The sequence below is a fragment of the Pacificibacter sp. genome, assembly GCF_039769035.1.
Taxonomy (GTDB): domain Bacteria; phylum Pseudomonadota; class Alphaproteobacteria; order Rhodobacterales; family Rhodobacteraceae; genus Celeribacter.
Genome location: NZ_JBDMZG010000023.1, coordinates 1 through 57,671 on the forward strand (window position 1 = coordinate 1; position 57,671 = coordinate 57,671).

51 protein-coding genes (1 of these 51 running past the window's edge) are annotated in these 57,671 nt (G+C 53.1%); 28 read left to right on the forward strand and 23 right to left on the reverse strand.

What is annotated here, in order from left to right:
- Positions 1-231: 231 nt before the first annotated feature.
- The 4 genes from ABF287_RS02210 (at position 232) to ABF287_RS02225 (ending at position 3,661) form a co-directional block, all read left to right on the forward strand.
- Positions 232-717 carry a TRAP transporter small permease gene (locus tag ABF287_RS02210; protein ID WP_347183395.1) on the forward strand — a complete coding sequence of 162 codons (486 nt, stop codon included), beginning with the start codon at positions 232-234 and terminating at the stop codon, positions 715-717.
- Between the two features lie 32 nt (positions 718-749).
- Complete coding sequence (locus tag ABF287_RS02215) at positions 750-2,051, forward strand: TRAP transporter large permease subunit (protein ID WP_347183396.1); 1,302 nt, start codon at positions 750-752, stop codon at positions 2,049-2,051.
- A gap of 118 nt (positions 2,052-2,169) precedes the next feature.
- Positions 2,170-2,745, forward strand: a complete 576-nt coding sequence (locus ABF287_RS02220; RefSeq protein ID WP_347183397.1) for a TetR/AcrR family transcriptional regulator — start codon at positions 2,170-2,172, stop codon at positions 2,743-2,745.
- A 160-nt stretch (positions 2,746-2,905) separates the two neighbouring features.
- A complete protein-coding gene (locus ABF287_RS02225) occupies positions 2,906-3,661 on the forward strand; it encodes an SDR family oxidoreductase (protein ID WP_347183398.1) in 756 nt (251 codons plus the stop codon).
- A gap of 105 nt (positions 3,662-3,766) precedes the next feature.
- Here ABF287_RS02225 and ABF287_RS02230 read toward each other — a convergent pair whose 3' ends face one another.
- On the reverse strand, positions 3,767-4,669 hold the full coding sequence (locus ABF287_RS02230) for a LysR substrate-binding domain-containing protein (RefSeq protein WP_347183399.1): 903 nt from the start codon (positions 4,667-4,669) through the stop codon (positions 3,767-3,769).
- A 111-nt stretch (positions 4,670-4,780) separates the two neighbouring features.
- Between ABF287_RS02230 and ABF287_RS02235 the strand changes: the two genes are divergently transcribed.
- The 5 genes from ABF287_RS02235 (at position 4,781) to ABF287_RS02255 (ending at position 9,923) form a co-directional block, all read left to right on the forward strand.
- A complete protein-coding gene (locus ABF287_RS02235) occupies positions 4,781-5,407 on the forward strand; it encodes a glutathione S-transferase (protein ID WP_347183400.1) in 627 nt (208 codons plus the stop codon).
- 9 nt (positions 5,408-5,416) lie between these two features.
- The gene (locus ABF287_RS02240; RefSeq protein WP_347183401.1) at positions 5,417-5,893 is read left to right on the forward strand and encodes a nuclear transport factor 2 family protein; all 477 of its coding nucleotides are present in this window, start codon (positions 5,417-5,419) and stop codon (positions 5,891-5,893) included.
- A 69-nt stretch (positions 5,894-5,962) separates the two neighbouring features.
- A complete protein-coding gene (locus ABF287_RS02245; RefSeq protein ID WP_347183402.1) occupies positions 5,963-7,906 on the forward strand; it encodes a pyridoxamine 5'-phosphate oxidase family protein in 1,944 nt (647 codons plus the stop codon).
- Between the two features lie 207 nt (positions 7,907-8,113).
- A complete protein-coding gene (locus ABF287_RS02250; protein ID WP_347183403.1) occupies positions 8,114-8,782 on the forward strand; it encodes a cupin domain-containing protein in 669 nt (222 codons plus the stop codon).
- A gap of 67 nt (positions 8,783-8,849) precedes the next feature.
- Positions 8,850-9,923 carry an NAD(P)/FAD-dependent oxidoreductase gene (locus tag ABF287_RS02255; protein ID WP_347183404.1) on the forward strand — a complete coding sequence of 358 codons (1,074 nt, stop codon included), beginning with the start codon at positions 8,850-8,852 and terminating at the stop codon, positions 9,921-9,923.
- 520 nt (positions 9,924-10,443) lie between these two features.
- On the opposite strand, the gene ABF287_RS02260 is transcribed toward ABF287_RS02255, so the two are convergent.
- From ABF287_RS02260 to ABF287_RS02295, 8 genes are all read right to left on the reverse strand, one after another.
- Positions 10,444-11,280, reverse strand: coding sequence for a Pnap_2097 family protein (locus ABF287_RS02260; RefSeq protein WP_347183405.1), 837 nt, complete (start codon positions 11,278-11,280; stop codon positions 10,444-10,446).
- Positions 11,277-12,533: an MSMEG_0569 family flavin-dependent oxidoreductase gene (locus tag ABF287_RS02265; RefSeq protein ID WP_347183406.1), complete on the reverse strand. Its 1,257-nt coding sequence runs from the start codon at positions 12,531-12,533 to the stop codon at positions 11,277-11,279. Before ABF287_RS02265 ends, ABF287_RS02260 begins: the two co-directional genes overlap by 4 nt.
- A gap of 11 nt (positions 12,534-12,544) precedes the next feature.
- The gene (locus tag ABF287_RS02270; protein ID WP_347183407.1) at positions 12,545-12,823 is read right to left on the reverse strand and encodes an MSMEG_0570 family nitrogen starvation response protein; all 279 of its coding nucleotides are present in this window, start codon (positions 12,821-12,823) and stop codon (positions 12,545-12,547) included.
- Positions 12,816-13,799, reverse strand: a complete 984-nt coding sequence (locus ABF287_RS02275) for a sll0787 family AIR synthase-like protein (RefSeq protein ID WP_347183408.1) — start codon at positions 13,797-13,799, stop codon at positions 12,816-12,818. The genes ABF287_RS02270 and ABF287_RS02275 overlap by 8 nt, the downstream gene beginning before the upstream one ends.
- A complete protein-coding gene (locus ABF287_RS02280; RefSeq protein WP_347183409.1) occupies positions 13,796-14,347 on the reverse strand; it encodes an MSMEG_0567/Sll0786 family nitrogen starvation N-acetyltransferase in 552 nt (183 codons plus the stop codon). The genes ABF287_RS02275 and ABF287_RS02280 overlap by 4 nt, the downstream gene beginning before the upstream one ends.
- A complete protein-coding gene (locus ABF287_RS02285) occupies positions 14,344-15,444 on the reverse strand; it encodes an MSMEG_0568 family radical SAM protein (protein WP_347183410.1) in 1,101 nt (366 codons plus the stop codon). Before ABF287_RS02285 ends, ABF287_RS02280 begins: the two co-directional genes overlap by 4 nt.
- Positions 15,431-16,417: a Nit6803 family nitrilase gene (locus ABF287_RS02290; RefSeq protein WP_347183411.1), complete on the reverse strand. Its 987-nt coding sequence runs from the start codon at positions 16,415-16,417 to the stop codon at positions 15,431-15,433. The genes ABF287_RS02285 and ABF287_RS02290 overlap by 14 nt, the downstream gene beginning before the upstream one ends.
- A gap of 112 nt (positions 16,418-16,529) precedes the next feature.
- Positions 16,530-17,012 (reverse strand): MSMEG_0572/Sll0783 family nitrogen starvation response protein, encoded by a 483-nt coding sequence (locus ABF287_RS02295; RefSeq protein ID WP_347183412.1) that lies wholly within the window; start codon positions 17,010-17,012, stop codon positions 16,530-16,532.
- 265 nt (positions 17,013-17,277) lie between these two features.
- On the opposite strand from ABF287_RS02295, the gene ABF287_RS02300 reads away from it, so the two are divergent.
- The 4 genes from ABF287_RS02300 to ABF287_RS02315 all read left to right on the forward strand — a co-directional run bounded on the left by ABF287_RS02300 (position 17,278) and on the right by ABF287_RS02315 (position 22,516).
- The gene (locus ABF287_RS02300; protein WP_347183413.1) at positions 17,278-18,642 is read left to right on the forward strand and encodes a PLP-dependent aminotransferase family protein; all 1,365 of its coding nucleotides are present in this window, start codon (positions 17,278-17,280) and stop codon (positions 18,640-18,642) included.
- Between the two features lie 558 nt (positions 18,643-19,200).
- Complete coding sequence (locus ABF287_RS02305) at positions 19,201-20,238, forward strand: amino acid ABC transporter substrate-binding protein (RefSeq protein WP_347183414.1); 1,038 nt, start codon at positions 19,201-19,203, stop codon at positions 20,236-20,238.
- A 57-nt stretch (positions 20,239-20,295) separates the two neighbouring features.
- Positions 20,296-21,432 carry an ABC transporter permease subunit gene (locus ABF287_RS02310; protein ID WP_347183415.1) on the forward strand — a complete coding sequence of 379 codons (1,137 nt, stop codon included), beginning with the start codon at positions 20,296-20,298 and terminating at the stop codon, positions 21,430-21,432.
- A gap of 1 nt (position 21,433) precedes the next feature.
- Positions 21,434-22,516 carry an amino acid ABC transporter permease gene (locus tag ABF287_RS02315; protein ID WP_347183416.1) on the forward strand — a complete coding sequence of 361 codons (1,083 nt, stop codon included), beginning with the start codon at positions 21,434-21,436 and terminating at the stop codon, positions 22,514-22,516.
- Between the two features lie 79 nt (positions 22,517-22,595).
- Here ABF287_RS02315 and ABF287_RS02320 read toward each other — a convergent pair whose 3' ends face one another.
- The 4 genes from ABF287_RS02320 to metC are packed head-to-tail and all read right to left on the reverse strand — an operon-like array spanning position 22,596 to position 25,581.
- Complete coding sequence (locus ABF287_RS02320) at positions 22,596-22,811, reverse strand: DUF6552 family protein (RefSeq protein ID WP_347183417.1); 216 nt, start codon at positions 22,809-22,811, stop codon at positions 22,596-22,598.
- 30 nt (positions 22,812-22,841) lie between these two features.
- Positions 22,842-23,726, reverse strand: coding sequence for an MBL fold metallo-hydrolase (locus ABF287_RS02325; protein WP_347183418.1), 885 nt, complete (start codon positions 23,724-23,726; stop codon positions 22,842-22,844).
- 15 nt (positions 23,727-23,741) lie between these two features.
- A complete protein-coding gene (locus ABF287_RS02330) occupies positions 23,742-24,380 on the reverse strand; it encodes a VOC family protein (RefSeq protein ID WP_347183419.1) in 639 nt (212 codons plus the stop codon).
- A gap of 25 nt (positions 24,381-24,405) precedes the next feature.
- Entirely contained in the window at positions 24,406-25,581 is a 1,176-nt protein-coding gene (metC, locus tag ABF287_RS02335) for a cystathionine beta-lyase (RefSeq protein ID WP_347183420.1), read from the reverse strand.
- A 101-nt stretch (positions 25,582-25,682) separates the two neighbouring features.
- Here metC and ABF287_RS02340 point away from each other — a divergent pair, with 101 nt between their 5' ends.
- Together ABF287_RS02340 and ABF287_RS02345 are read left to right on the forward strand one after the other, a co-directional pair.
- Positions 25,683-28,019, forward strand: a complete 2,337-nt coding sequence (locus ABF287_RS02340; RefSeq protein WP_347183421.1) for a molybdopterin-dependent oxidoreductase — start codon at positions 25,683-25,685, stop codon at positions 28,017-28,019.
- Between the two features lie 21 nt (positions 28,020-28,040).
- Complete coding sequence (locus tag ABF287_RS02345) at positions 28,041-28,811, forward strand: IclR family transcriptional regulator (protein WP_347183422.1); 771 nt, start codon at positions 28,041-28,043, stop codon at positions 28,809-28,811.
- Positions 28,812-28,869: 58 nt separating this feature from the next.
- Here ABF287_RS02345 and ABF287_RS02350 read toward each other — a convergent pair whose 3' ends face one another.
- Positions 28,870-29,271 (reverse strand): rhodanese-like domain-containing protein, encoded by a 402-nt coding sequence (locus tag ABF287_RS02350; RefSeq protein ID WP_347183423.1) that lies wholly within the window; start codon positions 29,269-29,271, stop codon positions 28,870-28,872.
- Positions 29,272-29,382: 111 nt separating this feature from the next.
- Here ABF287_RS02350 and ABF287_RS02355 point away from each other — a divergent pair, with 111 nt between their 5' ends.
- The 8 genes from ABF287_RS02355 to sulP are packed head-to-tail and all read left to right on the forward strand — an operon-like array spanning position 29,383 to position 39,944.
- The gene (locus ABF287_RS02355) at positions 29,383-30,657 is read left to right on the forward strand and encodes an FAD-binding oxidoreductase (RefSeq protein ID WP_347183424.1); all 1,275 of its coding nucleotides are present in this window, start codon (positions 29,383-29,385) and stop codon (positions 30,655-30,657) included.
- 2 nt (positions 30,658-30,659) lie between these two features.
- Positions 30,660-32,747: a hydantoinase/oxoprolinase family protein gene (locus tag ABF287_RS02360; protein WP_347183425.1), complete on the forward strand. Its 2,088-nt coding sequence runs from the start codon at positions 30,660-30,662 to the stop codon at positions 32,745-32,747.
- Positions 32,744-34,390 (forward strand): hydantoinase B/oxoprolinase family protein, encoded by a 1,647-nt coding sequence (locus ABF287_RS02365; protein ID WP_347183426.1) that lies wholly within the window; start codon positions 32,744-32,746, stop codon positions 34,388-34,390. Before ABF287_RS02360 ends, ABF287_RS02365 begins: the two co-directional genes overlap by 4 nt.
- Positions 34,391-34,398: 8 nt before the next feature.
- Positions 34,399-35,151: an SDR family oxidoreductase gene (locus ABF287_RS02370; RefSeq protein ID WP_347183427.1), complete on the forward strand. Its 753-nt coding sequence runs from the start codon at positions 34,399-34,401 to the stop codon at positions 35,149-35,151.
- Positions 35,152-35,159: 8 nt separating this feature from the next.
- Positions 35,160-37,076: an AMP-binding protein gene (locus ABF287_RS02375; RefSeq protein ID WP_347183428.1), complete on the forward strand. Its 1,917-nt coding sequence runs from the start codon at positions 35,160-35,162 to the stop codon at positions 37,074-37,076.
- Positions 37,069-37,413: a RidA family protein gene (locus tag ABF287_RS02380; protein ID WP_347183429.1), complete on the forward strand. Its 345-nt coding sequence runs from the start codon at positions 37,069-37,071 to the stop codon at positions 37,411-37,413. The genes ABF287_RS02375 and ABF287_RS02380 overlap by 8 nt, the downstream gene beginning before the upstream one ends.
- Before the next feature lie 15 nt (positions 37,414-37,428).
- The gene (locus tag ABF287_RS02385) at positions 37,429-38,166 is read left to right on the forward strand and encodes an amino acid ABC transporter ATP-binding protein (RefSeq protein WP_347183430.1); all 738 of its coding nucleotides are present in this window, start codon (positions 37,429-37,431) and stop codon (positions 38,164-38,166) included.
- 44 nt (positions 38,167-38,210) lie between these two features.
- On the forward strand, positions 38,211-39,944 hold the full coding sequence (sulP, locus tag ABF287_RS02390; RefSeq protein ID WP_347183431.1) for a sulfate permease: 1,734 nt from the start codon (positions 38,211-38,213) through the stop codon (positions 39,942-39,944).
- A 53-nt stretch (positions 39,945-39,997) separates the two neighbouring features.
- On the opposite strand, the gene ABF287_RS02395 is transcribed toward sulP, so the two are convergent.
- Entirely contained in the window at positions 39,998-40,885 is an 888-nt protein-coding gene (locus ABF287_RS02395) for a zinc ribbon domain-containing protein (RefSeq protein WP_347183432.1), read from the reverse strand.
- A 712-nt stretch (positions 40,886-41,597) separates the two neighbouring features.
- On the opposite strand from ABF287_RS02395, the gene ABF287_RS02400 reads away from it, so the two are divergent.
- Together ABF287_RS02400 and ABF287_RS02405 are read left to right on the forward strand one after the other, a co-directional pair.
- Positions 41,598-41,807, forward strand: coding sequence for a hypothetical protein (locus ABF287_RS02400; protein ID WP_347183433.1), 210 nt, complete (start codon positions 41,598-41,600; stop codon positions 41,805-41,807).
- Between the two features lie 330 nt (positions 41,808-42,137).
- Positions 42,138-42,827: a GntR family transcriptional regulator gene (locus ABF287_RS02405; protein ID WP_347183434.1), complete on the forward strand. Its 690-nt coding sequence runs from the start codon at positions 42,138-42,140 to the stop codon at positions 42,825-42,827.
- 74 nt (positions 42,828-42,901) lie between these two features.
- On the opposite strand, the gene hutU is transcribed toward ABF287_RS02405, so the two are convergent.
- The 3 genes from hutU to hutI all read right to left on the reverse strand — a co-directional run bounded on the left by hutU (position 42,902) and on the right by hutI (position 46,624).
- On the reverse strand, positions 42,902-44,572 hold the full coding sequence (hutU, locus tag ABF287_RS02410) for a urocanate hydratase (RefSeq protein WP_347183435.1): 1,671 nt from the start codon (positions 44,570-44,572) through the stop codon (positions 42,902-42,904).
- On the reverse strand, positions 44,569-45,369 hold the full coding sequence (gene hutG / locus ABF287_RS02415; RefSeq protein ID WP_347183436.1) for an N-formylglutamate deformylase: 801 nt from the start codon (positions 45,367-45,369) through the stop codon (positions 44,569-44,571). The genes hutU and hutG overlap by 4 nt, the downstream gene beginning before the upstream one ends.
- A gap of 88 nt (positions 45,370-45,457) precedes the next feature.
- Positions 45,458-46,624 (reverse strand): imidazolonepropionase, encoded by a 1,167-nt coding sequence (hutI, locus tag ABF287_RS02420; RefSeq protein WP_347183437.1) that lies wholly within the window; start codon positions 46,622-46,624, stop codon positions 45,458-45,460.
- A 249-nt stretch (positions 46,625-46,873) separates the two neighbouring features.
- Between hutI and ABF287_RS02425 the strand changes: the two genes are divergently transcribed.
- Positions 46,874-47,848, forward strand: coding sequence for a putative sulfate exporter family transporter (locus ABF287_RS02425; RefSeq protein WP_347183438.1), 975 nt, complete (start codon positions 46,874-46,876; stop codon positions 47,846-47,848).
- A 206-nt stretch (positions 47,849-48,054) separates the two neighbouring features.
- Complete coding sequence (locus tag ABF287_RS02430) at positions 48,055-48,639, forward strand: HutD family protein (RefSeq protein WP_347183439.1); 585 nt, start codon at positions 48,055-48,057, stop codon at positions 48,637-48,639.
- 142 nt (positions 48,640-48,781) lie between these two features.
- Here ABF287_RS02430 and ABF287_RS02435 read toward each other — a convergent pair whose 3' ends face one another.
- From ABF287_RS02435 to ABF287_RS02450, 4 genes are all read right to left on the reverse strand, one after another.
- On the reverse strand, positions 48,782-50,884 hold the full coding sequence (locus tag ABF287_RS02435; protein WP_347183440.1) for an ABC transporter ATP-binding protein: 2,103 nt from the start codon (positions 50,882-50,884) through the stop codon (positions 48,782-48,784).
- 52 nt (positions 50,885-50,936) lie between these two features.
- Positions 50,937-52,127 (reverse strand): ABC transporter permease, encoded by a 1,191-nt coding sequence (locus tag ABF287_RS02440; RefSeq protein WP_347183441.1) that lies wholly within the window; start codon positions 52,125-52,127, stop codon positions 50,937-50,939.
- A 14-nt stretch (positions 52,128-52,141) separates the two neighbouring features.
- Positions 52,142-53,188, reverse strand: a complete 1,047-nt coding sequence (locus ABF287_RS02445) for an ABC transporter permease (RefSeq protein ID WP_347183442.1) — start codon at positions 53,186-53,188, stop codon at positions 52,142-52,144.
- A gap of 124 nt (positions 53,189-53,312) precedes the next feature.
- Positions 53,313-54,914 (reverse strand): ABC transporter substrate-binding protein, encoded by a 1,602-nt coding sequence (locus ABF287_RS02450; RefSeq protein ID WP_347183457.1) that lies wholly within the window; start codon positions 54,912-54,914, stop codon positions 53,313-53,315.
- Between the two features lie 613 nt (positions 54,915-55,527).
- On the opposite strand from ABF287_RS02450, the gene ABF287_RS02455 reads away from it, so the two are divergent.
- Positions 55,528-56,997, forward strand: coding sequence for an aromatic amino acid lyase (locus ABF287_RS02455; protein WP_347183443.1), 1,470 nt, complete (start codon positions 55,528-55,530; stop codon positions 56,995-56,997).
- Here the strand turns inward: ABF287_RS02455 and ABF287_RS02460 are convergent.
- On the reverse strand, positions 56,987-57,671 hold the 3' portion of the coding sequence (locus ABF287_RS02460; protein WP_347183444.1) for a LysR substrate-binding domain-containing protein. 230 nt of this gene lie beyond the right edge of the window; the window shows 685 of its 915 coding nt (coding positions 231-915); its start codon lies beyond the right edge, outside the window — the gene reads right to left on this strand; it ends in the stop codon at positions 56,987-56,989. The two genes, ABF287_RS02455 and ABF287_RS02460, sit on opposite strands and share 11 nt — an antisense overlap.

A 57,671-nucleotide genomic window follows, 5' to 3' on the forward strand; every position in this document is an offset into this window, starting at 1 on the left:
GATGCTGCGAAGAAAGCCATTCTGGCGGAAAACGGCATGACGTTGGGTGAGGTCTCAGACGATCTTCACAATGCTCTCGTCGAGCGCGCAACACCAATGCGTGAAGCGGCACTGGAAAGCCTTGGTGATAAAGCCAAAGCAATCCTAGATGGCTACGCCGCAGCTCAATAAAACGTATTTGCGATCCTGACCATATAGGTTGGGATCGTCATTCAACAAAGGTGATAGATAATGATTAACGCAATGGATCGGTTCACTCGGTGCTTATCTTTGCTTTCGGGGGTCGCGCTTGGCGCGGTTGCTGTCTTCATTGTCCTTGAAATTGTTCTACGCAATCTCTTTGGTATCAGCCTGCATTTCCTGTGGGAACTTGGCGTTTTTGTTCACATGTCTGCGGTATTCTTAGGGCTTGCGTGGACGTTGCGTACTGGCGGGCATATTCGCGTGACTTTGCTCAAATCGGTGTTGCCACGTGGTGCAGAATGGCTGGGGCTAGGTTTAGGATTTGTGATGTCACTCTACGTGAGTTCCGCGCTGGTTCAGCTCTGCTGGTCCTACTTCAAGTCTGGACGCACCAGCGGGTCGATCACGGATACCCCACTGGTCTACCCGTCGGCCATAATCGCATTCGGCGCGTGTTTGTTGTCGCTGCAAATTCTGATGCGCGCTGTGTGTTTGTTACGCAATCAGCCCGAAGAACTTGATCCCTCCACTTAAATTTATCCACCCCCTATTGGACTCTTTTCGCTATGCCAGCATCTGTAATTCTACCTCTTATCTTACTTGTACTCATTCTGGGGTCTGGCGCTTGGGTGGGCTTGGGGTTGGTCGGCATTGGCGTCGTTAGTCTTGAGATTTTCCGCTCGATGCCGGTTGAGAAACTGTTGGCTCAGGCGATGTGGAACGGCCTCAGTTCGCCGGAATTGTTGGCTCTGCCATTGTTTATCATGATGGCAGAGCTACTCTATCGGTCTCGCTTCATTGACGGGCTCTTTGAGGCGCTCGAACCATGGTTGCGTTATCTGCCTGGCGGCCTGCTACATATCAATATTGTCGGGTGTACATTGTTCGCGCTGATCTCTGGTTCGTCTGCTGCGACCACGAGCTCGGTTGGGCGAATCACGATCAATGAGCTTCGCGATCGTGGATACGATGAACAGTTGACCTATGGTACCCTTGCGGGCGCAGGGACGCTTGGCTTCCTCATTCCTCCGAGCATCGTAATGATTATCTACGGTGTTCTGTCCCAAACATCGGTCCTTAAACTGTTCGCGGCAGGCTTAGTGCCGGGCTTGTTGCTTGCTCTGTGTTTCATGGGCTTTGTCATGATCATGGCAGTCTTGAAGCCTGAAAAGTTTGGGACGGCCGAAGCGACTGATGAAAATATTTGGCGTACCCGTTTTACGCGCCTTCCGAAACTCTTGCCGTTCATGGCGTTAATGACGGCTATTCTCGGATCCATGTATTCAGGCATCGCGAGCCCAACAGAGGCGGCTGCCGTTGCCGTCGTCGCAACCGTTGGGATCATGGCAATTGAAGGGTCGCTCTCCATTACGGCGCTTTCCGCCGCGGCGATAGGAACCTCGCGGACCGTATCTATGTTGGGCTTAATTATCGCTGCTGCGTCCTTCCTTTCGGTAGCAATGGGCTTCCTTGGAATGCCGCAAGCGATTGAACGCTATATCGAAAGTCTGGATCTCGCACCGTTGATGCTCATTCTGTTGCTGATTGTGATCTATGTCGTTCTCGGGAGTTTTCTTGAAGGCATGTCGATCATTGTCATCACCATTCCAATCGCACTGCCCTTGGTGCTCAATGCGGGTTACGACCAAGTTTGGTTCGGCGTTTTCTTGATCTTGATGGTTGAGCTGGCGCAGATTTCACCACCGGTTGGGATGAACTTGTTTGTCTTGCAAGGCCTGGCGCGCAAGCCGCTAAATCAAATCGTGCGTGCTGCTCTGCCGTTCTTCTTGATTATGCTAAGCTTTGTTATTCTTCTTGCACTCGTGCCAAGTCTTGTCACATGGCTACCGAACCTTTTGCTTGGATGACAGCGCACGAAATCAAGAGGCATATCGGGTTTCTCTGTCGTTGGAACGTTCCGTGCGGTTTGACAAAATGTCGTTCTGCTGCCAAATACTATCTACCAGTTGATAGTAGGTAAGACTTATGACCGAGCGACAACCCAATAGTAAGGCAACCGCCATCTTAAATACTGCGCGCGATCTTATGATGGAAAGCGGGTACAATGGCTTCAGTTTTCGTGACATCGCGGAAATTGTAGGGATCAAAAGCGCGAGCATTCACTACCATTTTGCAACAAAGCCCGACTTGGCCGAGGCAGTGGCAAAAGAGTATCGTCAGAATTTTCGCGAACTGACAGCCCAGATAGAAGCCACATCTGCATCCGACCTCATGCGTGAATATGGCGGGCTCTTCGTGAGCACCCTGCAAAATCAGCGTGGTTTATGCCTGTGTGGCGTGTTGGCGGCGGATGTGTCATCTCTTCCTGAACGCGTGCGCTCAGAAGTCGCGTTGTTCTTCGCAGATCAGTACGACTGGGTCACGAATGTTCTGCGCAATGGCCAAGCAACAGGTGAAATCCGCAACGATTTGGACGCTGGCATGTTTGCCAAATTGTTTGTCTCAAGCCTTGAGGGGGCAATGTTGGTCGCCCGAGGTATAGAGAAACCACAAGACCTCGAAGCGTCGCTGGACGCGTTGATCCAACTGTCAAAAGCGTAGCTCTTTCTTCTCAATTCTGATTCTGCGGATCTTTCGAGGTAAGTACGTCGAGAGCATTTGATCACGAACCTGTGATCTATCTAGTAGTAGATAGCATTTGCAATCCTCGAGCGGCAAGCCTAGAAGCTACCTAGTAGTAGATAAACAAACGGAGACGAACATGACAAATTCAATCAGCATCATCATTGGTGGCTCTTCTGGTATGGGCCTTGCAACGGCGCAGCAGCTCGCGTCCCAAGGGAAAACCGTTGTACTGGTAGGGCGTGACACTGCCAAACTGGATGCGGCGCGCGCCCAGATCTCAGGTCAGGTTGAAACACTTCAAGGCGACGTTGCGGATACAGCTGGCGTAGAAGCACTGATCGCGAAGATCGACGCCGAAGATCGCCACATCGCAGAACTGGTGAACGCAGCTGGTTCATTCCTTCCAAAAGCGTTCCTCGATCATGAAGTCGCTGATTTTGACACCTACCACAACGTAAACCGCGGCTTGTTCTTTGTTACACAGGCCGTGGCGCGCAACATGAAGGCGCATGGCGGTGGATCCATCGTAAACGTCGGTTCCATGTGGGCCAAGCAAGCGATCAAAGCCACGCCATCCTCTGCGTACTCCATGGCCAAGGCCGGTCTCCACGCGATGACCCAGCATCTCGCAATGGAATTGGCGGATCACAATATTCGCGTGAACGCAGTGTCGCCTGCTGTTGTCGTTACACCGATCTTTGCCTCATTCATCCCTGCGGATGACGTCGAGAAAACTCTGGTTGACGGTTTTGGCGCATTCCACCCGATTGGTCGCGTTGGCCGCCCAGAAGACATCGCGCAAAACATCTGCTTCTTGCTGTCTGACGCTGCGGGTTGGACGACTGGTGTGGTCAACGATGTGGATGGCGGTGTAATGGCTGGCCGCAACTGATTAATAGGCACTTACCGTGCAAGAACGGGGAAGGGGCTGGAAACGGCCCCTTTTCGATGTGAACGACTTTGCGCAAACATTGATCCCCAAGGCGGGGGACGATGATTATAGTGTTTCGTCACCACAAAGCGACACGTCGCTTGCGAGATGATCAATAAGCGCCCGAACGCGTGTTGTGAGCCGACGGTTTTGGGGGAACAAAGCTGCGACAGCATAGGGTGCTATGCGGTGCTCGGCGAAAACTTCGACCAACTCTCCGGACTTCAAGGCATCAGAAACCGTATAGGCAGGGCAGCGCGCGATCCCAACCCCCGCTGCGGCCAACCGCGCAGTGGCAGCAGGTGCATTTGCACGAAGCCGTCCTCTCACATGGACTGCCTTGTCTTTACCATTGATGTGAAAACGCCAAACCGTCGGCTCTGTCATGTTACCGTCCAAAATGCACTCATGCTCAGTGAGCGCGTCAGGGTGGGCGGGGTGTCCCACCCGCATGAGGTAGGCGGGAGATGCGCAGACAACCAGAGGCATAGGGCCAAGGCGACGAACTTTGAGAGCGCTGTCGCGCAGTGCTCCTACCCGAATTGCAAGATCGAGACCTTCTTCGACCAAAGACACCCGACTATCAGAAAGCCTTAGGTCAACCTCGATCTCTGGATGCTGGGCCGCGAACTTGGCCAATGAAGGCGCAAGTCGCATTGAACCGAACCCTGTTGGGGCCGTGATATGAATGGCCCCGCGCAACGCAGTTTGTTGGTTTGTTACGGCTTCTTCCAGCTCGTCAAACCCATCCAAAAGCGGCTCGCACATTGCAAGATAGGTGACGCCTGCGTCGGTCATGGACACATTGCGCGTCGTGCGGTTCAACAGTTGAACGTCAAGGGACTCTTCCAGATCGGCAACATATTTACTGACCAGCCGGGCTGATCTGCCCATGCGGTGGGCGGCTACTGTGAATGATGCGTTCTTTGCAACCAAAGCAAAGGCCCGCATGCGATCAATTTTGTCCATGATGATTGCGCCCTCTCTGGGCTTAAAGTTCGCCTAATTCTGTCAATTATAACGAGTGACTGCAAGTGGTATCCGTATCCCAAGATATTTTACCCAAGCAGGAGCCGTCACATGTCTAGCGCCGTTCGTATTCATCATTTTCCAAAATCCGGTCATGCGCATCGCGCTTTGGTCTTTGCCAAGCTGGCGGGGATCGCCCATGAGGCGGTATTTGTTGACCTTGCCGCTGGCGCTCATAAGTCTGCCGATTTTCTGGCGATGAACCCAAACGGACAGGTGCCTGTGTTGGAAGATGGGGACACAGTTGTTTCAGATTCAAACGCCATTTTGGTGTATCTGGCGCGAAAATACGCCCCTGGATGGATGCCAGACGATGCAGCGAGCATGGCAAACATTCAGCGGTGGTTGACGCTCGCAGCGGGTGAGGTTGCCTTTGGAACCTGCGCTGCGCGGCTGATTACGGTGTTTGGAGCGCCGCTGGATGCGGATTTTGCAAAAGCCACTGCAAACAAGGCGCTTCAGAAATTGGAACAAGGTTTGGAAGGACGCGACTGGCTTGTCGGTGACAAACCCAGCATCGCGGATGTTGCGACCTACTCCTATACAGCCCATGCGCCCGAGGGGAACGTATCGCTTGCGCTTTATCCGAATGTACAAGCTTGGCTTGCGCGTTTTGAGGCTTTGCCAGGATTTGAGCCAATGCCAGCAACCGCCGTCGGCCTCGTAGCAGAAAGATAGGGTATTGAAATGAAATTTGAAAATCCACGTCATCCCGTGCCCCCGTTCACACGGGAAACCGCCATTGAAAAAGTTCGCCTTGCCGAAGATGGCTGGAATGGTCGCAATCCAGCCAAGGTTGCAGGTGCCTATACCCCCGATAGCAAATGGCGCAATCGCGCCGAGTTTCCGCAAGGTCGTGTCCAGATCGAAGAGTTCCTGACCAGAAAATGGGCAAAAGAACTCGACTATCGCCTGATCAAGGAACTTTGGGCCTATGACAGCAATCGTATCGCGGTGCGATATGCCTATGAATACCACGATGACAGCGGCAATTGGTTTCGCGCCTATGGCAACGAAAACTGGGAGTTTGACGAAAACGGGTACATGGAGCGCCGCTTTGCGAGCATCAACGAACACCCGATCCAAGAGACCGACAGAAAGTTTCGTTGGGCGCTCGGACGCCGGCCTGATGATCACCCAAGTCTGAGCGATCTCGGTCTCTAGTTCAATCAGGCGCAATGTCGGAGCAGCTCTTGCGAGGCAACCTTGTCACAAGAGTAGAAGGATCAAGCAATGTCGCAGTCACATAAATCACACCGAGGTGAGCTGGTATTGCAAGAACGACGCAATACACCAAAAGAGCTTATTGACGCCATTCCGGGCTATATCCGCCGTGATATGCCAGTGCAGCACGCGGATTTCTTTGCGGATTTACCTTACCTGCCTCTGGCCACGCTTGATCGGGACGGGCGCCCTTGGGTCAGCCTTTTGGTGACCGCGTCAAGCACTGACCCAAACGTCGGCATCAACGTACGCGGTGGGAATGTTACAGACATCATTGCCGAGACAACGCCAAATGATCCCTTCGCGCGCGCGCTTGGACACAGGCCCGCGTCGGCGGGTGAAAAACGGTTTTTTGCAGGTGTCGGGGTCGATTTCAACAACCGGCGGCGCAATAAAATAGCCGGTACGATCGAAGCGGCCAACGTTGATGAAAAAGGGAAGGTGGAGCTCCGGCTCCGGTCCGACCAGCACCTTGGAAATTGCCCGAAATACATAACCGTGCGCGCGCTAGAGTATATGAAACGCGCGGGTGAATTGGTTCACGATAGTTTTGACACTGCCACGTCCATCCTGCCCGCCGACGCCAAAGCCGTTGTCGGCCGCGCAAGTACGGTGTTTCTGGCGACGAAACACGTGGCTGGAGACACGACTTTGGGCGCGCAGACTGACATGGGGGTGAACCATCGCGGCGGTGCTCCCGGTTTCACGCGCGTCTACGAAGAAAATGATGGCGATCAAATCACGACCTATCTGGTGTTGCCTGACCATTCCGGAAATCGATTTTACCAGTCCCTGGGCAATATTGAGACCGACCCCCAAGTTGGTCTTATGTTCCCAGATTTCACAACGGGCGATGTTCTGTATATCACGGGTGAGGCCAAGAACTTAACCGGCCAAGACGTCGAGGCGCTCATGCCGCGGGTTGAGCTATTGACGCGTATCAAGGTGACTGGTGCGGTCTTTGTAAAACATGGTCTCAATCTGAGGCTAACCTCCGAGGAACAGCTCTCGCCGTATAATCCGCCGGTAAAATACCTGCGGCATGAATTGGATCAGATGGGGCAGACCGCGGTTGACGTTGGCACAACGGCCACGCTTATCTCAACCAAAACGCTATCTGACAGTATCACGACCTTCAACTTTCAACTCTCGTCGCCGACGGATCTGCCATTGCCCGGAGGGTTTGGGATTTTCGATTTCTCACGCATTCTGGATCTTGGGTACAACCATATGTACGAGGCCAATCCGCAACTGGTGAACGAAGACTATGTACGCACTTGGACGCTTTCGAGTGCGAGTGATTTTGATGCACAGTACAGTCTGTTCCGCGCCTCGGATCAAGTGAGCGTGACGGTCAAACGCAAAAAGAGTGGCTTGATCTCCAATCTGTTGCATGACAATGCCGATACATTGATCGCGCAAAACCTGCCGGTTACGTTCAAAGGCACGGGGGCGGGGTTCTCATGTTTTTCGCACTCTGATGAGTCCGCGAAACCACATCTTCCTGCGCAGATGCTTTGGATCGCTGGCGGTGCTGGTATCACGCCCTTCATGGCGATGTGGGACGGTATCCTTAAGATGGCAAAGGCGCACCCAAGCAAGGTGAAAACCGATATCGTTCTTATGTTTGCGGGACGTGATGATGACGTAAATGTCTTGGCGGAATTTGCCGCACAACAAAGCGAACTTGCCCCGAATGTGACACTTCGTATCCATGCATTTCAAAGCAGGCAGAACGCGTCGTCAGTCCCACAATTGACCCAGAAGAACACACCAGCCGTGCCCGTCAAGCAGCGTCGTATGGAGTTCGGTGACATCCAATCGGTGTCAGACCTCATGGCCCGCGAGATCTTCTTGTGCGGACCCGATGCTTTGATGAACTGGAGTGAAACAAGCCTTACGGACCTTGGGATTGCACAGACGCGAATACACCGCGAATCCTTTGTTTTTTGATTGTGGGCATTCGTTTGCCTTGCGTCGGTCCGTAAGGAAGCCCCACGTCCCCTAGGTGTATCTTAAGTCCGCAACAGGCGACACGATAACACGGTGTCACCCGTTGCGGTTGGCACCGTATTTTCCCTATTGACTGCGCACCCTACCTATTGGTAGGTAAGGCTGAGCGGTTGATCTAGCCGGACAAGATAAAAAGGACTTGAGATAATGGAGCTGAACGCTGACTTTGCAGTACGAACACTTGTCCAGTCGGAGCAAATCGATTGGGTTTCGTCTCCTGTGCCAGGAGTGGAGCGCCGCATGCTTGACCGTATCGGGGGCGAGGTTGCGCGCGCGACAACCATCGTGCGCTTTGCCGCCGACAGCAAGTTTTCGGAACATACCCATACCGGTGGCGAAGAATACATAGTGCTGGATGGCGTCTTCCAAGATCAATATGGTGATTTTCCCGCAGGCACTTATGTGCGCAATCCGCCAACCACATCTCACGCCCCAAGTTCAGACCTTGGATGCACGGTCTTTGTGAAGCTGTGGCAGTTTGACATGGACGACCGCAGCCAGTTTCGCAAGAACATGGCAGAAGAACTTGGTGCGCCAATAGATGGTGTGGCAACGGCGCAGCTTCATCGCGACGATCGCGAAGTGGTCACCTATCATCATCTCGATGCTGGGGCATCCATGACCAATGGCGATGCTGGTGGGATCGAGATGTTGGTGATCAGCGGTTCAGTCACGGAAAACGGTGCCGAACTTGGCAAAGGCGCTTGGTTGCGTTTGCCTGATGGCGAAAACCTGACCGTGGTCGCAGGCCAAGATGGTGCGAAACTCTGGATTAAAACTGGGCATTTGATCCACGCAAAACCACCGGCCGTGTGATCCCGATGCCAGGAATGAGTGCAAAACCCGCCTCTTCGCGCGCGCGATACCCGAAGGGGTATTACCTATGACGACGCTGATTGTCGGTGGTGGCCTGTCCGGCCTTGCCCTCGCGGATGCCCTGCACGCAAAGGGTAGAGATTTCGTTTTGGTCGAAGCGCGCGCGCGCCTTGGCGGTCGTATAAAAACCGATACCTATGCGGGTGGAGCGTTTGACCTTGGACCGGCTTGGTTTTGGCCCGGGCAGCCACGTATCGCGTGCCTGATTGAACGCTTGAAACTTGCGAAATTCGACCAATTCGCAGACGGCGATTTGATGTATGAAAATGAACGGGGGCACGTACAGCGCGGCCGTGGGTTTTCCTCTATGCAAGGCTCTTGGAGGCTTGCAGGCGGTCTGGGTGCGTCGATCGACGCTCTGGCGGATGGCCTACCACAGGATCGTATCCGCATGGGCACCGAAGTGACCGAACTAAAAAAGACAGAAGCCGGCATCGTGGCCACCTTTCGCACGGGTGAATTTGCGGTGTTCGACCGTGTGGTTTTGTGTTTGCCGCCACGTGTGGCGACCAATATTAAATTCTTGCCCGGCTTGCCCAGTGTCGCCACGAGGGCATTGGAAAAAACCCCCACATGGATGGCCGGTCAAGCGAAGGCGGTTGCCATTTATGATACACCATTTTGGCGCAACGCCGGCTTATCTGGAGATGCACAAAGCCGGTTTGGCCCCATGGTTGAAATACATGATGCCTCACCCGAACATGGCGGGCCATACGCATTGTTCGGGTTTATTGGAGTGCCGCCAAAAGTACGCACAGACGTACAGATGTTGCGCCAGAACATTCAGGTACAACTCGGGCGACTGTTTGGGCCATTCGGGGCAAAGCCGAGACATCTGTTTGTAAAAGACTGGGCCTTTGACCCGTTTACGGCAACCGAGGCGGATTTGGCCCCTTTACATGCCCATCCGTCTTATGGAATGCCGCGCTCGCTTGTCGGGCTTTGGGATGACCAGCTGCTGTTTTGTGGCACCGAAATGGCTCCCCAATTTGGCGGATATATCGAAGGGGCTTTGGAATCGGCCGAAAACGCATTGCGAACGTTGGACATTAAGATGGGTGGTCAAAATTCCGACTGTTGACACAAAATCGCTTTGACAAATTCCGCCGAGCATGCCGCACGAACAATGGGTTTCGATGATTTTGGCTATGCCGATTTTGCTGCGGATGTCGGCATCCGCAAAGCAAGTATTCGCCACCGTTTCCCGTCCAATGCCAGGTAACCGGTGGCTTTGATGCCATTTGCGCGTTAATATAGGTCAGAACACTGCGACAGGTAGCCAAAAATTGTTGGGACTGATTGGTCGGTATCGAGACAGCAAACAGCTTGCCTTCGTACATCGTTTTCTGCCAGTCATCATAGCCTTCCTGCCGAGGTGCTGACTTAGCAGCCAATTCCGCGCGATGATCATGACGTGGCTGAACGATATTGGCAATTACGGGACAATCTTAGAGGTTATCGAGCCTCCCTAGAGGCGGTAGCGACACTTTCGATGCTAGAAGGGGGGGGCGGATCGCCGCACGCGGCGAAGAAAACCCGTGTTTGTTGGAAGGTGTCGCTAAATCTCTAGGTATACACATTTCGTATAGGGGACTGGGGGCCTAGGCTGGCTTTGATCGGATTGGAAACCGCTGAAGCGCACTATGGGCCAGTTTTTTCGTGGGTTTTGCGTGGCCTGCTGAGTGCCACAGTTCCAAACCAACGGGTTTGCCAGACGATGTCCGCGCCCCGATCACATCTTCACCACGTTCAATGTTGCCAAAATAGTGCACACGCCGGCACCGCACGGGGGCCCATTCTTTGGAGTTTTCGAGGCAGCGTTCAACTTGATCGAAAAAACGCGTAAAGCTTGGGAAATAGAGCAGCCCCACAGCGTTGAAATCAGTCCCCACACAGGGGTGTATCAGGACGTTCTTCTCCCATGTTTTGTCTTGGGCGCGGCAGGCACGGGCCGTTTGGCTTGTTTGCGCGGCAAATGCATCCGGCGCAGGATCAAGCACCGGAACCAAGTAGGGCATTGTGCGACAGATGCTCGAATTAAGGCCATCTTTCTCGTGGCACACAAATGTGGAAATCAACCGAAAGCGCGCAACAATGACATTGCCGACCATAAGGACATGGTTGGATTGAAGGCGGCTTCTGCCGGCCGCCCACAGTATGGAATTCACTTCTAAGACATCTCCCAAACCGATGTGATCAGGATTGAGTTGGGCAAACTCGGTCGCACAAAAGGCCGCATAGACTTGCCGCCCAGAGGCATCTTTGAACACAGTTGTGGTTTGACCGAGGGAAGCGGCAATCAATTGCCAATGCACATCGCCAAGATGGCGCAGCCACCATTCTTCCGCCAGTCCACGCAACCCTAGCTGCGCCATGCCTAGAGTATGGGTTGCACGGTGGCTGATGTGTTTTTGCGCGCTTGTGGGCTGTGCAATCATGATGCTTCGCGCATCTTGCTTTTTTGTCGTGCTGAAATCACGTCAACCAAGTATCTGGAGTCTTCATTAATCCCCAAAAATCGGCCGGATCCCCATGTGTTCAACCATCCTAGACCGATGAAATAGAACCCGTCTTCTTCACACACGCCGCGCCTGTAAACAGGACGCCCCAGATCGTCGAAGACATCGACGTCGATCCACCCATAGTTCGGGCGAAACCCGATCGCCCAAAGGATTGAAGTGATGCCGAGGGCCTCGCAATCAATGTGAGTGATCTCTTGTTCTGGACGCCAAACCTTTTCAAATTCCGGCTCTACAGGGGCATCGATATTGTTCCTCTCAATGTAGCCGTCAATGGCCGTACAAATGCCAAGATAGCTTTCATCCGCGTCATCCAGGTTCTTTTCCAAGTCTGGCAGAAATTGAATACTTTTGTCGTCCATGCCGCTGACCGAGCCATACAAAGACACTCCATCGCGGGCAAATTTGCGCAGATCAATTTCGTGTCCGCCGTCACGTCCAGTCATATAGTGATTGGTCTTCGATACCGCGTGTTCAGGGTTTGGGTGTTTATCGATTGTGATGTCGTAGTGGCCCAAATCATACATCCAATCGGTCGCGTCTCGTCCTCGGTACATCCGAGGCGAGCGTGGTGCAGGGCCCACAGCGAGATGAACGTCGCGGCCAGCGAGGTGCAAATCCTCCATCAGCTGAACCCCCGATTGCCCCGTGCCAACCACAAGGGTTGCGCCCTCGGGCATTTGGCTTGGGCGGCGGTAGTCTACCGAATGCATTTGCATGATCGAGGGATCGAGGTCGGCCGCATAGGGCGGGACAATCGGGTTGTCATAACCACCGGTGGCAATCACGACTTGGTCGGTCGAATAGTTACCCATGGACGTGTCAACAAGGTATCCGCCTTCGGGCCGTTTTGTGATCCGTGTCACTTCGCAATCTTCAACAATTGGCGGATTGAACGTCTGTGCAAAGGCATCCAGATAATTCGCAATCTCGTCCTTTACCATAAACCCACCAGGGTCATTTCCTGCATAAGGGAAATCAGGTAAACGGCATTGCCAATTGGGCGTGACCAGACAAAAAGTATCCCACCGATTGACCCGCCACGAATGGAATTTCTTCCGACGTTCCAAGATAACATGGTCGATGTTTTCCTGTGTTAGATAGTAACTTACCGACAGGCCGGCCTGACCACCGCCGACAACGACGATAGATTTATATTCGCGATGGTTCATGGATGTATTCCTTAGGTGATCGACAGGCATGTAACGTTGTCGGCTGCAGAAAAAGCGCGCGCGGCGTTTTCGATTTTTTCCAATTGTGCGTCCGCACTCGTGCAGCGATACCCAAACTTGGCCTCTACGCGTGTGCTGGCTTCTTCTAATGCCAAGCGGCTCTGAGATAGAAAGTCACTCAGTGTATATGTGGTCCCCGCAGCTAGGAAATCTCGAATAACGGTCGATGGTGAGTAGCAGTCTTCGGTCTGACCATCAGGCCATTGAATGGTAAAACGTGCTTCAGGCATGGTGGGGTCCTCTTGCTGTTAAATTCAAATAAGGGGTGCGTTCATGATCCCAGAATACGGCGGTTTCTTCGCGTCCTGAGAGCTGCACAGCGCTGCCATCGTTGATGTCTCCGCAGGCTGCGGCGGAAACCCCTCGGGCGACAAATGCTTGGCAAATAGCCTCGACATTCTCTGGTCTTGCGCTGAGCAAAAAGCCGAAACTTGGGAAGCTGCGAAGCCAGCGATCTAGTGCAACCTCCGCTGGGCGCGGCACTGCATCGACTTGAATGTCGATGCCAACACCGGAGGCTTCAGCCAGCATCAGTGCAGTGCCAACGATGCCGCCTTGGCTTATGTCTTTGCCTGAATGTACAAGGTTACTGTTTGCCAGTTTAGGCAAAATATCCATAGTAGTCCGAAGCGTTTGAGGAGCTGCGGTCAGGGCTGCGTTCCAGTTGTCGAAGGGCTCTCGGTAGCTGCCTCGTAAATCTACCGCGCAGATCAGAACGTCACCGGGCTGGGCGGTAAAGCTTGAAATGACATTTGTCGCATGCCCAAGAATGGACACCGAAAGCTGTAATTCATCCGTATGGAGATTGGTGTGTCCGCCCACAATTGGCACGCCATATGCCAGAGATGCGGCTTTCATTCCCGCAAGGACAGGCTGCGCTTTATCGGCGCTTGGGGCCCAAATCGCGTTGGTGACCGCCTTTGGGTGACCGCCCATAGATAGAATATCCGAAATGTTCACCATCACGCCGCACCACCCTGCAAACCACGGATCGGCCTGTACGAAAGCGTTGATGAACCCTTCGCAGGCGAATAAATCGTAACCGTCTTGGGTCGGCAAAACGGCGCAATCATCGCCTGGTTGGCCCGCGCTGTCAGAGGTCAAACCAAGTGTTGCGGTGCTTTGGGCGATGTCGAGCTTGCTGCGGATGGACGGATGGTCACGCAGCGTACGCGCGATCTGGCGAAGGGACTGCTGAGTTCTCATGCGCTGCGCTTTCGGTGCGGGGAAAGGGATTTCCAGCCGACGAATGGGTCCGTGATCGCAGGGTAGGCGTTAAGGTCGGCCTCCATCTCCATGTGGGGGACGCCGTGGACGTTCACCTCTTGCAAGGGGGTCCAGTGGAGGCGTTTAAAGAGGCGCACGTTTTGCATCTGAACCTGCGCAAGAAACCTGTCGCAGCCACGCCCATGTGCGGTGCAAACCGCCAACCGAATGAGTTCGGCGCCAAGGCGCCCCATGCGTCGATGGCTTTCAGTCACCGCCAAACGCGAACCGCGCCACAACCGCGGTGCCTCTTCGTGAATGCGCACGGTGCCGACCACTTGATCCGCCTCAGACGCAAGCGTGCTTATGGCCGCGAGCGGCATGGCAATCGCGTCAATCGCGTCGCGGTCATGGTCTTTGAAAATGCCTTGTTCATCGACAAAGACTTGACGGCGCAGGGCCTCAACGCCGTTAAGTTCCCAAGGTTTGGCCGCCGCGCGGATAATAAAATCGGGTGAGAGAAAAATGCGGGGGTTCTGAAAACTCATGACGCCCTCAATTTTTCGTAGACAGAAAGGGCCGAGCACGCGCCACATTTGGCACAGCCTGCTTTTACGCTTTCCGCGCTCATGCCTGCCCGTAAAATCATGCCCGACAAAGGCTTAAGGATACGTGCCATGAAATCTGCATCGGGCGCGGGGTGGCTTTCCATTGGGGTGCCCGAAACAGGAACGAATGGCACCACAAAGGGGTAAACCCCGATATTGCAAAGCTCTTGCGAGGTCTCAAGGATCGCTTCGGGCGTATCCCCGAGGCCGGCCAAAATATAGGTCGAGACTTGGCCGCGACCGAACACTTGGACCGCGGATTTGAAGCTGTCAAAGTACTTCTCTAAGCTGACTTGCGCCTTGCCGGGCATCACGCGTGCGCGCACTTCTGGGGTCACGGCTTCAAGGTGCATGCCAAGCGCATCGATGCCCGCTTCAAACATGCGCTCGTGCCAGATGTTGTCTTCGGGTGGTTCGCATTGGCCTTGGATTGGCAAATCAACCGCGGCCTTGATCGCAAGGGCGCTGTCGACCATCACCGATGCGCCGCGATCTTTTCCGGCGGGGGTGCCTGTGGTCATAACCATGTGTTTCACGCCATCCAATTCCACAGCGGCCTTGGCAACTTCGGCGAGCTGTTGGGGCGTTTTATGGGCAATCGTGCGACCCGCGGCGAGGGACTGGCCGATAGAGCAGAACTGGCAGGTTTTCTTGCGGCTTTCATACCGAATGCAGGTTTGCAAAACCGTCGTGGCCAGAACGTCCTTTGAGTGCAGCGTCGCGATTTTGCTGTATTCCACCCCATCTGCGGTTTTCAGGTCATAGAATTTGGGGCGGTTCGGGAACCGAATTTTGGCCAACGGCTGGCCTTGTTTGCTGACTTGCGCGAACCCGTCTTCGTCGGGCGCTTGCACCCAATAGGGGCTGTCAAAGGCCGGAGCGGTGTGGACAGGGACCATGACCGTGGTGTCGCCAATCGTGACGGCCTTGTGATCCGTTGGACCCGCCCCGCCACGACGGCTTTCCATGCCCGCGGTCGGGTCAACCAGCCGCATTCCATGGGTCTGCAATTCATTGATCAATTCAGCTTCTGACATCTTCTGCCTCCACGTCTGGGGTGGTCATTAGGTCTTGGGGATTTTCAATGCGATGCGCGGGCTGGGCGCTTCGTGCATCGTGCACAAGGTGCAACAGCTCGGGGCGGGCATAGTGGCCCACGCTGTCCATCATGCGTTTGCGTTTGGTGACTAACCGCATGTCGAGATCGGCGATCAAAATGCCTTCGCCTTCGGTCAGCGGGGGAACAACGTGGCGCCCTTCTGGGGAAATGATGCAGGTCATGCATCCGCCCTGAAGCCCCTTTTGAAGTTTGGGATCATCCGATATGCTGTCGATCTGTTCTTGTGTCAGCCACCCTGTTGCGTTCACGACAAAGGCGCCCGACTCCAAGGCATGGTGGCGCATTGTCACTTCGATCTGTTCGGCGAAAATCGGCCCCACCAGGCTTCCTGGGAAATGACCGACGTGGATCTCTTCGTGCTGTGCCATCAAGGCGTAGCGCGCGAGCGGGTTGTAGTGTTCCCAACAGGCCAAGGCCCCAATGCGGCCAACCTTGGTGTCCACGACCTTAAGGCCGGCACCGTCGCCTTGGCCCCAGATCATCCGTTCATGATAGGTGGGGGTGATTTTGCGGCGCTTTAAGGCGAGTGTCCCGTCTGCGTCAAAAATCAGCTGGGTGTTGAACAATGAACCGTTGTCGCGTTCGTTGACGCCCAAGACAACGACGACACCGCGTTTGCGCGCGGCAGCCGCCACGGCCTGTGTCGCGGGCGAGGGGACAACCACGGCCTCTTCATAGAGGCGCAGGTGTTCGGGGCCCTGTTGGACAGGGGGCAATACAAACGAAAAATAGGGGTAGTAGGGCACAAAAGTTTCAGGGAACACGATCAATTCGGCCCCTTTATCAGCGGCCTCTGCGATCGCTTTCAAGACGCGCTCAATGGTGCTTTCACGGCTTGCCAGATCGGGGGCAATCTGAACGGCGGCAACTCTGACGGTGTGGTCTAACATAGGCCATCCTTTGTGGGTGATCGGCGGGGAAAACCGCGCCATGATCAGATGAAGTCAAATTTGAAGGTCGGAGCCTTGGGGCGACGCCGTTGCCGCCCCAAAGCTTCCGGTGTTAGACAGTCCAGGTGTCCACGATCACCGCATCGTCGCGGATGTGTAGCAACTTGAGATCAAGCACATCTTGCGGTGCGATTGGCACGATGCCAGGAAGCAAGGATGGCTCGCCGTGGCCCATAAGCATTTGCAGGGCAAAACGGCAGGCATAGACTTTGCCGCCCTCTTTCATGAACTTTTTCAGGTTGGCCGAATAGTTCTGCGCGCCCGGAAAGGCTTCGTCGCCCAATGTCGGGAAACCACGTTGAACACCCAAAGACACACCTGGGCCATAAAGCAGCACAGACGTCTCAAAACCTTTGCGCTGTAGGCGGATGGCCTGAAGGATATTCACCAATCCAATAGAGCCCTCAAAGGCAACAGAGTGGAAGGTCACAAGTGCTTTCTGGCCTTCTTCGGCCTGTACGTCTTCGAATACTTTCTCTTCGTAGTCCACAAAGAAATCACCGTCTTTATGGGCTGGTGTTGTTACCTTTGGCATTTCGCTCTCCTGTAGTTTGCGGTTGTCTTGCCTTAGGTGTGTCAGGTCATGCGGTAGGCTTCTATTGGTGCGTACAAATATACATACAATGTAATTGTATTGATTGTACGCTTTTGCTTAACTGCTGTGCGATACCGGATAAAATATGCGAATATTTGGGCTGTATTTGTTTTTTTGGCGCTTTACAGGCTTGCTTCTCGTCCTAATATTGATTGCATATTATGCATACAATGTTGGCACTAAGCGCAAGGATGAACGAAGAGCAATGGAGAATTGGTCGAAAAGAATCGAACAAGCGAGCAAACCGCGGTATTTGGCGATTGCCGATTGTATTGCGCAGGACATGAAGGATCGTGTGTTGTTACCCGGTGATCGGTTGCCGCCGCAGCGGCGGCTTGCCGACATGATTGGCGTTGATTTCACAACCGTTTCACGTGGCTATACCGAAGCGATCAGTCGCGGACTTGTTGAATCACATGTTGGGCGTGGCACCTTTGTGTTGCCCCAGCACAATATCAACGGTGCCAGCGATGAACGCCGCGCGATGGCGAATGATCTCACCATGAATGCGCCGCCCGAACCCACGGATCCTGATCTTATCGAACGCATGCGCTTAGGGCTTTCTGCCGTGTCCGAAGATCTCTTGCATCTGCTGCGCTATCAAGCACCGATGGGCGGCGATGTCGACAAAGAAGCGGCGTCGATCTGGCTGTCTATGCGTGGGTTGGTGCCCAATCTGGATCGCGTGTCGGTCACCCCTGGGGCACATGCCACGATGCTCGCGATCCTCACTGTTTTGGCGCGCCCTGGTGATTGCATTTTGTGCGAAGATATTACCTATGCGGGCTTCAAAAAGATCGCGGCGCAGCTGGGTCTTGAACTGATTGGTTTGCCGATGGATAAGGATGGCATTTTGCCAGACGCCCTCGAAGAGGCCATTCACCGCCATGGTCCAAAAGCGCTTTATCTTAATCCGACCTTGCACAATCCGACCACTATGATTGTGCCTCAACATCGCCGCCTTGAGATTGCCAAGGTGATCAACCGCCACAGTCTTCCGCTGATTGAGGACGATGCCTATGGGTTTGTTCTACCTGATGCGCCGCCTCCGATGGCAACCAGCGCGCCTGAGTTGACGTGGTACATCGGGGGGCTTGCGAAGTGCATTGGCGCGGGGTTGCGTCTTGCCTATACCGTCACTCCCAATGCGAGGGCCAATTTCGCCCTTGAAAATGGTATTCGTGCCGTATCAGGCATGTCTTCGCCGGTGTGTATGGCGCTTGCGACCCGCTGGGTTCTAGATGGCACGGCGGATCAAATTCGACGCTATATTCGCAAAGAAAGCGCCATCCGTCAGGAAATCGCCGCGCAGGAAATCACCGAGGCCGAGTTTTGGTCACACCCGCATGCATTTAATATCTGGCTGCGGCTCCCCGAGAACGTGAGCTGTGCGACGTTGATGTCCCATATGTCCAACCACGAGATCGGCATTGCCCCTGAAAACGCGTTTCGCACCGCGGGGATACATGACCAAAACGTGCGCATTTGTCTTGGCGGGCGTATTCAACGCGAAACTCTGCCAAAGCTTCTGTCCCATCTCAATAATCAAATTTGGCAGCTCAGCCAGTGATGCGGCTTGGAGGGTGTCTTGGCGTCGGCTCAATCAATTTAGCTCAAAACATCACTATAGCATCTAGAAGGTGTTGTGACTGATTTTGATCAAATTCGGGCTTGCTTGTCTCCGTGGCTGATGGCAGGAGCGATCCGCTCTAAGAGAGAGTTTGCCGCTTGCGAAAGCCTGAGAAAAGGTTCCTGTGCACTTGCAAGATGGTGGCGCAGGGGTTCCTTCAGCGGTGAAGATAGTTGCGATGATGAGTGCGGACTGTCCGAGATTGTATGCGTTGAAAATATCTTCACCACGGCGTCTTCCTCCGGACAGATGATCGGCTCTCTGATCTTGAGGGGCTGGTGGTCAAGTTTGTATCCGAAATTCCGGCCACCACCTTATTTAGGAACTTCCACACAATGATGTGCCTTTCATTTTAGGCGATATGCGGTTGTTTTGGGCAAATTGATAATTCGAAAGCTGATACTCATTTAAAATTGTTGACTCGATGAATTGGCCTCGGCATGCTGTATGTCAATACATATGTGCTGACATACAGCACAAACAACAAGGAGTGAAATCATGAAAAAGAATACGACACTTGCAATTGCAGTGGGTCTTGCGGGCGCAGCCTTGGCTCCAACTGCATCATTCGCGCAGAGCGCGACGGTTCAGCAGATTATGGATCGCGGGACTATGTTGTGCTCTGGCCACAACGGTAGCTACTTCGGTTTTGTCGAAGTGAACGACAAGAACGAATGGAAAGGTCTTGATATCGACCTTTGCCGTGCAATGACCACCGCGATTCTTGGTGATCCAGACAAGGCGCAAATTGTGCCGCTTAGCTGGGCCCAACGTTTCCCTGCACTTCAGTCCGGCGATGTCGATATCATTATTAAGGCGACAGGTTGGACAATGGGCCGCGATACAGAGCTTGGTCTTCAGTTCAGCTTGCCTTACTTCTTTGGTGGGACACAGTTCATGGTCCACGGTGATCTGGGTATCTCGGACTCGTCCGGCCTCGAAGGCGGTACCGTTTGTGTTGAAGCGGGTACAACGATTGAACGTATTTCCGCAAACTACCTTCAGACCGCTGGCGTTGAGCACACCATGGTGTCCTACGAAAGCGCGGCTGAACTTCGTGCGGCATATCTTGCAAATCGCTGTGATGCCTTTGCGGGTTGGGGCCCAAGTCTGGCGGTTCTACGCGCGACCGAACTCGATAACCCAGACGCACACGTCATTCTGAATGACCAACTCTCGAGCGAGCCAATCGCAGCAGCAATGCGTCAAGGCGATGAAGGTTTCGTTGATATGGCGAACTGGACAATCGCGGCGCTTTTGATTGCCGAAGAAGAAGGCGTCACCTCTGCGAATGTCGAAGAAATGGCCGCAACACCTCCGAACCCTAAGGTGGCACGCCTTCTTGGTGTTGAACCGGGAATGGGCGAGCGTCTTGGCATCCGTGATACTTGGGCGCGTGAAATGATCGCAGCAGTTGGTAACTTCGGTGAAATCTACGATCGAAACCTCGGTTCTGAAAGCCCGTACAATCTTGAGCGTGGCTTGAACAATCTCTGGAGCCACGGCGGCGTTCTTTACGCTCCGATCCTTGACTAAACAGTATATGGACCGCCCAATCGATATTGGGCGGTTCACTTATATTTGGGGGCTAATATGACGACAACAGAAGTGCTTCGAAAGAAGAGTAGACAGCGAAAAATTACGATACAAGTATTGCTTGTTATCATCTCAATCATAGCGATTTGGGGGGCAGTGAGCAGTGCCCAAGTCAACCTTGCTGCGCTAGGAATTACGAACGGTTTTGGGTTTTTAGATCGCAGTACAGGCTGGGACTACAGCTTTTCTCTGGTCGAGCGATCCATCAATGATCCCTATTCAAAGACTTTGGTGATAGGATTTCAAAATACGATTTTCGTCGGTTTTATTTCCATCTTTTTTGCAACGATTTTTGGCTTCATCATCGGAACTGGACGCGATTCATCCCATCCTGGCGTGAAGGCCGCCGCAACAGTTTTTGTACAAACGTTCCGTAATATTCCTTTGATTTTGCAAGGCGTTTTCCTTTACTCAGTTCTCATACATTTCCCAGGACCGCGCCAATCCATGTCATTCGCTGACAGTGTATTTTTGTCAAATCGTGGGCTTATGTTGCCAGGCTTAAATGTATCGCCTAGCGTCGCGGTCGCTTTGATTTTGGCCATAGCTAGCGTGGCTGTGCTTTTGGTGTGGAGAAAGGTGCCTTTGCTGCGTGGTTTGATAATTTGGATTGCTGCGGCCATCTCGATGTCTGTGATTGTTGCGTTTGTGATGCGTCCCGAGGGTGAGCCGTTGTTGTCAATCCCATCATTGAAAGGGCTTCGATTTAATGGGGGCATAACCGTTTCTATTGAACTCGTAGCGATGATCACAGCGATCACATTGTACGGAAGTGCGTATATCGCAGAAGTTGTGCGCGGTGGCCTCAAACAAGTGCCCCGTGGTTTGATTGAAGCGGGGCAGGCTGTGGGACTAACACAAGGTCAAATTTGGCACCGCATCAAGATGCCCATGTCGCTACGCAGCATCATTCCGCCATTGGGCAATCAGTGGATTTTCATCATGAAAGCCACCACCATCGGTATCGCTATTGGCTTTAGTGATATGTTCTACATTGTATCGAATTCCATTACGCAATCTGGGCAGACGCTTGAACTTATCTTCTTGTTGATGGCGGCGTTTCTTACCGTGAATTTTTCAATCTCAATTTTTACGAATTGGTTGAACAATCGACTAAAGCTAAAGGCACACTAAGATGGCACATACTCAAAAATTATCTCCCAACCGCTTTCACGCCTATATGGCGTCTTTCTCAAAACGCGCTTTCGGGACCCCATCTGCAGCAGTTTTGTCCATCGTCATTTTTGGCGCTCTCGGGTATTGGACTTGGCTTGCGGTTGATTGGGCCATTTTTCGAGCGGTGTGGTCCGCCGAAAATGTTGCCCACTGTACCGAAGAGGCGGGTGCCTGTTGGTCTGTGATTGATGCGCGCCATCGCCTGATCCTCTTCGGTCTTTATCCCTATGAGGAACATTGGCGATCTACATTTGCTTGCCTGTCCATTATTGCGACAGTGATCATTTCTTGTTTTCCGGCCACCTGGACGGCGAAGCGACTCACAAGCCTTTGGGTGGCAGGATTTGCTGCATATTATCTCCTGATGGAAGGGAGCTTGCTGGGCCTTGCGCAGGTTACAACGGATGGGTGGGGCGGGCTTTCCCTCACGTTATTTCTGTTTGCGTCTGTTGTTCTATTGGGCATGCCTATGGGGCTTGGCTTGGCGTTGATGCGCCGCTCTGAGATGCCTGTTGTGCGTAGCTTTGCGGTGATCGTGATCGATACAATTCGTTCATTGCCTCTTTTGACTACACTGTTTACCGCGGCTGTCGTCGTTCCAATCCTTTTGCCAAGCTGGCTTGAAGGTGACAAGATTTGGCGCGTTATCATCGCGTTTTCTTTGTTCTTTGGCTGTTATCAGGCCGAAGTTTTCAGAGGCGGTTTTCAGGCCATTCCGAAAGGGCAATTCGAAGCCGGCAAGGCCCTTGGTATAGGGTATTGGAAGATCATGGCGCGCATCATTTTGCCGCAAGTGTTCCGCCATGCTTTGCCAAGTACCATCAATATGGTTGTTGTGACGTTTAAAGAGACAGCCATCGTGATCATCATCGGCTTCTTTGATGTATTGGCATCGGCCAAGGCTGCTTTCGGGACAGGCGAGTGGGCGCCGCATTACATGGAGGTCTATGTCTTTGTCGGTGCGATATATTGGACATTCATCTTTTCGCTCGGCCAGTATGGCGAGTATTTGAAAGGAAGAATGGCCTTATCGACGCACTAGCGACCTAGGAGGTGCAAAGAAAAGGGGCGAAGAGGTAAAACCCGCTTCGCCCCTTTTCTATTGGATCAAGTGTTGGGTATTACGAATTCAAATATCCAGCAATGAGTGCAACAAAGGCCCCGATGTGCACGACCATCAGCGCTCGGTCCCTCCACATAAATCCAACGACAAACCACAGCACGATACCGATGACAAAGGCCGCAATATTCCACGGCACGATATTCATCCCCGTCAAGGCATATCCAATAAGTTGCACGACCGTCGCAATCCATTTGATCACATCTACGCGTTCCATATCTTTACTCTTTCGTTATTTCGTTAAGGATCACAACGCATCAATTGGCACAGTAAGCGTCATGTTACCGTCTTTATCTTTGGGAACTTCGCCGGCGCGCATATTGACTTGGAGCGACGGAATAATCAATTTTGGCATGCCAAGGGTCGCGTCGCGGGCTTCGCGCATGGAGACGAACTCTTCACGAGACGCCCCTTCACCAACATGGATATTCGCTTTCTTTTGTGCGCCGATGGTCGTCTCCCAACGGATTGCGCGCCCATTGGGGCCGTAGTCGTGACATACAAACAGTCGCATTTCTTCAGGGAGAGCAAGAACGCGTTCGATTGAATCGAACAACTCACCGGCATCGCCTCCAGGAAAATCCGCCCGCGCGGACCCGCCATCTGGCATGAATAATGTATCACCCGTAAAGACCGCATCCCCTATGACATGCACCATACAGGCCGGCGTATGTCCGGGCGTATGCATGGCAAAACAAGTCATTTTGCCGACATTATAAACCTGATTGTCCGTGAACAGACAGTCGAACTGTGTGCCGTCCCGTTGGAATTCGGTGCCAGCATTAAAGATCTTTCCAAAGGTTTCTTGCACAGTCAGGATATGTTCACCGATCCCGATTTTACCGCCCAGTTTTTTCTGTATATAGGGCGCGCCAGATAGGTGATCTGCGTGAACATGTGTTTCAATAATCCATTCAAGTCTAAGCCCGCGTTCGGTTATGAATGCGATGATCTGATTCGCGGTATCAAAGCTGAGGCGTGCAGCCGCGTAATCAAATTGCATGACAGCATCAATGACCGCGCAAGACGTGCTTGCGGGGTCTTTGATGACATAGCTTATTGTGTTGGACTGCGCATCGAAGAATGCCGTTACGTCTGGCTTTTGATCCAGAGATGCAATTGGATGTTCCATGCCCGTCTTCCTTTTCTAATCGAGAGTTACAGCGCCTTTTGGTGTACTTAGATCAAAGGACAACGCGGCGGGGCCCTCGCTGACATTGGCCAAGTGATCGACCTTGAGTGCTTTCAAAACTTCCAACAGTTCAGACGGGTTTGGGTGGGCCAAATGAACCTTGTCCAAGGTCACGCCCAAATCTTGTTGGCCTGTGCTTGGATGGGGCCCTGGCGACCATTCGATGAACGCAGGCAACAAACCTCCCATCGGCAAGCTTCCGTCTTTTGGTACAGTCAAACGCCATGAGCGATCACCGCGCGTGAACAGTACCACTTCGCCCAGATCCACGGGGCTCGCGGCGATGACCGCATCCAGATCGTCGGTCCCAACGACCCAGCACAATGCACGAGGACGGGTTTTTAGGCGGGCTTGGGTGGCACGGTCATCCAGCGTGAACCAACGTACCCGCCCTGGATCGGCTGGTGCGTCGGGATCGATCGCGATAAGTTCAAAGAAGCTCTCGTTGCCTGATTGCATCACACAATTATGCGTGCTCATCGCGTCGTGTTTGCCGCCGCGTGGAACTTCGACGCCAAGGACGTCCTTCAGGCTTTCGATACCTTGCTCCAAGCTGTCGGCGCCAATCGCAAAGTGGTCAATTTTGTTGTGCATTTGGGCACTCCGTTTTGATGGTAAACTATGAATTCAAAAGAGGTAACGCGGCCTGCAGGTCTGCTTTCAGGCTATCTGTGTCTTCAAGGCCGATGTTAAACCGCACCAAGGCACCGGTCTCAGTCCAAGCTTTCGCGCTGCGCATGGGGTCAACGGGCAATACAAGGCTCTCGTATCCACCCCAGCTCACGCCGATACCAAAATGATGCAGGGCGTCGACAAAATCGCGGATTTGTGCCGCGCTGCAGGGGTGAAAAATCACGGAGAACAGACCTGCGGCGCCGGTGAAGTCACGCTTCCAGAAATCGTGGCCGGGGCAACTCTCAAAGGCTGGGTGCAGAACAGTCTTTACTTGTTTTTGTTGTCCCAGCCATGTCGCGATTTCACGGCCGGCCTTGTCAAAATACTCCATGCGGACCTTAAGCGTTCTAAGCCCGCGCAAGGCGAGGAAAACTTCGTGTGATCCTGGCTTGTCGCCGATTGCAAAAACGGTCTTACGTATCTGATCATGGTACATGGTATTGCTCGCGATCATGCCCATCATGCAATCTGAATGCCCGCTGATGTATTTTGAGCAAGAGGCGACCACGACATCGCAGCCCAGATCAAGGGGTTTGCAAAACAACGGCGTGGCCCAAGTGCTATCGATAATCGAGGGGATAGAGGCATCGCGTGCGGCTTTTGCAATGGCCGGAATGTCAGGTATTTCAAAGGTGCCCGACCCTGGGGCTTCGAGCATAATGGCGCAGGTTGTTTCACGAATTAAATCGTAGATATCTGTGCCGATCATGGGATCGTAGTATTCAATCTCAACGCCCATGCGGCTCAAAACGCCATCACAAAAGGCGCGCGTGTTGCCGTAGACGTGATCGGCGACCAATAGGTGTTTTCCCGGGGCAACGAATGTCATCAACGCCGTAGAGATGGCCGCCACGCCGGATGATGTTAAGGTGACACCGCGTGCGTTTTCGAGATTGGCAAGTAGCGCTTCCAGTTGAAATGAGGCGTCATTTCCATACCGCCCATAGTAAAGGGTACCGGATGCGTAGCGCGCATCGCGTGCGCTCTCAAAACTTGCCATACTGTCAAAGACAATCGTCGAGCCAAGCTCAATAGGCATGTTAACATGACGACCATCGACACGGGGAGGCCTACCGTTTTGCACGAGAGCATCGGCGTTATTTCTTGTATCTGAAGGCATGGAATAATCTCGCTTAATATAGACGTTCTGAGGATGACATCCCAGATCTACTGTGTCAATATGCAGAAAATATGTTCACTATAGCAGCACGTGAGAGTTGAATGCCTAAGATTGAAACAAAGATTACTGCAAACCACTGGGGCGTTGGTGTCGCTGTGGTTGAAGATGAAAAAATTCAATCGGTCGCTGGGCATTGCGAGGATCCAAATCCGTCGCGGATCAACGATAATATCGCAAGCAGCTTGCATGGCGATGCGCGTATCACGCGTCCAGCCGTGCGCAAATCATGGCTTGAGAACGGTCCCGAAGGGCGCGGTACAAGCGGCGAAACAGCACGCGGTCGCGATGGCTTTGTCGAAGTCAGTTGGGATACGGCTCTCGATTTGATTGCCAAAGAACTTAGACGTATTCGTGAGGCGTATGGGAATGGAGCAATTTTTGCCGGTTCATATGGTTGGTCAAGCGCCGGACGCTTTCATCACGCCCAGAGTCAACTGAAGCGTTTTTTGAACACGCAGGGCGGGTTCGTGCGTTCAGAGGGTAACTATAGCTATAATGCGGCCCTTGTCCTGATGCCGCATATCGTTGGGCCGTACCGACAACATGTTGTGGACGCGACCCGCTGGCCGGTCATTGCCAAACACAGCGATCTTGTTGTGTGTTTTGGTGGCATCGCACAGCGCAATACTCAAGTCAGCGATGGTGGCGTTGCGCGTCATCGGATGAAAGATAACTTGACCCTATGCAAGGACGCGGGCGTTGAGTTTGTCAACATCAGCCCATTACGCAGCGATATCTTAGAGACACTTGATGCTGTCTGGATGCCACCATTGCCGGGTTCTGACACTGCATTGATGTTGGGGCTCGCGCATACCTTGCTAACCGAAGGTCTGCATGATGTTTCGTTTTTGGATAAATACACCGTCGGCTTTGACCGCGTCGCAGCGTACATTCTGGGCAAAACCGATGGCCAGCCAAAAGACGCCGCTTGGGCTGCGGCACAATCGGGAATCGACGCCGAAGACATTGCGGCCCTCGCTCGAAAAATGGCGTCGTCCCGTACGATGATCAGTATTGCCGCGGGGGTACAGAGGGCAGATTATGGCGAACAACCCCTTTGGATGGGAGTGACTTTGGCAGCGATGCTGGGGCAAATCGGCTTACCTGGTGGCGGATATGTGATTGGGTACGGCGTGAACGCGAACATCGGGAATGTAGAGCGCCCATTTCGGTGGGGCGCCTTTTCACAACTCAAGAACCCGCACGATGACTTTATCCCAGTCGCGATGATTTCCGAGATGTTACTAAGTCCCGGGAAAAGCTATGATTACAACGGGCGTAAACGGAAATTCCCCCATGCGCGTATGGTCTGGTGGGCCGGAGGAAACCCTTTTCATCATCACCAAGACCTGAATAGGTTACACGAGGCGTTCCAGGCCCCCGACACCGTGATTGTGAATGAGCTGAATTGGACCGCAACCGCGCGTCATGCGGATATCGTTTTGCCGATTGCGTCTGCGCAAGAACGTACAGACTTTGGCGCAGGGAAATCAGACAATGCCCTTGTTCCGATGCCTGCATTAATCAAGCCGGTGGGCGAGGCGCGGATGGAATATGACATCTATGCAGACCTCGCAGGGCGTCTTGGAAATGCCGAGGCGTTTACGGAGGGGCGCAGCAGTGAAGACTGGTTGCGGTGCATTTGGCAACAAACGCAATCTACGGCTTCGAAGGCCGGTATTGATCTGCCGAACTGGGATGAATTTATCTCTGGGGACGTTGTGCATGTGCCAGATCCAGCGCCTGAGCAAGTATTTCTGGACAAATTTCGTGCCGATCCGGTGGCAAATCCCTTGTCGACCCCAAGCGGCCGCATCCAGCTATTCTCGCAAACCATTGCGTCGTTTGGTCGCCCTGACTGCCCAGGCCATGCGGCGTGGTTCGCGCCACGGGATGTGGCAGCCGGAGCGGAACAAAAATACCCACTGTATATGTTGTCGGGGCAACCAAAAACGCGGTTGCACAGCCAGCTTGATAATGGCGACTATAGTAAAAGCCATAAGATCAAGGATCGCGAGCCGGTGCTGCTTCATCCAAGAGATGCGGCTGAGCGTGGGATTGAGCATGGAGATATCGTTGAGCTCTACAATGATCGCGGGCGTTGTCTTGCTGGTGCAAAAATAACCGATGAAGTCCGCGAGGGCTGTGTCTTTTTGTGGACGGGAGCTTGGTATGATCCCGATTTCAATGCGCCGCAAAACCGTGATCGACATGGAAATCCGAATGTTTTAACCCATGATCTTCGCACATCGTCCCTTAGTCAAAGCACGGCGGCACATTCAACCTTGTTGAATGTACGTAAGTTTGAAGGTGTATTGCCAAAAATCACGGCTCATTCAGCTCCTGACTTCCTGTTTCGGAATGAACCTGATACTTGATACGTATCGGAGGATGAACCAATGACAGATACGCCGCCTAAGACGCCCAAAGTTGACTCTACCCTCTCCAAGGGATTGAGCATTCTTGAAAACTTGGCACATGCCCCATCAGGCAAGGGCGTTACCGAGTTATCGGTGGAGTTGGGTCTTACGAAATCTAACACATTTCGCCTTTTGCAGAGTCTCACAACACTTGGATATGTCAAACACTTGGAAAGCAAAGCTTATGCCGCGACGTTGAAGACGTGGCAAATTGGACGAGCTTCGGTTGATAATTTGAACCTGCGCGAACTGGCCGCGCCTGAGATGTCATTCCTGTCCAAGGAAACCGGCGAGACGATTTATCTGGCCGTTCCTGAACATCTTGGGATCGTCTATATAGATAAGATTGAGAGCCAAAAACCCATCCGGTCTTGGAGCCCGATTGGCGGCGAAGCGCCGATTCATTGCGTGGGTACCGGGAAGGCCATCTTGGCGGCGAATTATGGTAGCATGCGCGAACGCATTAAGGGGCAACTGACCCGACATACGGAAAAGACAATATCCTCTATTGCGGCCCTTGATGATGATATAAATGCGACGCTTGCCCGAGGATATGCCGTAGACCAAGGCGAATTTCGCGAGCGCATTTGGAGTCTTGGGGCAGCGATTACGCTTCCCAGTGGAGAAAGCATAGCGTCGTTGGGGATTTCGTTGCCAGATGTGAGTATGCCCGAAAACGGGTTAGATAGATATGGATCTTTGGTTGCCAATTGCGCCGAAAGCGTATCTGCGAAACTGGCGCGCCGCTAAATTTCACTTGATCTAACTGTTTCGCGCCTTCTTTGTAGAGTGCGCGAAACAGAGTTTTTTAGCCCTTCTTTTCAGGAAATTCGACTGAACCGCCTTGTTTTTCCCAAGTGGAGAAACCTTCTTTGAGGTGAGCCGCTTCAAACCCCATGTCTTGGAGCGTGGCAACTGTTAGCGACGAGCGCCAACCTGAGGCGCAATGGAAGACAAACTTTTTATCTTCTCCAAAGATGTCCTTGAAATATGGGCTGTCTGGATCGACCCAGAATTCGATCATGCCACGCGGCGCGTGAAAGCTGCCAGGAATAAAACCTGTGCGCTGGCGTTCACGTGGGTCGCGAATGTCAACCACGACAACATTTGGATTTTCGAGCATCGCGATGAGGTCGGCGGTTTCGACTTCCTCAATGCGCGCTCTTGCGGCTTTCACCATGTCAGATGATGACAATTTGAGCTTTTTCATAAAGACCTCTGTGCTGATATATAGAACTTATATATCATATATTGACACAGAGGAGAAGCTGTTGCAACCTTTCCTCAATCGCAGCCATTCCGTTTGAGGTAGGGAATCTATATGAGTGCACAAAATGCAATTTCGCTTTGGAACGCCACGGCGATTGAAGAAGATTTTCATGCGCCGCTCGATACGCAAGGTATCTTGGATGTCGTGATTATCGGCGGTGGGTTCACCGGGTTATCATCAGCGCTTCATTGCGCCGAGCAGGGACTGTCGGCGCATGTGCTTGAGGCGAATCAAATCGGTTTCGGTGGGTCAGGACGCAACTGTGGGCTGGTAAATGCCGCGCTTTGGTTGCCACCCCAAAAAGTGCGTGAGAAATTGGGACCGGTATATGGTCCGCGTTTCATCGATATGTTCGGTCAAGGCCCAGGGTATGTGTTTTCTCTAATTGAAAAGCACCAAATCCGCTGTGAAGTGACCAAAACTGGGACAATTCATGGTGCGCATGCCCCTTCAGGTTTTCGCGACCTACAGGACCGCCACAAAGAGTGGCAGCGCCTGGGTCAGCCAGTGGATCTGCTATCGCGTGAGGAGGTATCCGAGAAATTGGGCACGACTGTGTTCCATGGTGGCCTTTTGGATCACCGCGCCGGCACGATAAACCCAATGGGCTATGTGCGAGGACTTGCACGTGCGGCGCTCGGAGCCGGTGCGAAAATAAGCACCAAGGTCCGCGCGACCAAATTATCCAAAGAAGGTGATCTGTGGATCGTTGAAACGGATAAGGGCACAGTGAAAGCTAAGGCGGTTGTTCTGGGAACCAACGCTTACACGGATGACCTATGGCCAGGCTTGAAGCAGAACTTTACGTTGATCAATTACTTTCAACTCGCCACCAAGCCGCTGGGGCCAGAGGCCGCGCATATTATGCCCGAAAAACAGGGTTTGTGGGATACCGGTCAGATCATGTTTAATGTGCGCCGCGATGCATACGATCGCCTGCTGATTGGATCTATGGGTAAGGTCATGGGTGATATTAATGGCGGCGTTTCACAGCGTTGGGCGCGCAAACAAATCGCGCGTTTGTTCCCAACACTTGGCCCCGTCGAGTTCGAAGAGGCGTGGACAGGGCAAATTGCAATGACACCAGATCATCTGCCCCGCATTCATGAGCTTGATAAAAATCTATTCACGCCAATTGGTTACAATGGTCGTGGTATCACAACCGGTACGATGTTTGGGCGCACGATGTCGCAATTATTGACCGGCATGGATCGTGCAGATCTGCCGCTACCTATGACGGACCCATCGACAGTGAAATCTGCTCCTGTCTTTTCGCGCTTGTACCAAACGGCGTTCACAGCAAAACAAATCTTGAAAGCAATTTGACTATGACACTGGCTTCTACACGCGTCGGCGTGGATATCGGCGGCACCTTTACGGATGTTGCATTGCAACATGCGGGCGGGCTTTCGACGTGCAAAGTTCTGACCAACTACACTCAACCTGAACAGGCGATTTTGGATGGAATTGCCTTGGCTTCCAAACAGGCTGGGATCGAATTGTCTGATATTGATCAAGTGATCCACGGCACCACTTTGGTGACGAACTCTTTGATTGAGCGTCGCGGAGCAAAGCTGGCGTTTATCACGACCGAAGGTTTTCGCGACGTCATCGAAATGCGTTCTGAAAATCGGTTTGAGCAGTATGACCTGAACCTTAACCTGCCAAAGCCGATGGTGCCTCGTCAGGATCGTTTCACATTGAATGAACGGATCGGCGCAAGTGGCGCGGTCCTGTTGCCGCTTGAGCAAGACGACGTGGACGCAATGGTACAAACCATTCTGGCCGGCGACTTTGAAGCCGTCGCGATTGGGTTGATGCACTCCTATGCCAATGATGCGCACGAACGTCAGATGGCGGATGCATTGCGTGCGGCGGCCCCTGATTTGTCGATTTCGATCTCATCTGTGATTTCGCCACAAATGCGCGAACTGCCACGGTTTAATACAGTGATCGCAAACGCATATGTACAACCACAGGTCGCGGATTATCTTGGACGTTTGGTCGCCCGCCTTCGTGGCGCCGGCGTCGCGGCCCCAGTCTTTATGTTACATTCTGGGGGTGGTTTGATTTCGGTAGAAACAGCCGCAGAACAGCCTGTCCGTCTGCTTGAATCTGGTCCCGCAGGGGGCGCAATTTTTGCCGCCGATTTTGCGCGGGCGCATGATCTCGACAAAGTCTTGAGCTTTGATATGGGGGGCACCACTGCCAAGATTTGCTTGATCGAAGATGGTGCGCCCAAGACGGCGAATACCTTCGAAGTCGCGCGTACATATCGTTTCAAAAAAGGCTCGGGCATGACCGTGTCCACACCCGTTGTTGAAATGGTCGAGATCGGCGCGGGAGGCGGTTCAATTGCGTCCATCGACAGCATGAACCGAATCCAAGTTGGACCTCGATCCGCGGCCTCAGAGCCAGGCCCGGCGTGCTATGGCCGAGGCGGAGAAGAGCCAACTGTGACGGATGCGAACCTGCTTTTGGGTCGCCTTGATCCAAACAATTTCGCGGGAGGTGCGATCCAACTGCACCCTGACGCATCGGACACTGCCGTGGCTGCGAAACTTGGCGAAACTTTGAGTATTACAAGCAGCGACGCCGCCTTTGGTGTTACCGAAATGGTTGACGAAAACATGGCCAATGCGGCGCGTGTTCACACGGTTGAAAATGGCCGTGATATTGAACATTTTACCATGATCGGTTTCGGAGGTGGGGCACCGCTTCATGCCTGTCGTCTCTGTGAAAAACTCGGCATACGTGATTTGATCATTCCGCCAGGTGCGGGTGTTGGTTCTGCGATTGGCTTCCTGAAGGCCCCCTTCAGTTATGAAGCTACGCGCGGATTGTTTCAGCAACTCGCTGATTTCAATGGCGCTGCAGTGAACTCAGCTTTGGCTGAGCTGGAGCAAGAGGCCCGCGCTTTTGTTGAAGCAGGGGCCAAGGACGCGGATACCTCATCTAAACTGACTGCGTTTATGCGATATGCGGGGCAGGGTTGGGAAATCCCAGTGTCCCTACCGTACAAACCGTTTGCGGACTCGGATAAATCAGAGATCCAAGATGCGTTTGAAGCCGCATATGAAATGTTGTTTGGCCGGACCATCGATGGGCTTGCGATTGAAATCACCAACTGGTCGCTTGTGGTTGCATCCGTGCTGCCTGATGTTGCAAAGGCCGCGCATTTCGCATCGGGAGATGCAGCAACAGAGCGACGGACACGTCAATTCTATGACGCTGCACTGCGAAGCACCGTGGATGCGCGCGAAGTAGAGCGTAGCGAAATGAGCGCTGGGAAATCTGTCGAAGGCCCCGCCGTGATTATCGAAAATGAGACCACCACAATTGTCACATCCGCCTATACGGCGATTGGCCAAGGCGACGGCAGCTTGCTGCTGCGCCGCAAGGGAGACGCACTATGAGCCCGACAGCAATCGATTATCAAATCATGTGGAACCGCTTGATTGCGGTTGTCGAAGAACAAGCCACGACATTGATCCGAACCGCTTTTTCAACCTCAGTGCGCGAAGCGGGCGATTTGTCGGCAGGGCTTTTTGATCGCCAAGGCCGAATGATGGCGCAGGCGGTCACCGGCACGCCAGGTCACGTGAACGCAATGGCCGAGAGCGTGACGCATTTTGTACGTGAGCTGGGACTGGATAACGTATTTGAAAACGACGTTTTCATCACCAACGACCCATGGCTTGGCACGGGGCACCTTCACGACATTACGGTTGTGTCGCCAACGTTTCGCAACGGCCAACACATCGGTTTCTTTGCCTGTACTGCGCATGTTGTGGATATTGGTGGTCGGGGTTTTGGGCCTGACGCGAACGAAGTGTATGAAGAGGGTCTCTTGATCCCGATCATGAAGTTCGCCGAACGGGGAAACGTGTCCAAGGATCTTATCCGTATGGTGCGCTCTAACGTGCGTGAACCGGATCAAGTGGTCGGCGATCTTTATTCTCTAGCGGCCTGTAACGAGGCAGGGGATCGCCGCTTACAGACCATGATGGGCGAATTTGGCATCTCTGATCTGGAGGGTCTGTCGGATTTCGTGATTGAGACATCGCGCAAAGCCACCCATGAGGCCATCGCCAAAGTTCCCGATGGCACGTTTCGTCATTCTATGCAGGTGGATGGGTATGATGCACCGGTCAATATGGTTGTGCGTTTGGATGTCGCTGGGGATAAAATCAAAGCCGATTTTGATGGTACCTCAGGCATGAGCCGCTTTGGCGTAAACGTTCCCGAGGTCTACACACGTGCCTATGCGTGCTATGGCTTGAAATGCGCGATTGCGGCAGAGGTGCCGAATAACACGGGTTCACTTGAACCCTTTGAAATTACCGCTCCTGAGGGATGCATCTTGGCCGCGCGTCGACCTGCTCCGGTTTCGGTGCGCCATGTCTTGGGACATTTGGTGCCTGATGTGGTGCTGGGCGCTTTGCACCAAGCGATGCCCGACACAGTTCCCGCCGAGGGGGCAAGCGCACTTTGGAATATCCAAATTTCGGCACGCGCCAGTGATCCCGCAAGCGGTTTGCCGAATGCCGAGGTCCTGATGTTCAACTCTGGCGGGACAGGGGCCCGCCCAACATTGGACGGATTGTCTGCGACGGCCTTCCCATCTGGTGTGTCGACGATGAGCGTCGAAGCGACCGAGCACGTTGGCCCGATCACAGTGTGGCGAAAAGATCTTCGTGAGGGATCAGGCGGGGCGGGGGCCTTTCGGGGCGGCCTTGGTCAGAACATCGAAATCGAACCCCGCGAAGGCTATGACTTTTACTTTAACGCCATGTTCGATCGGGTGGAAAATCCCGCGCGCGGTCGCGAAGGTGGCCATGCGGGTGCCAAGGGACAGGTCGAACTTTCAGATGGCACCAAGATGAGAAGCAAGGGGCGCCAGTTGGTCAAAAATGGCCAACGTCTCAAACTCAGCCTCCCAGGAGGGGGCGGATATGGCGCGCCAAGCGCGCGCGACAAAACGGAAGTGGCCCAAGATCTGGCCGCTGGATTCATCACAGAAGAGCAAGCGACCGGCGTTTACGGTCTGAAAAAGTAGGACATGACATGAGCAAACAACCAATCGCATTGGTCACGGGCGCCGCCCAAGGGATCGGCTATGCCTGTGCAGAAGCCATCGCAGAAGATGGTGCAAAGGTGATTTTGGCAGATATCAACGCCGAAGGTGTCGCGGCAGCGGCCGATAAACTTGGTGGTGGTGCCGTTGGCATGGCCTGTGACATGGGGGATCCTGCGCAGATCGAAGCCATGTTCGACGCAATCGAAGCAGAGCATGGCCCTGTTGAAATTCTTGTGAACAACGCGGGCATCGCGATGCCGGGAGATTTTCTTGAAACGTCGCTCGAGAGCTTTCAAAAGGTGATCGACGTTAATCTCACTGGGACGTTCCTTGCACTTCAACGTGCTGCAAAAACCATGGCCGCCAATAACATTGAGGGCGCGATTGTGAATATGTCGTCCATCAATGCGGTCGTCGCAATCCCGTCAATCCCTGCGTATTGTGCCTCAAAGGGCGGTGTGATGCAGTTGACCAAGGCGACGGCGCTGGCATTGGCTCCGCACAATATTCGGGTGAATGCTGTTGGACCTGGTTCGATCGATACCGAAATGATGGCCGGCGTGAATGCAAACCCAGAAGCCATGAAAATGGTTATGTCGCGTACGCCTCTGAAACGTGTCGGCGAGCCACGTGATATTGGCGATGCCGTCGCATTTCTCGCGAGCAAAAAAGCCAAATATATCACTGGCGAAACCATCTATGTGGATGGTGGGCGCATTGGTATGAACTACACGTGCTGAGGTAAATGATGTCGAAATACCCACAAACCTATGCCGATTGGCAGGCGGATCCCGCGGCCTTTTGGGCCAATGCCGCTAAAGCAATTGATTGGTTCACCCCGCCGACGTCCACGTTCAATGCCGACAAAGGCGCCTATGGGCGTTGGTTTGATGGGGCGACATGCAATACCTGTTACAACTGCGTTGATCGCCATGTCGAAGCCGGCCACGGCGACCGCGCGGCTGTTATTTATGATAGCCCTGTTACGGGAACCGCGAAAACCTATTCCTATGCCCAAACCAAGGACGAGGTCAGCGCGTTGGCGTCTGTTCTGCGTGGGCTAGGCGTCACCAAAGGTGATCGTGTTATTATATACATGCCAATGGTGCCTGAGGCGATCTTTGCGATGCTGGCCTGTGCGCGCCTTGGTGCGATCCATTCGGTTGTATTCGGTGGTTTTGCTGCGCGCGAATTGGCAACCCGAATTGACGATGCTGCTCCAAAAGCGATCATTTCGGCGTCCTGTGGGATCGAGACAAATCGGGTGATCGCCTATAAGCCGTTATTGGATGAAGCGATTGAAATCGCATCGGCCAAGCCTGATCACTGTGTGATCTTGCAACGCGATACCCAGTCATGTGAGCTGATCGAAGGGCGCGATGTTGATTACGCGCAATCGGTTCAATCTGCCATTGCGGCTGGCGAGGGTACAGAATGTGTGCCGGTCGAGGCGACTGATCCGCTTTATATCCTTTATACATCGGGTACGACGGGCCAGCCCAAAGGCGTTGTTCGCGACAATGGCGGGCATATGGTCGCGCTGCGTTGGTCGATGGAGTATCACTATGATATCAAACCGGGAGAAACCTTCTGGGCCGCCTCTGATGTGGGTTGGGTCGTTGGCCATTCCTATATCTGCTACGGACCATTGCTGAATGGCAGTGCAACGGTTGTCTTTGAGGGCAAACCCGTTGGCACACCGGATGCTGGGGCGTTCTGGCGCGTGATCCAAGACCACAAAGTCGCGGCGATGTTCACCGCACCGACCGCGCTTCGCGCGATCAAAAAGGTTGATCCCTCGGGGCTGCTTATTCAGGATTACGATCTAAGCAACTTCAGGACCTTGTTCTTGGCGGGTGAACGATCTGATCCGGCGACGATTGAATGGGCGCAGGAGAAACTCGACCGTCTTGTTATCGACCATTGGTGGCAAACCGAAACCGGATGGGCCATGTCTGGCAACCCTGTGGGGCTGGGGGCATTTCCGATCAAGCTTGGTTCACCTGGGAAACCAATGCCTGGTTACGATATCCGTGTGCTGGATGACGAGGGTAACCCTGTAGAAGCTGGTACGTTGGGGAATATCGTCTGCAAGCTACCGTTGCCCCCTTCGGGATTTCCTACATTGTGGAATGCTGAAGAGCGTTTCCGATCCTCCTATATGGAGGAGTTCCCTGGGTATTATGCGACATCTGACGCTGGTATGATCGACGAAGACGGATATGTTTTTATCATGGCGCGCACAGATGACATCATCAATGTCGCAGGGCACCGGTTGTCCACCGGCGCGATGGAGGAAGTTATCTCGGGGCATGAAGACATCGCCGAATGCGCAGTGGTGGGTGCAGCCGATGCGCTTAAGGGACAGATGCCGCTCGGATTTTTTGTTGTGAACGATGGTGTGGATCGCGACCCTGCTGACTTGGAAAAAGAACTGGTTCAGTTGGTCCGTGCCAAGATTGGCGCAGTTGCGGCGTTTAAATTGGCTGTGCCGGTAAAACGTTTGCCCAAAACGCGATCAGGCAAAGTGTTGCGTGGGACGATGCAAAAAATCGCAAACGGCGAGACTTACAAGATACCCGCAGCGATTGATGACACAATGATTTTAACCGAAATCCACGAGGCGCTTGGCGCACGAAACTTGATTGGAAAACCCAATGATTGAACGCATTCACACATCTGAACGCATGAGCAAAATCGTCAAACACAACGGTGTCGCCTACCTTTGTGGTCAAGTCGGCGCGGGTGACAGCGTCGCCGAGCAAACCGCTGACTGTCTGGCGCGTGTAGATGCGCTTCTTGCGGAGGCAGGCTCAGACCGCGAACACATTCTTCAGGCTGTAATTTGGGTGTCTGACATGGCTCATTTCGCTGAAATGAACGCGGTTTGGGATGCTTGGGTGCCTGCCGGCCATGCGCCTGCCCGCGCCTGCGGCGAAGCCAAGCTTGCCCGCGATGTGTTGAAGGTAGAAATCATCGTTACCGCCGCCGTTAAATCGTAAACAAAAGGATCGCCTATGACTTATGCAGTAGAAATGAAAGATGTGAACAAGTTTTACGGAACGTTTCATGCCTTGAAGGGCATTAATCTTTCGGTGAAAAAGGGTGAGAAAATCGTGGTTTGCGGGCCGTCTGGTTCAGGTAAGTCAACGATGATCCGCACGATCAACCAGCTCGAAGAGCATCAATCCGGCGAGATATTGATCAACGGTGACCCGATCAACGCCGATGCGCCAAATATCGAAGAAATGCGTCGTGAGGTGGGGATGTGTTTCCAGCATTTTAATCTCTTCCCGCATCTGTCCATTTTGGAAAACTGCACGCTTGCACCGATGCTTGCGCGTAAAGAAACCCAAGCAGATGCAGAGGCGACCGCGATGGCATTCTTGGAAAAAGTTCAAATCGCCAACCAAGCCGACAAATTTCCAGGTCAACTGTCTGGCGGTCAACAACAGCGTGTTGCGATCGCGCGGGCACTTTGCATGAAGCCGGAAATTTTGCTCTTTGATGAACCGACTTCGGCGCTTGATCCCGAGATGATTGGTGAGGTTTTGGATGTCATGGAAACATTGGCCCAAGAAGGCATGACGATGGTCTGCGTGACGCATGAAATGGGTTTTGCGCGCAAGGTTGCTGACCGTGTTATCTTTATGGATGCCGGGGAAATCATCGAAGAAAGCGATCCGGAAACTTTCTTCACCTCGCCAGCCAATGAGCGGACACGGAACTTCTTAGATCAAGTTCTCACTCACTAATAAACTAGCGGCGCTTCAGCGACACGCAAACTCGAGGGCTCGTGATGATACACAACTACGTTCCGATATTGTCGTGGGGCCGGCGTTATTCGAAAAAGATAATGCTGGAGGATCTGCTTGCTGCTGTGATCGTCACGGTCATGCTTATCCCGCAATCTTTGGCCTATGCATTGCTTGCTGGCCTGCCTCCCCAGGCAGGCCTATATGCGTCCATAGCGCCGATCATCCTCTATGCGATCTTTGGGACAAGCAGCGCACTTGCCGTTGGTCCTGTTGCTGTTGTCTCCCTGATGACCGCCGCAACGCTCAGCCAGATCGCTGAACAAGATACAATGGGATACGCGATTGCAGCGCTTTCTCTGGCGGGATTGTCCGGGCTTATCTTGCTTGTGATGGGCATGCTTCGCCTTGGATTTGTCGCGAATTTTCTTTCTCATCCGGTGATGTCCGGGTTTGTCTCGGCATCAGGGATTATTATTGCCGCAAGCCAAATTCAACATATCCTCGGCATCGACGCGTCTGGCCAAAGCCTGTGGCAGTTAATGCAGTCATTGAGTAAAAACATTTCGCAAACAAACATCTATACGGCCGTGATTGGCGTTGGTGCTACTGCATTTTTGTTCTGGATGCGGCTTGGGTTGAAGCCACTTTTGAGTAGGCTAGGGGTAGGGGCACCCTTGGCTGGGGTCGTCGTCAAGATTGGACCTATTTTCGTTGTCGTTCTCACAACCCTCGCTGTATGGCTCGCGGGACTGATGAACAAAGGTGTCCGAATTGTCGGGGAGGTACCTCAGAGTTTGCCTCCATTGACGTTCCCGTCTTTGTCCACAGAGTTATTAGATGCATTGGTGATGCCAGCGGTCTTAATCTCGATCATTGGTTTCGTGGAATCTATTGCTGTGGCCCAAACTCTAGCGGCTAAAAAACGCGAGCGAATTGACCCAGACCAGGAGTTGATTGGATTGGGCGCTGCGAATATCGGTGCATCTCTCACGGGTGGTTTCCCGGTGACCGGCGGTTTCTCTCGGTCGGTGGTGAATTTTGATGCGGGGGCTGCAACACCTGCGGCGGGGGCCTTTACGGCGATCGGGTTGGCCTGTGCCGCGCTTTTCTTGACCCCACTGATCTATTTCCTACCTAAGGCAACACTGGCGGCCACGATCATTGTCGCTGTGGCGAATTTGGTTGATTTCAGTATTCTACGCCGGAGCTGGTCGTATTCAAAACCGGATTTTGCGGCCGTGTTCGTGACACTCATTCTGACCTTGGGGTTCGGCGTTGAGGCCGGTGTCTCAGTCGGAGTAGGGGTGTCAATTTTGCTCCATTTATACCGGACATCAAAGCCCCATATTGCCGAAGTTGGTCTTATTGAAGGAACGGAACATTTTCGTAATGTGCTGCGACATGACGTTCAGACGGATCCGAGCGTGGTCAGCCTGCGTGTCGATGAAAGCCTTTATTTCGCCAATGCGCACTACCTAGAAGAGGCGATCTACAATAGGGTTATGGGGGATGCAGCGGTACGTCATGTGATCTTGCAATGCTCAGCGGTGAACGACATTGATCTCAGCGCGCTTGAGGCACTGGAGACGATTAACAAGGTACTAAATGAGATGGATGTGAAACTTCATCTTTCAGAAGTGAAAGGTCCAGTTATGGATCATCTTGGATCGGAGCAATTCTTAAGCGACCTCACAGGCTTTGTTTTTCTCTCTCAATTTGAAGCCGTAAAAGCGGTAGGTCGACATTCAAAAGATGAAACTTTGCCCACTCGTTAAGTCTCTTAGAGGCGCGGGACGACAACCGCGCTCCATTAAATGTGTTCGCCTTTCTAAAGCGTGCATTTCAATCGAGGAAATTTACGGCGGTTGCGCCTTCCCGCAAACACTTGAACCGACAACCCGCCCTTAAAACGGCGGGTGTTGTTGTTTTGGGGGTCTGTGAGATCTAAGATTGCAGCCAATTCCCCAAAGAGTTCAATCATATGACCATCATCAGCTGCTTCATCCGGATGCAGGCGCACCTTTGGAACAAGGCTACGAAGTAGCTCTGAGGCTTCAGATCTGTTCGTCTCGTCATTGAGGCTGTCCGACAAGGCGGTGATCTTCTTGCTGTAGGTCTCTGCGAGGGCAGGGTGTAGCACAATTGGATCTTGTTCGGGCAGGGCTGCGAGCTTTGCTGTTAACTCGGTTTTGCGCGCCTCTAGGGCATCCATTTTTGTCTTCATAGAGGCGTGGAACATGCCCGCTGTGATGGCGTAAACGATCTTCTGGATCTGCACGCCGAGCTGTTTGAGCTCACGTTCAATGGAGCTTCGCGCTGATGTGCTCTCGCTGTGCAGTCGGTTCCATTCCCTTTGATATTCCGTGACGAACTCCTTGAGCAGCTCTGGATGCATCAGCTTGGATTTGAGGCCACTCAGAATACGCTCTTCAACACTCTCGCGTTTGATGAGCTTGCGGTTGTCGCAAGTGCCTTTATTGAGAGCGGAAGCGCAGCCGTATTTGGTCTTGTTCATCAGGGTATAGGAGCCACCGTAGTGGCCACACTTAAGAAGACCTGAAAACAGGTGTTTGGTACGTTTTGCTCGAGCGAGTGGATTGCTATCGTTGGTCTGCTGGGCTTCGCTCAATGTTGATCTGATCACGCCTTGGCGCCGCTTGATCCGTTGCCACATATCAGCTTCGATCAGGCGAAGGTCTGGTACTGCGTTTTTCAAGTGGCCGCCTCCCAGTCCTGTCCAACGTCGCTGCGCAATGTCAATTATGTTGTTAGGTTTCGACAATGGGCCAAACATGAAGACTTAAACTTTTGTGGCACAGTTTGTACGCTAAATGGGTCAGCCGCAGCCCGCTCTCAATCAAAAAATCTATGGACGCGATTTCCAAAGAATCGCCGCATTCTGTGCGGTTTGCTGAACGCACGTCGTCCATTTGCGTCAACAGCTCTTGCTGCTCGTGACACATCCCTCGTAATTACCCCGGAAGTCGCCTTAATCGCGTCGTGAGTCGGAAAAACCCCCATGAGCAAGGCCATAAGAAGTTCGACCGAATTAAGGCGGGAGCCGATTATGCGGAAACGCCCAACCGATCCGTTATACAGCTGCATCAAGACCTGCCCGCTGAGATTGCCGCACGGCAAGCTGAGCTCAACGCAAAGGAAGCAAAGCGTCTGAAAACATATGAGGCGCCTCGCGAAGAAACAAGAAGAACAGACCAAAATCGAGCCACGTCAAATGGACCTGATGACCCAAATGAAAAGTGCCGAAACGGAACTCCAAAAGGGGCGCGAGCAGATGGCTCAGAAAAAGGCGGAGGCGCTCAGATAATTCCATGAGGCCAACACCTGTCTTGCTGCAATCGAAGCCGTTGCAGCTGAGTTTGAAGCGAGCAACATTGGCTGAGATGAGCAGGGCAAGTTAAAGGTGAACGATGCGTCAAACCAAAGGCATTGCCTGTAGGCTCGCCAATATCGCGAAACGTTTCGTGGACCATCGCGCTCGTCTCGAGCGCAAAGAGCGGCTTTTTGGCTGGCTGACCGTAGCGCTTCGTACGTTTTTGAAACGGGATGATTTGACGGAAAGCGCGCGTGTGGAGGCTGAGGCATTGCAGATAGAACTGGATGAGGGGCTGGAAGTTTAGATCAAGTGGCACAGTATTAGGAGGCCAAGACAAAGCAATTGATCTAACGCGCCTAAAGCGAATACTGCATCGCCTAGCGCTTCGGCGCAGCCAGTGCTAAAAACACCTGACCTCAATGAGTTAAGTTTGCAGATCAAGACAGGGGATGTCGCAATGTTCTTAACTTGGTAAGATACTGTATTGAAGATATACTGTCCTAAAAGCCAGCCCTGCTATGTATTCATTTAGTGCCCCAAAAGTTTGCATTGACTTTGCGGGTCTTATGGCGGGCGTAAATGTAAACGTCATAGATGCTATGAAGGTGGCTATGTGGCCAAGAAACGAGCGACAATGAGAGTCACGTACAAAGAAGTCAAAGCGGATATCTTGGCTAAGATTGTCAGGGGCGATTGGGGGCCGGGCGAATTGGTTCCCAACGAAATGGATCTGACGGAAACCTACAATTGCGCCCGCGCCACAGTGAACCGCGCGATGCGCGAGCTTGCGGATGAAGGCATTATTGAGAGACGCCGCAAAGCAGGCACGCGCGTGCGCGAGACCCGCATTCTTCAGGCCAAATTTGATATTCCAGTGTTGCGCAACGAAATCGAAGCGCTCAACGCGGAATACAGATATTCATTGGTGTCTAGTAGCGTTGAAAACGCGCCTGATTGGCTGCGAGCGCGCCTGCAATTGCCCAAGGCAGCAGATGTACTGCATCTCATTTGCATGCACTATGCAGACGGAAACCCATATCAATACGAAGATCGCTGGATCAATCTTGATGCGTTGCCGCAAGCGAGAGAGATTGATTTTTCCAAACTCGGTCCAAATGATTGGTTGATGAGTGAAATACCATACTCAGAAGCTGAAATTAGCTTTTCTGCAGCATTGGCAGACAAAGAGATGACTGAGTTTTTGGAATGTGCTGTAGGGGATCCGATTTTCATCGTCGAGAGATCTACGTGGCACGCTGAGCAAGCGATGACCTATGTTAGGTTGTCGCACAAGCCTGGGCACCGGATGACAACGCGCTATTGATATCGCAAGCCCTAAGGCGCCCATAGAAAATGGCGGACCCGAAGGCCCGCCATCTCGACGAAATGTCGCTCTATTTACCCAAGAATACCGGGCAGATTTAGATCATGCGCGCGGGCACATGCTTTGGCGTCATCATAGCCCGCATCGGCGTGACGCATGACACCTGTGGCCGGATCGTTCCACAAGACACGTTCAATGCGGCGATCCGCATCCTCAGAGCCGTCACAGCAAATCACCATGCCGGAGTGTTGCGAAAAGCCTATGCCAACGCCGCCGCCGTGGTGTAATGACACCCAAGTCGCGCCTGAAGCTGTGTTTAGAAGCGCATTCAAAAGCGGCCAGTCCGATACAGCATCTGAGCCGTCCATCATCGCCTCTGTTTCGCGATTGGGGGAGGCGACCGATCCTGAGTCGAGGTGGTCGCGGCCAATCACGATCGGCGCGCTGAGCTCGCCAGTGCGAACCATTTCGTTGAAGGCAAGACCTAGCTTGTGGCGAATGCCCAAACCAACCCAGCAGATGCGTGCAGGCAAGCCTTGGAATTCGATACGTTCGCGAGCCATATCGAGCCAAGTGTGCAGATGCTTGTCCTCGGAAAGAATTTCCTTAACTTTGGCGTCTGTTTTGTAGATGTCCTCTGGATCACCAGACAGCGCCGCCCAGCGGAACGGACCGATGCCGCGGCAAAAGAGCGGACGGATATATGCTGGAACGAAGCCTGGGAAATCAAAGGCGTTTTCAAGACCTTCTTCAAGCGCAACCTGGCGAATGTTGTTGCCGTAATCAAACGTAGGAATGCCCAGTTTCTGGAAATCGATCATCGCTGCTACATGCGCTTTCATCGAGGCGCGGGCGGCAGCTTCTACAGCCTTCGGATCGCTTTCGCGTTTCTCTTTCCATTGCGCCATGCTCCAACCTTGGGGCAGGTAACCGTTGATTGGGTCATGCGCAGAGGTTTGATCTGTGACCATATCTGGACGCACGCCGCGCTTTGCGATTTGCGCAAAGACATCTGCCGCATTGCCCAAAAGGCCAACAGATTTTGCTTCACCAGCGGCGGTCCATTTTTCGATCAACGCCAAAGCTTCGTCCAACGTATCGGCGCGCTCATCTACATAACGGGTGCGCAGGCGGAAATCGATGCTGTCTGGGTTACATTCAACAGCCAAGCAGCATGCGCCTGCCATAACTGCCGCCAAAGGTTGCGCGCCGCCCATGCCGCCAAGGCCGCCTGTGAGGACCCATTTGCCCGTCAGATCGCCGCCGTAATGTTGGCGACCAGCCTCGACGAAGGTTTCATACGTCCCCTGCACGATGCCTTGGGAGCCGATGTAAATCCAAGAGCCGGCCGTCATCTGGCCGTACATGGCCAAGCCCTTTTTATCGAGCTCATTGAAGTGATCCCAATTTGCCCAATGCGGTACGAGGTTGGAGTTAGCGATCAAAACGCGTGGGGCGTCTTTGTGGGTTTGGAACACGCCGACAGGCTTTCCAGACTGCACCATCAACGTTTGATCTTCTTCAAGGTTTTTCAGTGCCTCAACGATGAGATCAAAATCTTTCCATGTGCGCGCAGCGCGCCCGATACCGCCGTACACCACCAGTTCATGGGGGTTTTCGGCTACATCAGGATGGAGGTTGTTCATCAACATCCGCATCGGCGCTTCGGTCAGCCAGCTTTTGGCAGTGATGTCAGAGCCCGTCGCGGGGAAAATATCACGGGTGTTCTTGTGGGGATCGCTCATGATGTGCCTTTCGGGAAAGGGGCCAATTCGGCCAGTTTGGTCAAAATTGATTGGAGGTGAGGACGCAGCTTTGCGGCTTTTTCCTCGTCATAAGTCCAAGGGCTTGTCTCAGATTGCAGATACATGCTTTGCGCCAATTCCATTTGGATCGCGTGAAAACCTTCTGCAGGGCGGCCATAAGCGCGGGTCGTCCAGCCGCCTTTAAAGCGGCCATTGGTGACTGAGGAATAACCTTCTGCAGCGGCGCAAATGTCTTGGGTGATTTGCGCGACCTTCGGATCGCATGTGGTGCCTAGATTCGTCCCGATGTTGAAGTCGGGCAGGGTGCCTTCGAACAGAAAAGGGATGTCCGATCGGATCGAATGGCAGTCATACAGAATGACAAAACCATGTAGGCTCTTAACACGCTCAAGTTCGGCCACAAGGGCGGCGTGATAGGGCGCATGAAAAGCCAGACGACGTGTTTCATTAGTCGCAGCATCGGGTGCCTTGTCCCAAATATCATGGCCGTCAAAGTCAGTGAGCGGCACCAGACCTGTCGTGTTTTGGCCAGGGTAGAGCGACACACCAGAGGGATCACGATTGGCGTCCACAACATAGCGGTGAAACGTTGCGCGCACAGTCGTGACGTCGGGCAAGAGGCCCTCATAGAGCGTGTGAATGTGCCAATCCGTATCATCCAATCCGCGCCCGCGGTCGTTGAGATCCGCCAAAACATCCTCTGGTACATAAGTTCCTGTGTGTGGCAGGCCCAAAACGATCGGGCTATCACCTTGTGTGATTTCTACGGGTGTCATGGTGTCATCTCCTGCGTGTCGCTGGCTGCTGTGGTAATGTCCTCGGATGCGATCATTGTTGCCGCCTCAGACTTAAAAGGCTGCGGGCTCACAATTTGCCTCCGAAAATACGCGCGTGAAGTGGGTTGAAGCCAATCCGATAAGAGAGTTCGGCTGGGTGTTTGATGTCCCAAACGGCCATGTCAGCACGCATGCCAACAGCAAGTGTGCCCGTGTCCGTTAGGCCCAAAGCACGCGCTGCGTTTTGCGTCACGCCGCGCAGGGTTTCTTCGGGTGTCATACGAAACAGAGTGCACCCCATGTTGAGGGTGAGCAGCAGCGAATTTAGGGGGGACGATCCGGGGTTGATGTCTGTCGCGAGCGCCATCGGCACCTTGTGTTGGCGCAGCGCATCGATTGGCGGCGCTTGTGTTTCGCGCAAGGTGTAGAACGCACCGGGCAGGATGACAGCAACCGTGCCCGCATCCTTCATGGCGACGACGCCGTCCTCGTCCAGATATTCGATATGGTCGGCAGACATAGCGCCATAGCGTGCAGCCAGTTTTGCGCCGCCGAGGTTGGAGAGCTGTTCAGCATGCAGCTTGACCGGTAAGCCCAGCTCCTGAGCCACATCAAACACGCGCGCGATTTGTTCAGGCTGAAAAGCGATGCCTTCGCAAAACCCGTCCACAGCGTCGACCAAGCCTTCGGCATGGGCTGCGCGTAGGGCAGGGATGCAGACATTATCGATGTACGCATCATCTCGACCGGCATATTCAGCTGGTGTTGCATGCGCGCCAAGGAAGGTCGTTTTCACACGTAAGGGGCGGTGTTTCGGGATCGCGCGGGCGACACGCAGCATGCGCAGCTCGGTCTCCAGATCCAAGCCATAACCAGATTTCACTTCAATACATGTGACGCCTTCTGCAATCAAAACATCCACTCGGCGCAAGGCATCGCGAAGCAGGTCTTCTTCGGTTGCAGCGCGTGTGGCATTGACCGTCGATACAATCCCGCCGCCTGCGCGTGCGACCTCTTCATAGCTGGCGCCACTCAGTCGCATCTCGAACTCTGCTGCGCGGTCGCCGCCATGTACAATATGCGTATGGCAATCGATCAGCCCAGGGGTGACGAGGCGACCACCAAGGTTGGTTTCAGGCAGAGCTTTATACTGTTCAGGGATCTTGGACTGAGGTCCGATCCAATCGATAACCCCGTCCACGACTGGCACTGCTGCATCTTCGATCAGTCCGTATGGCGCGTCTGTTTCACCCATTGTCACAAGATTCAGGTGGGAGAAGAGTCTGTTGTCTTTCGGCATTATCAATCCGGTTTGGCTAAGAATATACATTTAAGGTATGCAAAGATATGCTTTATGTCTATACATAAAGCGGGCTCCGAGTTGATTTTCTTAGACAGTCGACACTCTCTTGTCAGCCTCGGGAAATCTGCTCAGCCATAACTTTCAACTGCCACTCGAGTATCGAGCTGCTCTCGTACTTAAAAATATTCAGGTTCAATCAAGATGAATTACCGCCAAGCCGTGCTCTTCATGCCAGGGGTGCTTATTTGTTCAATCGTCGCGGCCGCCTCGCGATTTTTATCAGATCACTACAGTGCTCCCACGATGTTATTTGCGCTGCTCATTGGGTTGAGTCTGCATTTCTTGGTGGATGACCAGAAAGTGGCGCCGGGGATAAGGTTCGCGGCGGCGGATTTGTTGAAATTGGGGGTGGCATTGTTGGGGTTGCGAATCACGTTGGCTGATATTGGCGATTTAGGTGTGCAAACGATTGGTCTCGTTATTGGCGGCGTAATCTTTTCCATCTCTATCGGGATTGCGATCACGTTATTGCTTGGAAAAAATATCAGGTTCGGCGTTTTGTCTGGCGGAGCTGTTGGTATCTGCGGGGCGTCTGCGGCCTTGGCCATTTCAGCAGTGTTGCCCACGTCTGACACCAGAGAACGCGATACCGCTTTTATCGTAGTTGCCGTCACAACACTCTCTACAGTAGCAATGGTTCTCTACCCGATTTTGGGAAAACGTTTGGGATTAGACGACCAGCACATTGGGATCCTTTTAGGGCTAACAATTCACGATGTGGCGCAGGTTGTCGGTGCCGGGTTTTCGGTTTCAGAAGAAACGGGCAACATCGCAACCCTCATTAAGCTGTTTCGTGTCTCCATGCTTGTCCCAGTCATAATTGTGATCTCATTCGCGTTCCGCAAGCAAAACGCGCAATGCAATCGCAGCGGTGTTCCCTGGTTCGTTCATGGCTTCGCAATCGCTATTGTGATCAACAGTCTAGGTGTTCTTCCTGAGACGATCAGGGTGTTGCTAGCGGCGGTTTCATCATGGATGTTAGTGATTGGGATTGTTGGGATCGGGATAAAAACCTCCCTAAAAAGCTTGGGCCATGTCGGGGGTGCAGCGCTGGTTATTGTCTGCCTGGAAACCCTCCTGCTTTTTGCGGTGGCGGCTGTAATCCTTGTGCTGTGACAGTTCAATGCAACTGTCATCGTATCGCTAAGCGATCTAGAGGCTTCTAAAATTTATCTTACGCAGGCCATGCATACTTGGAGTTTTAGGACTTAGGTCACCGCATCTTCCGTGATTTCACGGAAGGCCGTGGATGTCATTTTGCGGCGCTCAAAACGGCAAAGAAACAAGAACAGGTTGACGGTTCAATATAACGGAGAAAACCGATGCAAATTCTGAAATCAAATGCCTTGATTGATGTGCCATGGAAAAACGGCGGCGGGATCACGCGCAACATCGCGAAAGGTTTGCGTGAGGGCAAGATTGCTTGGACCATTAGCCGCGCTGATGTCGCCGAGGCTGGCCCTTTTTCTGATTTTGCAGGCATGATACGTGTGCTGACTGTAGTGTCTGGCGGGACGATGGTTTTGGACACACCCAAAACGTCCCTCACGGCGGTGCTTTTTTCGCCAGTTCGCTTTGATGGGGCGCTGAAGGTGTTTTCGCGTTTGGAAGATGGCCCGATTACTGATCTGAATCTTATGTTTGATCCGAGCTTTTGTGACGGGGATGTCGTGGTCCACAAAGGCCCGTGCGATCTCAAAGCCACGTGTCCGGAGCACGGAGTGTTGGCGTTTCATGGGCTTGCCGGAGGCCCCTGCGTCGACGGAACGGCAATCAGCTCCGCGGATACGGCGTTTGTCACACAGCCCAACGCGATGCTTCAGTTGAAAGAAGGAGAGGCATTGCTTGAGCTACGCTTAAGCTATCTGGATCAAGACAATGCCATCAAGCTGTGCATTGCAGATTGATCGGCTAAGCGAACCTGACCGCGGTTATCCTTGCAAGCAAATGGCTCGGCAAGGCTGCATCGCCCGCTCTTCTAGGCCTTCTGGCTATCAAAGAGTGGGGTGCGAAACTTGCAGGCCAAGTTTTGGTTTCTGCCGAAGGCCGCTAAGTTGGATCCGCTTCCGCTGCGGTTTTAATGACCGGCTCCATGGACGCTAAGGCCTCGGGGCTTAGGTGACATTTGACTTGATGCCCATCCGCAAGGTTCTGCACGTCTGGAACTTGGGTCTCACAGAGATTGCCTGCCACCGACGATTTCCAACGGCACCGCGTTTGGAACGGGCAACCAGAAGGTGGGTTCATGGCGGAAGGAATGTCGCCTTCAAGGACGATTTGTTGCTTCTGGATCGTGGTGTCCGCAATCGGAACCGCCGACAACAATGCTTCGGTGTAGGGGTGGTACGGAGGCGAGAACACCTGATCAGCTGTGCCAAGCTCCACGACGTGACCGAGATACATCACCAGCACTCGATCACTGAGGTAGCGCACAATGGAAAGATCGTGAGAGATAAACAGCAACGTGGTGCGGTTCTTACGTTGAATCTCCATCAGAAGATCTGTCACTGCGGCCTGCACAGACACATCAAGGGCAGACACAGGTTCATCCGCGACGACGATCTTGGCGTCGCCGGCAAACGCACGCGCGATCCCTACGCGTTGCTTTTGACCGCCTGAGAGCTGCCGCGGGGTGCGTTCGGCGAAAGCGCGAGGCAGTTTGACCAAATCCAGAAGTTCAAGCATACGATTGCGGCGCTCTGCATCATTGCTGCCAATCTTGAAAATTTCCAACGCGCGGATGATCTGGCGCCCAATGGTCATGGAGGGATTGAGCGTGTCGAAGGGGTTTTGAAAAACCATTTGAACACTGGAAACGGCCGTTGTGCCACGTTCGGCAATCGGCGTGTCTTGGATCTCGGTGTCGAGCAGTTGGATCTTACCATCGGTGGCTGTTTCAAGGCCCAACAGCATTTTAGCGAGCGTGGACTTGCCGCAGCCAGACTCTCCAACAATGGCGAGGGTTTCTGCTTCGTGAGCACTGAAGCTGATGTCCTCGTTGGCCTTCACAACGGCGACATCGCTTTTGTTTTTGAACATCGAGCTTGAGGCGACTTCATAGTATTTTTGAAGGTTTTGCAGATCAAGGATCTTTGCACCGCGATCGGTTTTCTCCGTTTGTCGCGCCACTTCTGGCTCGGCCAGCCAATCGATCTCTTCATAGCGGCGGCATCGTGTCTCGTGAAGGCCGTTGCCATCGACGGATGCCATTTCAATAGCCCCTTGGTCGCATTGGCCTTTAACAGCGTAAGAACAGCGTGGACCAAAATTACACCCTATCGGGCGTTCGTGCGGCAAGGGAAAGTTGCCGGGAATTGCCATAAGCGGACGGCTGTTTTTGTCCGCACCGGGCAGGGGGATCGAGCGGAAGAGAGCTTGCGTGTAGGGATGGCGCATTTTGTCAAAGACGTCTTTGATTGACCCGCGCTCAATCGCTTCGCCGGAGTACATCACGCAGATGCGGTCGCAGGTTTCCAGAACCAAACCAAGGTTGTGCGAGATAAACAGGATGGATGTCCCGTATTTCTTACCAAGGTCTTTCACCAATTCAATCACCGCTGCCTCAACCGTTACATCCAGCGCAGTGGTGGGCTCATCTAGGATGAGCAACTTGGGCTTTGACATCAATGCCATGGCAATCACGATACGTTGTTGTTGCCCGCCTGAGAGCTGGTGAGGATAGCTGTTCAAAACGCGTTTTGGGTCTGGAAGTTTGACGTCTGTGACGACCTCCAAGGCACGCGCATAAGCGTCATTCGCGCACATGTTCTCGTGCAGCATGGGCACTTCCATCAACTGCTTCCCGATTTTCATCGCAGGGTTTAGCGAGGCCATGGGCTCTTGGTAAATCATGGCGATTTCTTTGCCGCGGATGCGGCGCAGTTCTTCTGCGGGCATTGTTGTCAGATCTTTGCCTTTGAACTTGATCGTTCCTCCAACAATTTCACCGTTCTTGCCAAGATCGCGCATGATCCCGAGCGCGACTGTAGATTTCCCGCAGCCAGATTCACCCACAAGGCCCAGTGCTTCGCCCGGCATGATTTTCGCGGAGAAGTCCATCACGGCGGGAATTTCCATTAAGCGCGTCATGAAGCTGATCGACAGTTTGTCGATTTCCAAGATAGGGCCGGCATAGTCTGTTTGATCGGACATATTTTCTTCTTTCGTTCGCTGGATCTGGCGGTTTGACACCGCCGGATGTGACTTAGTCGCGCAGGCTTTCTTCGCGCAGACCGTCGGCAAGAAGGTTGAGGCCAAGCACGAGGCTCAAAAGAGCGATGGCTGGCGGTAGGGCGGGATGAAGGTAGATTGACAAGAGTTTGCGGCCCTCATTGATCGTTGAGCCCCAATCCGGACTCTCGGGCGGAAGGCCCAAACCGAAGAAGCCAAGTGTCCCCAGAAGGATGGTCGTGTAGCCAATGCGCAGGCAGAAATCCACGATGAGCGGGCCGCGCACGTTGGGCAAAATTTCCCACAACATGATGTACCAATGCGATTCACCGCGTGTTTGCGCCGCGGCAACGTAGTCGCGGGTTTTAACATCGAGGGTAAGCCCCCGCACGATCCGAAAGACGGTTGGCGCATTTACGAAAACCACGGCAACAAAAACAACAAGAATGCCGCCAGGAACGTCGAAGCCGTCTAGCAAAGCTGGCACGAGATCTATGGCTCCGCCTTTTTCGGAAATCAAAGACAGGTAAATCCAGCCCATGCTCCCGAGCACCACGATCAAAAGCGGAGTGCGCACGCTGGGCCGAGTGTGAAAGCGCGAGTTCAGCAAAACGCCCACAAAAATCAGCGGGAATATGAAGAGGACGGCTGCCATATAATTGGGAATGCCAGATTCTACGATCTCTGGTGTGACCAAGAGGTAGAACAGGAGAATAACAGGAAAGGCTAAGATCAGGTTGGCTGCAAAAGAGAGGGCTGTGTCCAAATACCCGCCAAAATAGCCCGCAGGCAATCCCAGTGTGATGCCAACCATAAAGGCAAAAAGAGTTGAGAGAGGTGCGATTTGCACGACAACGAAAGCGCCTTTGACCATTCGGCTGAACACATCACGCGCCAAGTTGTCACCACCAAGAAGATAGTAGCCAGAATATTTGCTCGAGTCTGGCACCGGTGTTCCCGGAGCTTTGTTTTTGAGGCCCGAAATTTGGGTCAGTGGATCATGCGTGATGATCATATCCATCGCGCCAAACAGGCCGGTGAAGATCCAAAACATAACGAGGAAAAATCCTACCATGCCAACCTTGCTGTCAAAGAGCTTACCGTAGAGGCCAAGCTTGCGTTTGTAGGTGATGGACAGCACAAACACAGCGGCCAAAGCAATCCAAACCGGCATAAACTGCAATAAGATGCGCACGATGATTGCGCCCCAGCTCAGAGTTTCCATGAGTCAATTCCCTCTTAGGATACGCGAATGCGCGGGTTGAGATAGACATATCCAATGTCGCTGATGAGCTGCGTAAGCAGGACAACCACAACGGATACCACGGACACTCCCAGCAGAAGCGAGATGTCATTATTGCCAGCGGCTTGCACCAGTGCCCAGCCAAAACCTTTGTAGTTGAACAGGGTCTCGACGATGACCACGCCGTTCAACAGCCATGGGATTTGCAGCATAATAACGGTGAAAGGGGCGATCAGAGCGTTTCGCAGCGCATGGCGAATAACAATGTCGCGGAACTTCACGCCCTTGAGACGCGCCGTGCGGATATATTGCGCGGTCATGACCTCAGCCATCGAAGCGCGCGTCATCCGTGCGATATAGCCCATGCCATACAACGCGATTGTGACAACTGGTAAAAAGAAATTCCGGAAAGTCGCGTCGTCCATTGCTTTCGTGGCGGTGCCAGTGAACCATTTCAATCCAACGGCCGACGAGGCGAAGACAGCAATGAGAATGACGCCTGACACGTATTCAGGTGTGGCCGTTGTGGTGATGGCGATCGAGGACAACGTGCGATCGGTTTTTGAGCCCTCTTTCATACCAGCAATGACACCAAGGATCAGCGCAGATGGGATCATCACCACAAGCACCCAGAACATCAATTTGCCTGTGAGAGCGAGGCGGGTGCCGATGATGGTGCTGACGTCATCGCGGAAAACCGTAGACGTCCCCCAATCCCCCTGCAAAACACCGCAGTACTTTGGGGCATTTGCGGGATCGATACTACGTTTGATACAGGTCCCTGTTACGTCACCAGCTTCATCCGAAATTGTGAAGCCGGGAACGACGCCGAGCCATTCGCCGTATTTCGTGAGCATCGGGCGATCATAACCACGCTTGTGCAGCCATGATGTCACCTCAGCGTCAGCCATGCGGCTGTTGCCTTGCGTTTTAGCGAGTTTTTCAAGGTTGGGCGGCAGGTTTGTCAGCGCAAAGACTATGAAGGTGAGGCAAAGTGCTGTCAAAATCATAAACGCAAGGCGTCGCAGTAAAAAGAGTACCATTTTTGTCCTCAGTTGGCTGGCCACTACAGGCGGCAAAAGGCTTGGCGCTGAATGTGGCACGCCTCACGCGGATCGGATGTAGGTGGAAAAGCAGCTGACCTAAGTCAGCTGCTTGTATTTTGAATTAGGCCTCAAACGAGATTTCGCTGGGTCTAATTTCATGTGTTGGGTGCATGTCAGCGTTCACCACATTTTGCGCAGAGTGACGGTAGAGCAAGCGCCAGTACGGCTGAATTGTCACGGCTTCATCTTGCATAATCCGTTGCAATTTTTCCATCAATTCACGGCGCGTGTCCGCATCCGCAATGGAGAGAGCTTGGTCCAGCGTTTCGTCAAACTCTTTGTTTGCGAAGCCCGTTTCGTTCCAAGCAACTCCAGAACGATACGCTAGATTGTACACTTCTACCCCCAAGGGTCGGTGGCCCCATGTTGTGGTTGAGAATGGGTACTTGGTCCAATCATTCCAGAACGTGGACCCTGGCAAAAGCTTGCGTGAAACGTTGAGGCCTGCATCTCGCAACTGGCCTGCCACTGCATCAGCGGTGTCTTTGGAGAAGCCGCCGTCTGTTGAAACCAGTTCGAATTCCACATCGGCCAAACCAGATTCTTGTGCGAGCGCCAAGGCCGCGTCCGGGTCGTAGCTCAGTGGTGGGAGCTCTGCATAATCGGGGTGAATGGGGCTGACATGATGGTTTTCGGCAGCAATACCGCGGTCTGCGTAGCCCAGCTCCAGTGTGACAGCATTGCTGCTCGCCATCTGCAAAGCCTTGCGCGCGCGCACATCTTCGAAAATCTTTTTGCCATCGACTTCGGCGAGTTGGTTGGGGCGCACAACAATCGTACTGGCAGTGGTTGCCGATGTCTGCTTCCAACCAAGGCTGTCCATGATGTCGACAAATTCGCCGGTGGTTTCATACACCAGATCGATTTCTTCGCTTTCAACAGCTGCAAGAAGAGATGCGGGCTCTGTGCCGTAATCGATGTACTCGACACCGTCCAGTGACACTTCACCGCCCCACCACGTGTGGTTTTCCGCTTTCACGATGACGGCCTTCACACCAATTTCGATGCTTTCCAAACGGAAGGGGCCCGTGCCTATTGGATTTACTGTCGGATCACCTTCGTGGGATGAATGCGTCACCGCAGCTGGGTAGTCAGCAAAGGACGCAATGATCGAAATGTCAGGCTTTGAGAGGGAGAGTTTAACAGTGTGTTCATCAACAATCTCGATCGCATCGGCACGTATCACGCCAGATTCCGCATCGGTGAGGGATGACATCCGCGCTGCCATTGAGTTGCCTTCGACCGAACTGTCTGCCCACATAGAGATATTGCGTACGACATCCTGCGCTGTAAAAGCATCTCCGTTATGCCATGTGACGCCTTTGCGAACATGCAATGTGTATTCAGTTGCATCCGCGTTGGCTTCCCACGCTTCAAGCAGCATAGGGCTGAAGCTGCCGTCACGTTCGTAGCTTACAAGGTATTCCAACCAACCGCGTGTCAGGTTGCCCAGCTCTGGCCAGTCAAACGTGCGCGGGTCTTTTGGTGATTTGATTGGCATGCCGACACGCAGTGTGCCACTAGATGCATCTGACGCAGCTTGAGCTGGTTGAACGAGCCCCATAGCGCCATAGGCAACCGAGGCAGTGACACCCAGCGCAGTCGCACGACTTAGAAATTCGCGGCGGCTGAGCTTGCCTGCGGTGTGTTCTTGTAGATACATATGCGCTGCATTGGGCAGCTCTGGCTTTGCTGTTTTCTGTGTCACGTTACGTTCTCCATGTTGTGGTTCTTCTGCTTCAGGTTTTCCTGTTAAGCGGCGTTTTGCTATGAAACTTTGGATGTCTGCGCGCCTGGGCGTGATCGCTACAGTCGTTGACTGTGATTGCTCTCGGAACGGCAATTCGGTGTAAGCCGTCACGCAGTCCCTTAGCGGCGCTCAATGAGGCATCAAGCGCTGTGAAAAAAACGATATAGATCGAGCATTGGCCGAAGAAAAACGGCGCTTTCATCTCACTGGGTTGCGTTGTCATGGCGCATCATCATTCCATTATGTCTGCACATAATGAGACTTAAGCAATTAACGACCTGTCAATAAATGGTTGAAAGCACACAGAACGGAAAATCTTGATTTAATTCACAACAAGTCAAGTTAACCATTTGAAATATAAGTATTAATAATATTGCGAATGCGGAGGGTATGCTCATTTTTTGAGCTGATTTTGAGAGTTGTCACGCAAAAACGCAATTTTGCTCGCATTTAGCACATGTTGAACCCCGCATTTCCCACATAAGAATTGCTGAGTTTTATACTTCTCAGGATGACCGGAGCGACGATGCAATACGATAAGCAAACCCCTACAACTGAATTGACAGGTGATATGTTGACCTGCGAAGTCCTCGTGGCGATCTCGAAGGGACAAATGCATGCGAGCTTATCTGAAGCAGCAACACAGCGTATAGCCGAGTCTCGCAAGCATGTGGATAAGATTGTCAATGAAAGGCGTCCTGCATACGGTATTACAACGGGAGTTGGATCTCAAAAAGATCATCAAATCGATATGGAGGCTGTCGCCTTGTACAATCGGCGTTTGGTGAAAGGGCATGCGACGCGTGTGCCGGGGCCATCTTACGACCCTTCGATTGTGCGCGGCGCATTGGTCGTCCTCTTGAATGGGTTCGCCAAAGGTGGATCTGGTGTCACACCGGAGCTGACAAAAATTTTGAAACAGAAAATTTCCGCGAGCGAGATGCCAACAATTGATGCAAGCGGATCGGTCAGTGCATCCGACCTTGTGCCTCTGGCTCAAACCGCCGACTGGTTGCTATCAAGCGAAGACGCCGAGTCAGCAGGACTGCCCAAGGCAAAAGAAACGCTCTCTTTGATCAACTGGAATGCATTTACTCTGTCCGAAGGGGCGCAGCACATAACGGAACTGCTGCGTTTGCTGGACGTTTATACTCTTGCGTTGGCGACAACATACGAAGGCTTTCGAAGCAATCTTGATGCCATTGCGGAGCCCGTGAATGCGCTTCACCGGCGAGGCGGACAGTCTAAAGTTGCGGCCGATCTGCGGGCTCACCTTAAGGGCAGTGCGCTTTGGCAATCTGGTGCCTCGCGGTTCCTCCAAGATCCTCTAAGCTTTCGGACGGCCTCACAGATCCATGGGGCTACATTTGAGTGCTTTAAGTCGCTAGAATCCGTTTGGAACAGCGAGTTGAACACCGTCAATGACAACCCTATTATTGATCGCGCTGATGGTCGGGCATATTCACATGGCAACATGGACACCACGCGGTTTACGCTGGCGCTGGACACTGCGCGGCAAGCCTTGGCTAAGGTGGTGGATGTGTCTGGTGAGCGTATTCACAAACAACAATGGCCCGTTTTTTCCGGTCTGCCTATTGGCCTTTCTGAAGAGGATTCCGCGACTGGGGGCGTTCAGTTTTTGAACCTTGGGCACATCTCTTCTTCCCTGATCACATCGGTGAAAATTTGGGCCACACCACACTTGCTAAACTCAGTTGGACAGGTGGCTGATGGGGTTGAAGACACTGCAAGCCATGCCATGCACGCCGTACATGATTTGAAAAGGCAATTGGATGCGAGCTGGAAGATTGCCGCTTTAGAAATGCTGGTGGCTGTTTGGGCCATTCACCGCCGTAAATTGCCTTTGGATGAGTTGGGAAAAGATGTGCGAGAGGTGTATCAAACGCTTCTCCCTTTGCTGCCCATCGGTCATGAAGGTGATGCAGTTTTCGATCTGGCGGAGGTCATAGCTGCGGTTAAGGCAATCAGGGTTTAGGGGCCGCTTGTTTTAGCAGCTGTTGAATGTGATCCAAATATTGCGACTTGCGCGGCTTAACTTCGCTTAGGCTCCGTGCGTTTTGCGACACATAATATCCGTACGGCAAGCTGAGTTGAGTGCTGGCGAGCGCAGTGACTTGGCCTGCCGTTATGGCCTTTTGCGCTAAGCTGAGCGGGGCAAGCATGATACCAGCGCCTCGGATCGCCAGTTCCAGCCCTATGTTTGTCCCAGCAACGCGCAGACCTGCACGCGCATCGGAGATTTTACGGTTTCCAAAATTTCGAAACCAAGTCGCCCAAGTCGGATATGACGTATATGTTTCGCCCCAATCTACATGAATGAGCAGCCTGTCGGGGATGTCCAAAAGATCCGGCGGCAGGTGCTGTGCCAAAGGGGGGGCACAGATGGGGGCCACGGTGTCTTGGAAAAGCAATTGGCTGGTGACGTTTGCGGAGTTGTGGTCTTGAAACGAGACTCTCAAGTCGATCTCGTGTTGGTCAAAGACAAACGGATCTGAGTCTATTTGAAGCGACACGCCCACCTGAGGGTTGGAGTGCCGAAACTTGGCGACAGCGGGAACAACCAAACCTTCGGCAAGCGATTGAATTGTGCTGATCACAATTCTGGAGCGCATATCCTGCTCAAGAAATCGCTCCGTGATTTCAGAAAGA

Bases quoted from the DNA above. Each gene is read 5' to 3' on its own strand.
- ABF287_RS02310 (WP_347183415.1), top strand. From the start codon at position 20,296: ATGACGACAACAGAAGTGCTTCGAAAGAAGAGTAGACAGCGAAAAATT.
- ABF287_RS02400 (WP_347183433.1), top strand. From the start codon at position 41,598: ATGCGTCAAACCAAAGGCATTGCCTGTAGGCTCGCCAATATCGCGAAA.
- ABF287_RS02385 (WP_347183430.1), top strand. From the start codon at position 37,429: ATGACTTATGCAGTAGAAATGAAAGATGTGAACAAGTTTTACGGAACG.
- ABF287_RS02375 (WP_347183428.1), top strand. From the start codon at position 35,160: ATGTCGAAATACCCACAAACCTATGCCGATTGGCAGGCGGATCCCGCG.
- ABF287_RS02275 (WP_347183408.1), bottom strand. From the start codon at position 13,799: ATGAGAACTCAGCAGTCCCTTCGCCAGATCGCGCGTACGCTGCGTGAC.
- ABF287_RS02330 (WP_347183419.1), bottom strand. From the start codon at position 24,380: ATGCACAACAAAATTGACCACTTTGCGATTGGCGCCGACAGCTTGGAG.
- ABF287_RS02370 (WP_347183427.1), top strand. From the start codon at position 34,399: ATGAGCAAACAACCAATCGCATTGGTCACGGGCGCCGCCCAAGGGATC.
- ABF287_RS02245 (WP_347183402.1), top strand. From the start codon at position 5,963: ATGTCGCAGTCACATAAATCACACCGAGGTGAGCTGGTATTGCAAGAA.
- ABF287_RS02450 (WP_347183457.1), bottom strand. From the start codon at position 54,914: ATGTATCTACAAGAACACACCGCAGGCAAGCTCAGCCGCCGCGAATTT.
- ABF287_RS02280 (WP_347183409.1), bottom strand. From the start codon at position 14,347: ATGAGTTTTCAGAACCCCCGCATTTTTCTCTCACCCGATTTTATTATC.
- ABF287_RS02320 (WP_347183417.1), bottom strand. From the start codon at position 22,811: ATGGAACGCGTAGATGTGATCAAATGGATTGCGACGGTCGTGCAACTT.
- hutU (WP_347183435.1), bottom strand. From the start codon at position 44,572: ATGAGCGATCCCCACAAGAACACCCGTGATATTTTCCCCGCGACGGGC.
- ABF287_RS02445 (WP_347183442.1), bottom strand. From the start codon at position 53,188: ATGGTACTCTTTTTACTGCGACGCCTTGCGTTTATGATTTTGACAGCA.
- ABF287_RS02405 (WP_347183434.1), top strand. From the start codon at position 42,138: ATGAGAGTCACGTACAAAGAAGTCAAAGCGGATATCTTGGCTAAGATT.
- ABF287_RS02215 (WP_347183396.1), top strand. From the start codon at position 750: ATGCCAGCATCTGTAATTCTACCTCTTATCTTACTTGTACTCATTCTG.
- ABF287_RS02270 (WP_347183407.1), bottom strand. From the start codon at position 12,823: ATGCCTGAAGCACGTTTTACCATTCAATGGCCTGATGGTCAGACCGAA.
- ABF287_RS02240 (WP_347183401.1), top strand. From the start codon at position 5,417: ATGAAATTTGAAAATCCACGTCATCCCGTGCCCCCGTTCACACGGGAA.
- ABF287_RS02345 (WP_347183422.1), top strand. From the start codon at position 28,041: ATGACAGATACGCCGCCTAAGACGCCCAAAGTTGACTCTACCCTCTCC.
- ABF287_RS02365 (WP_347183426.1), top strand. From the start codon at position 32,744: ATGAGCCCGACAGCAATCGATTATCAAATCATGTGGAACCGCTTGATT.
- ABF287_RS02230 (WP_347183399.1), bottom strand. From the start codon at position 4,669: ATGGACAAAATTGATCGCATGCGGGCCTTTGCTTTGGTTGCAAAGAAC.
- ABF287_RS02210 (WP_347183395.1), top strand. From the start codon at position 232: ATGATTAACGCAATGGATCGGTTCACTCGGTGCTTATCTTTGCTTTCG.
- ABF287_RS02435 (WP_347183440.1), bottom strand. From the start codon at position 50,884: ATGTCCGATCAAACAGACTATGCCGGCCCTATCTTGGAAATCGACAAA.
- ABF287_RS02325 (WP_347183418.1), bottom strand. From the start codon at position 23,726: ATGGAACATCCAATTGCATCTCTGGATCAAAAGCCAGACGTAACGGCA.
- ABF287_RS02455 (WP_347183443.1), top strand. From the start codon at position 55,528: ATGCAATACGATAAGCAAACCCCTACAACTGAATTGACAGGTGATATG.
- ABF287_RS02340 (WP_347183421.1), top strand. From the start codon at position 25,683: ATGCCTAAGATTGAAACAAAGATTACTGCAAACCACTGGGGCGTTGGT.
- ABF287_RS02225 (WP_347183398.1), top strand. From the start codon at position 2,906: ATGACAAATTCAATCAGCATCATCATTGGTGGCTCTTCTGGTATGGGC.
- ABF287_RS02315 (WP_347183416.1), top strand. From the start codon at position 21,434: ATGGCACATACTCAAAAATTATCTCCCAACCGCTTTCACGCCTATATG.
- ABF287_RS02440 (WP_347183441.1), bottom strand. From the start codon at position 52,127: ATGGAAACTCTGAGCTGGGGCGCAATCATCGTGCGCATCTTATTGCAG.
- ABF287_RS02255 (WP_347183404.1), top strand. From the start codon at position 8,850: ATGACGACGCTGATTGTCGGTGGTGGCCTGTCCGGCCTTGCCCTCGCG.
- ABF287_RS02265 (WP_347183406.1), bottom strand. From the start codon at position 12,533: ATGAACCATCGCGAATATAAATCTATCGTCGTTGTCGGCGGTGGTCAG.
- hutG (WP_347183436.1), bottom strand. From the start codon at position 45,369: ATGACACCCGTAGAAATCACACAAGGTGATAGCCCGATCGTTTTGGGC.
- hutI (WP_347183437.1), bottom strand. From the start codon at position 46,624: ATGGGTGAAACAGACGCGCCATACGGACTGATCGAAGATGCAGCAGTG.
- sulP (WP_347183431.1), top strand. From the start codon at position 38,211: ATGATACACAACTACGTTCCGATATTGTCGTGGGGCCGGCGTTATTCG.
- ABF287_RS02300 (WP_347183413.1), top strand. From the start codon at position 17,278: ATGGAGAATTGGTCGAAAAGAATCGAACAAGCGAGCAAACCGCGGTAT.
- ABF287_RS02250 (WP_347183403.1), top strand. From the start codon at position 8,114: ATGGAGCTGAACGCTGACTTTGCAGTACGAACACTTGTCCAGTCGGAG.
- ABF287_RS02220 (WP_347183397.1), top strand. From the start codon at position 2,170: ATGACCGAGCGACAACCCAATAGTAAGGCAACCGCCATCTTAAATACT.
- ABF287_RS02360 (WP_347183425.1), top strand. From the start codon at position 30,660: ATGACACTGGCTTCTACACGCGTCGGCGTGGATATCGGCGGCACCTTT.
- ABF287_RS02285 (WP_347183410.1), bottom strand. From the start codon at position 15,444: ATGTCAGAAGCTGAATTGATCAATGAATTGCAGACCCATGGAATGCGG.
- ABF287_RS02305 (WP_347183414.1), top strand. From the start codon at position 19,201: ATGAAAAAGAATACGACACTTGCAATTGCAGTGGGTCTTGCGGGCGCA.
- ABF287_RS02260 (WP_347183405.1), bottom strand. From the start codon at position 11,280: ATGATTGCACAGCCCACAAGCGCGCAAAAACACATCAGCCACCGTGCA.
- ABF287_RS02430 (WP_347183439.1), top strand. From the start codon at position 48,055: ATGCAAATTCTGAAATCAAATGCCTTGATTGATGTGCCATGGAAAAAC.
- ABF287_RS02355 (WP_347183424.1), top strand. From the start codon at position 29,383: ATGAGTGCACAAAATGCAATTTCGCTTTGGAACGCCACGGCGATTGAA.
- ABF287_RS02295 (WP_347183412.1), bottom strand. From the start codon at position 17,012: ATGCCAAAGGTAACAACACCAGCCCATAAAGACGGTGATTTCTTTGTG.
- metC (WP_347183420.1), bottom strand. From the start codon at position 25,581: ATGCCTTCAGATACAAGAAATAACGCCGATGCTCTCGTGCAAAACGGT.
- ABF287_RS02235 (WP_347183400.1), top strand. From the start codon at position 4,781: ATGTCTAGCGCCGTTCGTATTCATCATTTTCCAAAATCCGGTCATGCG.
- ABF287_RS02350 (WP_347183423.1), bottom strand. From the start codon at position 29,271: ATGAAAAAGCTCAAATTGTCATCATCTGACATGGTGAAAGCCGCAAGA.
- ABF287_RS02425 (WP_347183438.1), top strand. From the start codon at position 46,874: ATGAATTACCGCCAAGCCGTGCTCTTCATGCCAGGGGTGCTTATTTGT.
- ABF287_RS02380 (WP_347183429.1), top strand. From the start codon at position 37,069: ATGATTGAACGCATTCACACATCTGAACGCATGAGCAAAATCGTCAAA.
- ABF287_RS02290 (WP_347183411.1), bottom strand. From the start codon at position 16,417: ATGTTAGACCACACCGTCAGAGTTGCCGCCGTTCAGATTGCCCCCGAT.